37 protein-coding genes are annotated in these 51,009 nt (G+C 39.6%); 7 read left to right on the forward strand and 30 right to left on the reverse strand.

The window, feature by feature from the left end:
- Nucleotides 1–374: 374 nt before the first annotated feature.
- Nucleotides 375–1,133, forward strand: coding sequence for a phospholipase D-like domain-containing protein (locus AB4238_RS11200; RefSeq protein ID WP_372033520.1), 759 nt, complete (start codon nt 375–377; stop codon nt 1,131–1,133).
- 541 nt (nt 1,134–1,674) lie between these two features.
- A complete protein-coding gene (locus AB4238_RS11205; protein WP_372033521.1) occupies nt 1,675–2,640 on the forward strand; it encodes a hypothetical protein in 966 nt (321 codons plus the stop codon).
- A gap of 74 nt (nt 2,641–2,714) precedes the next feature.
- Here AB4238_RS11205 and AB4238_RS11210 read toward each other — a convergent pair whose 3' ends face one another.
- The gene (locus tag AB4238_RS11210) at nt 2,715–4,214 is read right to left on the reverse strand and encodes a competence protein CoiA family protein (RefSeq protein WP_372033522.1); all 1,500 of its coding nucleotides are present in this window, start codon (nt 4,212–4,214) and stop codon (nt 2,715–2,717) included.
- Nucleotides 4,215–4,385: 171 nt separating this feature from the next.
- Here AB4238_RS11210 and AB4238_RS11215 point away from each other — a divergent pair, with 171 nt between their 5' ends.
- Nucleotides 4,386–4,667: a helix-turn-helix domain-containing protein gene (locus AB4238_RS11215; RefSeq protein ID WP_372033554.1), complete on the forward strand. Its 282-nt coding sequence runs from the start codon at nt 4,386–4,388 to the stop codon at nt 4,665–4,667.
- Between the two features lie 111 nt (nt 4,668–4,778).
- On the opposite strand, the gene AB4238_RS11220 is transcribed toward AB4238_RS11215, so the two are convergent.
- The 27 genes from AB4238_RS11220 to AB4238_RS11350 form a co-directional block, all read right to left on the reverse strand.
- Complete coding sequence (locus AB4238_RS11220) at nt 4,779–5,099, reverse strand: hypothetical protein (RefSeq protein ID WP_372033523.1); 321 nt, start codon at nt 5,097–5,099, stop codon at nt 4,779–4,781.
- 68 nt (nt 5,100–5,167) lie between these two features.
- On the reverse strand, nt 5,168–6,205 hold the full coding sequence (locus AB4238_RS11225; protein ID WP_372033524.1) for a hypothetical protein: 1,038 nt from the start codon (nt 6,203–6,205) through the stop codon (nt 5,168–5,170).
- A 77-nt stretch (nt 6,206–6,282) separates the two neighbouring features.
- A complete protein-coding gene (locus tag AB4238_RS11230) occupies nt 6,283–8,157 on the reverse strand; it encodes a hypothetical protein (RefSeq protein WP_372033525.1) in 1,875 nt (624 codons plus the stop codon).
- Between the two features lie 19 nt (nt 8,158–8,176).
- A complete protein-coding gene (locus AB4238_RS11235; protein ID WP_372033526.1) occupies nt 8,177–10,192 on the reverse strand; it encodes an ATP-binding protein in 2,016 nt (671 codons plus the stop codon).
- A 75-nt stretch (nt 10,193–10,267) separates the two neighbouring features.
- Nucleotides 10,268–11,836, reverse strand: a complete 1,569-nt coding sequence (locus AB4238_RS11240; RefSeq protein WP_372033527.1) for a TnsD family Tn7-like transposition protein — start codon at nt 11,834–11,836, stop codon at nt 10,268–10,270.
- A gap of 97 nt (nt 11,837–11,933) precedes the next feature.
- Nucleotides 11,934–13,355 carry an ATP-binding protein gene (locus AB4238_RS11245; protein ID WP_372033528.1) on the reverse strand — a complete coding sequence of 474 codons (1,422 nt, stop codon included), beginning with the start codon at nt 13,353–13,355 and terminating at the stop codon, nt 11,934–11,936.
- On the reverse strand, nt 13,352–15,493 hold the full coding sequence (locus tag AB4238_RS11250; protein ID WP_372033529.1) for a transposase: 2,142 nt from the start codon (nt 15,491–15,493) through the stop codon (nt 13,352–13,354). The genes AB4238_RS11245 and AB4238_RS11250 overlap by 4 nt, the downstream gene beginning before the upstream one ends.
- A complete protein-coding gene (locus AB4238_RS11255) occupies nt 15,480–16,307 on the reverse strand; it encodes a TnsA endonuclease N-terminal domain-containing protein (RefSeq protein ID WP_372033530.1) in 828 nt (275 codons plus the stop codon). The genes AB4238_RS11250 and AB4238_RS11255 overlap by 14 nt, the downstream gene beginning before the upstream one ends.
- A 237-nt stretch (nt 16,308–16,544) precedes the next feature.
- Nucleotides 16,545–16,886, reverse strand: coding sequence for a hypothetical protein (locus AB4238_RS11260; protein ID WP_372033531.1), 342 nt, complete (start codon nt 16,884–16,886; stop codon nt 16,545–16,547).
- Between the two features lie 80 nt (nt 16,887–16,966).
- Nucleotides 16,967–17,281: a hypothetical protein gene (locus AB4238_RS11265; RefSeq protein WP_372033532.1), complete on the reverse strand. Its 315-nt coding sequence runs from the start codon at nt 17,279–17,281 to the stop codon at nt 16,967–16,969.
- A 52-nt stretch (nt 17,282–17,333) separates the two neighbouring features.
- Nucleotides 17,334–17,948, reverse strand: coding sequence for a hypothetical protein (locus AB4238_RS11270; protein WP_372033533.1), 615 nt, complete (start codon nt 17,946–17,948; stop codon nt 17,334–17,336).
- A gap of 46 nt (nt 17,949–17,994) precedes the next feature.
- Entirely contained in the window at nt 17,995–21,207 is a 3,213-nt protein-coding gene (locus AB4238_RS11275; RefSeq protein ID WP_372033534.1) for a type I restriction endonuclease subunit R, read from the reverse strand.
- Nucleotides 21,204–22,625: a hypothetical protein gene (locus AB4238_RS11280; protein WP_372033535.1), complete on the reverse strand. Its 1,422-nt coding sequence runs from the start codon at nt 22,623–22,625 to the stop codon at nt 21,204–21,206. Before AB4238_RS11280 ends, AB4238_RS11275 begins: the two co-directional genes overlap by 4 nt.
- Nucleotides 22,622–27,601, reverse strand: coding sequence for an AAA domain-containing protein (locus AB4238_RS11285; protein ID WP_372033536.1), 4,980 nt, complete (start codon nt 27,599–27,601; stop codon nt 22,622–22,624). Before AB4238_RS11285 ends, AB4238_RS11280 begins: the two co-directional genes overlap by 4 nt.
- Nucleotides 27,602–27,914: 313 nt before the next feature.
- The gene (locus AB4238_RS11290; protein WP_372033537.1) at nt 27,915–30,014 is read right to left on the reverse strand and encodes a DUF262 domain-containing protein; all 2,100 of its coding nucleotides are present in this window, start codon (nt 30,012–30,014) and stop codon (nt 27,915–27,917) included.
- A 25-nt stretch (nt 30,015–30,039) separates the two neighbouring features.
- On the reverse strand, nt 30,040–30,906 hold the full coding sequence (locus AB4238_RS11295; protein ID WP_372033538.1) for an HNH endonuclease: 867 nt from the start codon (nt 30,904–30,906) through the stop codon (nt 30,040–30,042).
- Nucleotides 30,896–32,581, reverse strand: coding sequence for an AAA family ATPase (locus AB4238_RS11300; RefSeq protein ID WP_372033539.1), 1,686 nt, complete (start codon nt 32,579–32,581; stop codon nt 30,896–30,898). The genes AB4238_RS11295 and AB4238_RS11300 overlap by 11 nt, the downstream gene beginning before the upstream one ends.
- On the reverse strand, nt 32,578–33,858 hold the full coding sequence (locus tag AB4238_RS11305) for a restriction endonuclease subunit S (protein ID WP_372033540.1): 1,281 nt from the start codon (nt 33,856–33,858) through the stop codon (nt 32,578–32,580). Before AB4238_RS11305 ends, AB4238_RS11300 begins: the two co-directional genes overlap by 4 nt.
- Entirely contained in the window at nt 33,858–35,495 is a 1,638-nt protein-coding gene (locus tag AB4238_RS11310; protein ID WP_372033541.1) for an N-6 DNA methylase, read from the reverse strand. Before AB4238_RS11310 ends, AB4238_RS11305 begins: the two co-directional genes overlap by 1 nt.
- Nucleotides 35,496–35,595: 100 nt before the next feature.
- Nucleotides 35,596–37,161 (reverse strand): TnsD family Tn7-like transposition protein, encoded by a 1,566-nt coding sequence (locus AB4238_RS11315; protein ID WP_372033542.1) that lies wholly within the window; start codon nt 37,159–37,161, stop codon nt 35,596–35,598.
- 32 nt (nt 37,162–37,193) lie between these two features.
- Nucleotides 37,194–38,621 carry an ATP-binding protein gene (locus tag AB4238_RS11320; RefSeq protein WP_372033543.1) on the reverse strand — a complete coding sequence of 476 codons (1,428 nt, stop codon included), beginning with the start codon at nt 38,619–38,621 and terminating at the stop codon, nt 37,194–37,196.
- Nucleotides 38,618–40,756 carry a transposase gene (locus AB4238_RS11325; RefSeq protein WP_372033544.1) on the reverse strand — a complete coding sequence of 713 codons (2,139 nt, stop codon included), beginning with the start codon at nt 40,754–40,756 and terminating at the stop codon, nt 38,618–38,620. The genes AB4238_RS11320 and AB4238_RS11325 overlap by 4 nt, the downstream gene beginning before the upstream one ends.
- Nucleotides 40,743–41,570 (reverse strand): TnsA endonuclease N-terminal domain-containing protein, encoded by an 828-nt coding sequence (locus tag AB4238_RS11330; protein WP_372033545.1) that lies wholly within the window; start codon nt 41,568–41,570, stop codon nt 40,743–40,745. The genes AB4238_RS11325 and AB4238_RS11330 overlap by 14 nt, the downstream gene beginning before the upstream one ends.
- A gap of 133 nt (nt 41,571–41,703) precedes the next feature.
- A complete protein-coding gene (locus tag AB4238_RS11335) occupies nt 41,704–42,888 on the reverse strand; it encodes an NAD(P)/FAD-dependent oxidoreductase (protein WP_372033546.1) in 1,185 nt (394 codons plus the stop codon).
- Nucleotides 42,889–43,019: 131 nt separating this feature from the next.
- The gene (gene gpsA, locus AB4238_RS11340; protein ID WP_371991769.1) at nt 43,020–44,036 is read right to left on the reverse strand and encodes an NAD(P)H-dependent glycerol-3-phosphate dehydrogenase; all 1,017 of its coding nucleotides are present in this window, start codon (nt 44,034–44,036) and stop codon (nt 43,020–43,022) included.
- Between the two features lie 4 nt (nt 44,037–44,040).
- On the reverse strand, nt 44,041–44,526 hold the full coding sequence (gene secB, locus AB4238_RS11345; protein WP_020910309.1) for a protein-export chaperone SecB: 486 nt from the start codon (nt 44,524–44,526) through the stop codon (nt 44,041–44,043).
- A 224-nt stretch (nt 44,527–44,750) separates the two neighbouring features.
- Nucleotides 44,751–45,185, reverse strand: a complete 435-nt coding sequence (locus AB4238_RS11350; RefSeq protein WP_372033547.1) for a rhodanese-like domain-containing protein — start codon at nt 45,183–45,185, stop codon at nt 44,751–44,753.
- A 237-nt stretch (nt 45,186–45,422) separates the two neighbouring features.
- Between AB4238_RS11350 and gpmM the strand changes: the two genes are divergently transcribed.
- Genes gpmM through AB4238_RS11370 form a run of 4 tightly spaced genes read left to right on the forward strand, consistent with a single transcriptional unit; the run spans nt 45,423 to nt 50,093 of the window.
- Nucleotides 45,423–46,967 (forward strand): 2,3-bisphosphoglycerate-independent phosphoglycerate mutase, encoded by a 1,545-nt coding sequence (gene gpmM / locus AB4238_RS11355; RefSeq protein WP_372033548.1) that lies wholly within the window; start codon nt 45,423–45,425, stop codon nt 46,965–46,967.
- Nucleotide 46,968: 1 nt separating this feature from the next.
- On the forward strand, nt 46,969–48,102 hold the full coding sequence (locus AB4238_RS11360) for a murein hydrolase activator EnvC (RefSeq protein WP_372033549.1): 1,134 nt from the start codon (nt 46,969–46,971) through the stop codon (nt 48,100–48,102).
- A gap of 33 nt (nt 48,103–48,135) precedes the next feature.
- Entirely contained in the window at nt 48,136–49,341 is a 1,206-nt protein-coding gene (locus tag AB4238_RS11365; RefSeq protein ID WP_372033550.1) for a S41 family peptidase, read from the forward strand.
- Between the two features lie 8 nt (nt 49,342–49,349).
- The gene (locus AB4238_RS11370; protein ID WP_372033551.1) at nt 49,350–50,093 is read left to right on the forward strand and encodes a divergent polysaccharide deacetylase family protein; all 744 of its coding nucleotides are present in this window, start codon (nt 49,350–49,352) and stop codon (nt 50,091–50,093) included.
- Here AB4238_RS11370 and AB4238_RS11375 read toward each other — a convergent pair.
- Complete coding sequence (locus AB4238_RS11375; RefSeq protein WP_372033552.1) at nt 50,079–50,528, reverse strand: Rrf2 family transcriptional regulator; 450 nt, start codon at nt 50,526–50,528, stop codon at nt 50,079–50,081. The two genes, AB4238_RS11370 and AB4238_RS11375, sit on opposite strands and share 15 nt — an antisense overlap.
- A 39-nt stretch (nt 50,529–50,567) precedes the next feature.
- The gene (locus AB4238_RS11380; protein WP_372033553.1) at nt 50,568–50,822 is read right to left on the reverse strand and encodes a YkgJ family cysteine cluster protein; all 255 of its coding nucleotides are present in this window, start codon (nt 50,820–50,822) and stop codon (nt 50,568–50,570) included.
- Nucleotides 50,823–51,009: the final 187 nt, after the last annotated feature.

Consider the following 51,009-nt stretch of genomic DNA (forward strand, 5'->3'; position numbering starts at 1 on the left):
ACTAGGGGCTTACCATCGCACGGGCACTGGAGAATTACCCTCTTCGCACAGTTAAGCTAATGCCTGTTAGACTAACAGTCATTAGCTTAACTCGCTTTGTCTTCGGCGCAATTTCAACAGTCTTCGTTTTAATTCCACCAATACATACTTGTGCAGCGACAAAAGAGTTGGCCCGTAAAGAAGGAATGAGACATTAAAGTTGGCCCATTACTCATGCTTTATAGCTATATGTAAACCAATAGATATTGTATGAATTACCAAAAAATCAATAGATACGAAAACACACAAGCTTGAAAACGATTCTATCGTTCACTTAGAATGCTGGATTGTGAAACATAAACATATAACTTGCGCACAGGGAAGGGGCTAATAAATTGAATTTTAATGATCTATTTCAAGCATCTGGAACAAGAATCTCCACTAATGGAATAAATGTCTATTTCAGTGACATAGAAATACCAATAGTACAATTACTTGAGAAACACACTATTGTAGTCGGTTGTGCGCTCAATTTAAGAAATGAAGCAATTATTAAATCCCTCTCCCAAAAAAAAATAAAATCATGCATAGTTTTGGATAAAATAGAGATTCATAAATCAAAAAAGTTTTATGAAAAGCTTAATAGCGCATTTCTTCCGTGGGATGTATTTATAGATGAGCTCCCAGAGCCTTTCTATACCATTGACTTGACTCCTCCACACCATAAAAACACAGAATCAATTAGAGTTTTTGGGGTTAAAGCAACGCAATACACCACAGGACAAAACCCTGCTTTACATCATAAGTTTTTGGTTTTTTGCGATATAAATATTGATGGAGAAGTTGCCCCTAAAACGGTAGTAACGGGTTCATTTAATTTTTCTAAAAACGCAACATTTTCAAGAGAAAACATTGTGGTTATAGAGGATGAGTATACAGCTGAGACCTTTTATGATGAATGGGCTAGATGTTTCCTATTTAGCGAATCGATATCAAACTATAATGTTTCAAATATAACCCCCGAATTTATCAAAACAAAAGGATTTCACGAGCTTGTAAAGTTAAATATCGAAGAGAACGACAACCTGGAAACTGAAGCAGAGAAGCATCAAAATATGCGTGACTTTTACAATGGAGCACATGAAAAGTTTTGATTTAGACTTGTAACTAGCTCAATTCAATAAAACACCATCAACTGACGAAAGATTGTTAGTGGTTCAATAATAAAACTTTAACCACTAACAAATTTTAGAGATCACACAGTCCGTTTTTATTAGCAAAGCCCAAATTCCTCAACTTATCAGTACCTACGCTTGCTATTGACTGTTAGCACACCCTCATAAAGATAGTTACACAATGCACAAACATACAAAGTAAGTTAAAACATTCCTTACCACCTAACTGCATACCTTGATGTCGGTTCAACTAGTATAAAGCCGCTAAACAGCTCGAATGAAATTTAGTCGCTTCTTTTTGAATGCAATTCAGCCATTTCTATTGAAATAGAGTACTAAAGTCGGCTATGCTGAGTCTAGAGCCAACTGCACGCTCGCTAGCCGACCTCTCAAAGAGATGGCGAAGACCCCTTCAGGTCGCAGTTCAATTTCAAATCCTATTTCTAAATCACACAGAACTGCTTCTCTGTAGTGAGTCGGCCACTTACTGATATAAAGCAGTGTTAGTGAGGTTTTTGAAATGGCTATGCAATCAAATGAGAAATTACAGTTCCCCTCGGGTCGAAATGTAAAGCGTCTGAAGCAAGATGCTAAATTACTATCGAAGTCCCAACAAATACCGTTAAGCTCAGCATTAGACTGTATCGCGAAAGCGAATGGGATGAGTTGTGGATGGAGTAAAGCCCTCGCCCAATTAAGAAACAATTCAATTCATAAATCAAAAATATCCCCTCAACATCAAGAGTCGGCCTTCGCTCAAGAACTTGGTATTACAGATGATGAATTAAGCACACTAAGTTGGGAGGTTGAAGAGAACAGTAGCGATGATGACTTGATATACAGTTACTTCGTTAAATTCGACGACTCTAATCCTAGAGATATTCTTGATAAAATTGATAGATTAGACCCGTATAACACTGTAGAGGTTAGTGTTAACGCCTTTGATGAACCTGACTTTGACGAAACGGAGGAGACATACCCTCCAGTCAACCGAAATACAATCCCTTCAAATAAGAATATAAACCCATATAGAAAACTATTATCCCTAGGTATCAATGAACTCCTTATTCAACGAAAATTTTCGCTTAATTGGAATGAATCAACTAAAGATGGCAGCGGGTACATAGAAGCATTAATTGCAGGCCATAACTCAGTAATCCAGTGGCGTGATGTAGGGCATGGAGAACTCCAAATAAGTATTTGGTGGAAATATCAACATGAGAACCACCCTCAAGCATACTTAGAAGGGAGGCAAAAAGAAGAATTTACCACCCCTAGTCCGTTAGCAAATAGAAAGCACTATTCAAAATTTGTAGGCGTTGTATGCAGTGGCTGGTTAGAACGACAAACCAGTGCATACCTTCAAGGCCATGGCAATTCGTATTTAACAGACATATACACGAGGCGTGGTGAGCTTGAAGAATTGAAAAAGTTAGTAATACCTGCTCCATTTGGCTTTAACTTAGAAGGAAAGTTTTTCCTTTAAGCTATGACTAAGGCTACTGCCTCGACTCCATCGAAGCGGTAGCCTATTCTAAAATTAATTGATGCACATCATCATTATTTTATATATTGCCAGGGAAGGAAATCTTTTAAATGACTCTTTTCTACTTCATACTTAGTCCAACCGACTCTTCTTAAAAAGCCTAACTCGAACAATTTTTTTAGCCAAAAACCAACCATTTTCCTTCGAGATTCATAAGCGCTGTCATTTGTTGAAAAGCCCAATAAAGACTCTATCCAAAGATCTGAAGCAATAGCGCTAGAATCAATTGTATAGCCTTCATTACCGTGAATTTTGTATACCCAAACAACTGTTCGCCAAACATCCCAAGAAGCATTCCAACAATACACATGCTTTGAAGATTGTTTAGGTGGTTTTAATCCAAGCTTTTTACAAAGGATTTGCATTTTTACCACTTCATCGGCTTCTCTAAAATTATGAGCGAAAGAGGAAACTTTTTGTATCTTTTGAACATCTTCCCTTTCTTTTTGAGCTAACTCAATATCAGCAATTTTTTCTAACCTTTTCTGCCAAGAGTCTATGTTCCGCCAATCGAGATAAAATCGAGAATAGTCTGTATCAGACTTCTCATCGAAGCCTATTAACAAGGTGGCATTTTTACTGCTTGTTATCTTGTGATGATTGCCTGCTACGAACAATGCAACATCTACATTCGTTTTTCCTTCAACAACAGCAGTTCCCTTGTATCCGTACGCAAAGGGTAACCACTCCTCATTAAAACGTGTAACTCTAGGGTTTCGGAATACGGTAAAAGTGTTGGAATTAGATAGTTTGCGATTAGCTTTCAGCGAGGGCCAGGTAAAATTTGGCATATTGAGATTGGCGCTTAGAGATTTTGCTATATCGTATATATTGGCTAGATAACTTTGGTTAGCAGAGTTGACCTCATCATTGACTTGAAGCTTTAATTCTCTATCTAACTCATATTTTTTTGTGCAGTGGAGCCACCTACGATTTGCTGTTTCCAATACAGCTTTTTTCAAGTCATTACGATCAACATTCCAAGACAACGCGCTTAAGTCTATTTCAATTGCATCAACTCCCACGGATTTATACTTGATTTCACTTTGTTCATCCTTTGCATTAGTAACAAAAATCTCAACCGCCAACGTTTCATATTTGATCGATTGACTCACCACATCGGCAATCAGCTCATTACTCAGCCTTACTTCTTGCTTAACCTCTTTCAATTGAAAGCAAGCAAGTTCTACTCTAGAGCGCTCTACAACTTCACCAGCCATATCTGCCATGGAATAAATACCATGAATTTCAGGTAAAATAAGATTTGAGTTTTCAGATGCAGATTCTTCTAAGATTTGTTTTGCAGCAAGGTGCAATGCTGACTCTCCACTACAGTCCGTATTCGTTTGATGCGAAAAGTAATGAGCTTTTTTCGAGCCTTGATTTGCAATAAGGGGACTAGAGCAATTTATTGAGGGGCATATACAACCGCACGTCTTCCCTCTTTCAACCTCAGAAATATGACGCATAACGCCATTAGCGCTGAGCCCCCAAGCAATTTTAACATCAGACACAATGAATCCTTTCAAGCTCCCATATCAGGAAAATATTAACTCAAGGTAGTACCATTTGATAATAAAAATATATACGCCTAACATATCATATATGATAATAGTCAGCAGAGATGCTATGCTGCACCAGTAAACATCAATTCACCTTACTATGGGAATACCAACATTGTGAAAATGACAGACTTACAGTCACTAAAAAAAAGAGCATCAGAAGACCCGAGCTTTAATGAAGAGTATCAAACGCTTAATCTTGAATTCATGGTTATTGATGTCTTATTAAGCATGCGTAAATCTGCAGGCCTGACACAGCGCCAAATTGCTAAGCATATGGGGACAAAAGAGACAAATATTTCTCGTTTAGAGAAAGGTCGTAGTAATCCTACACTGAAAACTTTGGACAGTTATGCAAAGGCTTGTGGTTTTGAGCTAAAGCTAGGCTATCAGGCCATTGAGTAACTCACATAAGAAGAATAAAAAAATTCTCCAACTAAAAAACAGGCTCTTCACTTTTGTTTTTTACACTCTGAAATATGTCAAATCAGTAAGTTACATATGTCCTTAAAGGCGTTAACTTAATATTTGATCTTCATACTTACAGGCAATATCTGCTAACTTATCGAGTTCTCTTCCCAAAATACTCTCCGGCTCAACTCCCCACAATTGTTCGATCCGCTTAAGAACAAGAAAATGCTCTACGGAATTAGATATCTGATTGGCAGTTAACACATCTCTAATAACAATGAACATGTCCGAATTTTCTTTAAGAAAAGCAGCATTATCCTTATCCATCACCTCAAATATATTTTCAAATGTTAGTCTTTGAGTAAGGGACTCTTGCTTCACTACATCACTCTTAAAAGCCTTCGGAGTTTTTGACTTTTTTTTCATATAATAGATACCAATTTTTAGCATACTCTCATTAGTATAGTAGTTCTGTGTAGCGGCTAATCCTCGAGTTAAAAAGCTTGCAATACTACACCGCAAAAATGAGCTGGCGCGGCTATATATTGCTTACCTGCATCTCCGACCTGAATAATTGCAAACTTTGGACATATCTCATCAGCAGAGTACAACGTACACTTTGAACAACTCTGGAATTTAGATTTATACGCATTATATTGGAAAAGGAACCTACCCTTTTTGCCATATTCACACGAAGTTTCCTCTAAATATGAATAAATAAAATCAGCAATCCCATCAACCTCGTTCTGCTCTATAGCATCACACATGAACTCAAGTGTTTCATCTGACAAAAATGTGTAAGAGCTAAAGTTCTTAAACCAAAGACTCTTACGGAGCTTATTATTACGATTAAACCTTCCAATATTCTTTGATAGCCAACAATAGAGATCCTGCTTCGCGCAAGGTAGGTAGCAAACTTCAGTTTTTCTTAACTTCAAAGGCTGCTCGAAATTTAGGTGAAAAGGATAATTTTCGATATACCCTTTACGCCCCCTCCATACTTCGATAGAGAAATCACCAGAGAGCGCTTTTGCAATAGCTTTTACAGTCTTCTTTCGAGAGTTAGAAGCAATATAATGAAGGGGAGTTTGGTGCTTTAGGCATAGCTTGTCAGTCTTCCAGTTTATCCACTCAGACTTTAAATACCCAAAACCTAGGTTCTTAATAGACTCTTGAATACATTGCTCACAATAGCCAACTTTAAGTGTGCCTTTTTCAACGGAGCTACAATTGTCCCGTTCGATAAAAGTATCAAAGAGTTCATTAGCTAAACTTGAAAAAGTGCCAAAGCGTCCTTCAGTAGGTTGAGCCCCCCCTGATCGTCTGGCAAGCTCAACTAGCTTGAGAAAGTCTATGTTTTGAAAAAAATCACCACCTCGGCCAGAAACTTTTGGTCTATGTAACCAATTACCATTATCTCCAACTACATTTTCAAACGAATCTTCACCAGACAATACAATTGACCGAAAGATTGCGCTTTGAAGTGACTCATCATCTTGAATATACATAGTTTTATGATTACCAAACGACATTTAAGTCTTGCTTTAAACAAAACCGCCCTATTCGCCTTAAATAGCTAACCCCATATGCAATCGAAACTAACTAATAACTATCTCCCCCCAATTCTTTCAGGTAAAGGAGGTTTATCTTTGCCAATATTCCTTCTAAAGTTCTCAGCATCATTTTTTAATTGATGATTATTAGTCTGTTCTGAAAAGTTAATAACACCTTTTGTAAAAACTTCTAAATTTTGTGAATTTGTCCACCGCTCATGTTTTAATATGGTTCCAAACAGCAGCTCAGCATCTAAAGGAAGGTACATGTCATTCGCATACTCATGATAATCAATATAACGAGCGTTGATCCTTTGCCTATGAGCAACCTGAATTCTGCAATAATCCCTAAGAATAATACCGACTGCTGTAGATAGTTCCTCCATATCCCTATTTTCATATTGAGAAGCTTGTTTCAACATGTCCTCTATAACATGTGAAAGAGAAGTAAAATCTTCTCGACTAAAGAATTTAAGAGAGTTTTCTACTAAATTAGTAAAATTCGGCTCTTGATTTGAAACTACATCTCTCAATAGGTTATCTAGCTCATCTTCTTTAAAATTTAAAGTATAAGTTTCCCCCAAAGCCTCTTTCAAGATTTCAATAAAATCATCAAATTCTATCTTTATGTCTAAAGCTGGATTTTTTACCATAACGAAATCATTAGGGAATTGTTCTAAAGGAAGATGTGGTTTTAGCTTCTTTTTATTAAGTGAATCGATATTATATTCTATATAAGCCTCCCTCCGTACAGGGGAGTAGGCAAGAGCTAGCAAAAACTTATAGGAAAGTTGGGGAATGTTTGATTCAACAACGATGTTTATCATCGCTGAAAGAAGCCTTTTCTTTGACATTAAGTCAAACAGAGTATGCGACACCATATTCTTCAATAGAAAATCAATGGTAACAATAAGTCGGTCATATTGTTTATTAACAAATAGATAATGCAATCCATCTATAATGTTTTGAATTATCATAAAAGCATTATTGAATTGACTATTAGTTAACACCTCTTCTAAAGCGTATGTATATACTCCAGAAGTGATTTCCGGACAATATTTAATCAAGGAAAAATCATTTAGATAACTGAAAACTAAGTCGTTTTCCTGCGATGTCAATTGATGTGACTTTAGCTCAGTCCTCCTAGCTAATTTCCATTCTGATAAAGAATCTTTAGGCTTCGGGTTTACTCGTTGGGTAAAGATATCTGGAGTATATAAATGGAGTTCTTCAGGTTCTATAGCTCGCCCGGCAAAATTAAATATTATTGGAGATTTAATTTTATCACGATCATTAAAGTACTCTGTTGATTGTGCTATTACGAAACCTATATTTTCATAGTGACTGTATGGCTTACCATTATTCCCAGAGTTAGGTTGTGTCCATGCAGGATATACTGATTTGATTTCCTTACCTCGATGCAGAATAACTACCTTCATCTTCAATAAGGGATCATAATTGTTTATATAGCCAACAATTTGACCTTTTTTTCTTTGACCAACATCCTCATTTTCTAATGCCTCACCAACTAAACTGATTATTTTCTCTCGACCATAACCTTTTGGAAACAAAGTCTTCCAAAGATACCCTGACTTATAATACTCGTCAGGGTACATTGTTATTTTAGCCGCCTTGCCTGAGAATAGTTCTTTAGGCAACCTTAAAGTAATAACACCATTCCCAAGCTCTCTCGCATAGTACCAAAATGTATGTTGTGCACTATTAAAAAAATGGAGGTGCTCTAGTTCGTCCTCATAACCTTTCTTAAACTCAACCCAAGCATCATACGTATGTAGTCCCCCGCTTAAGACTGTCATATGCTCTTTACTTTGCATGGGCCTAACGACAAAGTTGCCTTTAATTATATGCTCAATAGTACTTTCGGTTAACTGAAGCTTTTTTCCATCCTTTTGTTCAAATTCTTTAATCATCTAAATACCTGCTCCCTGATTAATACTCTATTTGAAGGCCCGATACTAAAGAATTAGGCGTTTCATGCTCTAGTGACTCTCTCTTGAGTTTTAACTTTTCGAGTAAGTAATGATTAGCTAATTCAAACTCATCAAAAATAGTTGCCCATGTCTTCACAAACCCTTTAATGCGACCTTTATCATGGCTGAAAACTAGACCAGGTTCATTCTTCTCTTCTGCAGTTTCAAGTGCTGAAGGGATTTCAAAATCACAATCGGAAACTTTCCTACCAACAAGAATTAGTTCAAACTTCATTTTTTGATCAGAAAAACCTACGTGTTGACCTATAATCCTCGCATAATCTTTGATCTGATTAAGGTGTTTACGATTTAGAGCTATACTTGGCTTCTTGATTTCAATGATAGTGCACTTAAAGTAAGGCTTATTCGAAGAGTCAAAAGCCATCGTTTTGCGAGCAAGAAACAAATCTACTTGCCTCCTTACTCCCTCAATACTTAGGCCTTCATCTAAATCTTTTTGATCGAAATCCTCTTCGTCAAGAGTGTTAATTCCACGAACATGACTTCTCAAATGTTCCGCGTTTTTTTGAAAATCAACTTCTTCGGCTCCAATTAATGTGTATTGGCTTCCAAAGAGCCATGTGTTCTTTTCAATTATTTGCTGTAGGTCTGGAGTTTCTAAGATATCTTTATAATGCTTAACCATTAGTTCCCGTAACTTATGTACTGCCAAGTCACGCTTCTGAAGAACCTCTATTGTAGCAATGACATTTTCTAATGATGTCTTTGAAAGTTGATTAGACAAGGTAGTGAGCTTTTCCTCTTCTAGTCCCAAAACGCACTCTAGAACATCCAGCAACTCATCATTTTCATTCGAAACTAATAACTTATCTAGCAAGGCAATAAGTATTTTGGTCTGTTTTGGTTTTAAATTTCTAAAGAGAGTTGGATCTACAACATAAATCTCTCTAACTACACTTTTTATATTCTTACGGCGCCAATTCCTCTCGCTTTCTGGTAGTTTAAGATTCTCAGGAAAGTACCCTTTAGTCTCGTACAATGCTATCTGTATTTCTACTTGCTCGATTTGAAATTGTTCATAAATATCAGAGCTGACTTGGTGAATTTTTTTCATCAACTCTTTAAAAACTGGACTGTTTGGATTGGCTAAAGGTCTATTAGTAAAATTAAGTTCACTGCTATATTTATCAAAGTTTTCTACCCAACCAGATGCTGTGTATGTACTCAAATAAAAATCTGTTTTATTATTAAAACTACTTAGATCTCGATAGACAACACGTCCTTCAGAATTCACCAAATAGTTATAAGACTTCTCCAGTCCAGGCTTATCAAACCACCTCACAAATGACACATCGAAAATCTCATCCTCAATTGAAAATTGTTTATTAATCAATTGATTTTCAGGTACTTCGACTTCAATGCCATTTAAGAATAACTTTCTATTGGTATTAAGCGCTAATCGCCAACCAAACTCACTTTGAAGCTTAGATGTAATAGCACTTATTGCAGGCAAATTAGTTGAAAAATTAGTAAGCTCTACGCAAGTTCCGTGACTATACTGATTTAATAGTGATATTTGTTCATGTTCAGATAACTCCGCAGCTCTAAACTCTCTCAAAGTCCCATTTTGAATTGAAATTTTTGCATTTTTTATAGCGTTTGTTTTTGTATACCAAGTAGCTGAATTACAGAGAAGATGAAAAGCTAATCTTCCTCTTCCATGAGCTCCTTGTAAATCGTCATTATCTCTTTTAGATGATTCAAAAAACCTGGAAAAATGCTCAGAACAAAGTCCAATGTCAATACCCGAACCATCATCTAAGACAAACACAGACTCCAATCCATCTATTTCGTTAAACTTGATATCTACATATACATTCAATGCATTAGCGTCAAAACCGTTTGCTACAAGTTCAATAATTGCCTGTAGAGGAGTTTTCTTCCACTTAGTAAAGTGTTTCCTTATCCCCAAATCCGTTATTTCTGCAGTCCCAACAAATTCATTAAAGCTCATATAGTCAACTAGTTATTAACCTCATACCAAATAACATATCACACGAGTAAAGGCGGAGAGTAGCGGCATTTCACATTATTTACCTTCGTATAAGCTCCGGTACTTCATCAATGAATTTGGAAGCTTATGCTTTTTTTTAGTAAACCAACCATGCCCACCTAGCAGTAGATCAAGCTGTGTTCGTGATAGCCGATTGTGGTGCTTTCTCATAAGAGAACAGACTTTAGGTACTAATAGTAAGTCTCTCTGGTGCCAATCCACTTTAGGCTTAATTACAGGCTTTTTAGCTGCTGGCAGATTTGCCTCTAGCCATTGCTTTTCATACGCATACAACCAGAAAAATGCAGCATTGCATGAAGACTTTATTTGCTTCCGAATAGCGTTTGGTTTTCGCTGGATAAATCGGGTTATTTGCAGCTTATATTTTCTCCTTTTAGATTCATGCCTGCATTGCTTACGCCATTGAACCAGCTCTGGTGAAATAGAAATCTGTTGCTCCACACTTCCAATCGATACACCAACTCGGGCAGCAATAATTTTGCGATGAAAGCCTTTTTTGGCAAGAAACATAATCTTCGCCTTCATGCTCTGTGTTATCTGTTTAGGTTTAAGGTTAACGGGGATACCAAGCCTTAATGCAAGGGCCTTTATGAAACATCGACTTTTCCCTGTAAGTCGACTAACACTAGCCATTGACTCACCTTGATGCAGTAATTCAATACACTTTTTTTCTAGTTGATGTTTAAGGTCTTCATCTTTTGAAATTGACTCTCTTCGCTTAGTAGGTCCCGTCAGCTTTGACAACCAAAAACCTAACACAAGGTACTTTAATGGCTGCTGAGCAACCTTTTCAGATCGGAGGTAGGATATGTAGCGATAATCTGTATCAGAATCAGGCAACCAATCCTGTGAGTCATAACCGAACTCTTGGGTAAATTGGTACAGGTCGCTAAGTATAAGTTTTCTTCGGTAGTGCCCCTTGTCAGAAACATAGCCAAGTTTGTAAAGGAGCTCTTTAGCATCATTTAATTTAAACGGTTTATTAACCTGACTTACCCGTTGCAATAGCTCATATGAATACCGAGCAAAATCGCGACTAAGAACACTGCTTCGGATAGGTTTTTCCCCCGAAGGTGGAAGCAAGCTAAGGTTTAACCTAGAGCGTCCTTTTAATGGAAAGTGAACCAACTTTACTTGATGACTTGAGCATGACTCTATGCCAGGAATTTGATGACTCCGATGCCAATAGGACACCCCAAAATTTTCAGCATCTGCTTTTGCGCACGCAGGGCAATACTTGATCGAGAGAGGCTCTTTTTCACGCACACAGACTAATTGACAAGCCCTTATAGCATCTGTGGCATTAGTGGATATTAAGCCTAATGAAATAGTCGATGCATAAGATGGCAAAAAATGAATAAACAACGGGGCCAGCGTCTGTTCGTTTAGCAGTTCAGCAGGAGTCTCCAGACTTAGTTTACTAAACTTATCTAGTCCTGCAGTTAAATAGGGGTGGATACTTACTTTATGATTACTCAGTGTAGTAAAAAGATAGTCCGCAGTAGTCATGCCACTTAAAGTAAAGTGACGAATAATACGGCTAAAAAAGATTTCATCAGGAAAAGCAGGGGGAATCTGCATCATCCCCCCATAGCAAATCTAGTTACACAATGGCTAAATTTTAGACTAGATTATACGAGTTGTAGAATTAACAGGGTTAATAGCTCTATACTCCGCATCACTAAAGCAACTCTGTTAACGGGTCATCAAGCATCAACTTTTGCTGTCTTAAAAAACGAATGGGATCTTTTGACTCCCCAGCCTGTTGAAATACATCAGGATCTTTTATCCTATCACCTATATCAACTGCACCAAGCAATTCAATTAACCGAGAGGTAAACTCTGGGTGTTGTGGTTTAGTAATATCTCCAGTTTTATCTACAGCAAACACCTGTGATGGGGTATCGACTTTCTTAATACGTCGTTGTTTCCCACTCGGTAATGCAACCACTGTTTTTAACTCATTAACCTCATTAGTTTGCCTTGATAAACCACATGCCACAGCATTACCAGCTTCAAGAGTCGATACGGTGATCCTTTCATCTGCACAGCCAATCACTAAACGTTGCGCTTCTCTATAGGTACGGCTTGCCATATCGATATTGCCAACAGACAGCCTATGAAGAGCTTCATTTAAATCTTGTGTGAGTTCTGTGTACACATTAGTCCACTGATAATTCCAAAGCTGGTCGATGAATGCATTCCACGAAGCACTTTCCTTACCAAGAACAGACATAGTATGGTGATAACCACTTTCTGCTCGTCTAGCGGCTTTTAACTCTTTAATTAAGGTCAGATCAAAAGGTGGGTTAGCCACAAAGAAAAGAGGCACTCCAAGTTTATTTACCAATCTATGTAAAAACTTTAATAAGTTATTCTCGCCGCCAGTTCGTTTAAACTGAAGGTTTTGCATTTCATCAATAACCAACATCCCAAGAAAGCTAGATTTAATGCACTGCTCCAGTTGACGAACTAACGCCCCTATCGTTCCAGCAGGTTTCGTCTTTTCTCTGTCTAATGCCAAGTCTAACGAAGCTAGAATCTCTTCACACAGATCTCTAACGCTAGAATTACTTGGGCAGTCAACTTTAATCCAAACTACTTGCTTTCTTAGAGCTAATGGTTGGCCTTTATATGACTCATGCTCAATGATGCTTGGAAAGTAACCAAGCACCTGTTCAAGCATAGATGTTTTTCCTACCCCGCTTTCTCCAATCAATGTTAAACCATCACCTTTAGGTTGGAAAAAGCCCGTTCTAGGCGCGACATCAGGCCTTTCATCCACTAAATAATGCAAGTACTGTGCGGTTGTTGGGCTTAATGGATTTTTTGCTGAGTAACCTTTTTTAATGGCTCTTTCTATCGCTCTAAAACATGCTTCATAGTCCGTCAATGGCTGCCTTAACTCCTCGATTCGATTCAAGTACTCATCACGAACTAAAGGGCTAGGATGATCTGCAATGTCTTCAGCATAATCCGGATAATTACTAAATACTGCCATTACCTCTTCCCAAGAACGCTTAGGAGGTAAGGCTTCAATTAATGGATTTCCTTGGTGCTCCGACAGGATAGCATCATGATAGATAGCCTTGACTCCACTCATGACGTTTCTCCTTTTGTTCTTCGTTTTCTACCAACAGGGAGAGATACAACTTTGCTTACCACTGCTTTTGATTCAGGAGTTGCAATGACTTCTACATTCCCTTTACTGTCTTCAAGCATATTCGTTGTTGCTCTTAGCTCATCGGTGCGATGCTGACGGGTGTTTTTTATTTTTTGATTGAAGCTAATGCTAGTAGCGTTCTTATTGCGTTTTTTTGCATCTAACGCCATCTTTTGGCGATACTTATGATCATCTATTGAAGTGACACTTATAGGAGCTTGCTCTTTTTTTGAGTCGAGCCAATCTTGCATGAAATCAGATTCGTACATTGATTTACCACCAAACATACGGCTACGAGGTAGAAGATGACAAAGCGTGAATCCATAATTTTTATCTAACCGCACATAGATATGATTTGTCGTATTTTCATCAATCCGAGCTTCTAAGCGCCATTGACCTGATGTTCTTGCTACCGATGCCAAATTCCGGTCTTCAATTTCCCTGCAAGAGTAATATAGCCCGTTAAAATGTACTCCACTGCGTGTCATACTTACTTTTGCGGGGGGAAGTAAGCGAGCTATAACTTCATCAGGAAGTGCTGCTTGAAGATCGTGTTTATGTTTAGCAAGATGAACTTTCCAGTAGTTGATCGGTGTTGGCGGTAAGTCATTCTCGATTAAAAGTGGACTTGAGAAAGCCAAGTCGTCATAAATAGATCTATTATGTTCAAGAATAGCTTTTATGATTTCAGTAGTCACTTCCCTTAAAGTGTAGATAGCATCTTTTCTTGGGTCTCGAGTACCTCTAACAACATTATTCCCCCCTCTAGTTGTCCCCAAAAAATCATGAATCAGCTCTTTATTCAAAATATCGAACCGCTTTTCAACGACCCCTTTACAATCAGGTCTGTAAGGAGGAGTAAAAGATAGTCTCGTCATTGGAGTAAGGGCTTTCTGTGCCTTTAAGCCAATCATCTCGCCATTATCACAAACCAACTCCTTTGGAATATGCGAACAAGGCCACTCAGAATCGTGAATATCCACACCGAATTCCTTACAATAATCAGCCTTAGGTAAAAAGCTATTTGCTAGTGCCTGTCTCGCGGCGCGCCATGATGCATGATAAAGAGAGACGTGCATGCCAACAATCATCCGGCTCGCTCTATCGATCACAATGTAAATCGTTGGCCTACCTAATAAGTGCTGAGAACCTAGCTCAGAAACGATGTGAACATCGGCTACCGTTGCATCTATCTCAAAGTGAGTTCCGGGCAAGTAACTATCTTGAATAACACTTCCTAATAAACCTCTTTTATTCCTGAGATGATCATTTTCGGTCGTTCTCCCCTTAACCATCTCTTCTTTATTAAATAGCTTTTTTGCCCAATAGCTAAATTGCTTAAGTGTTGGGACTAAAGGAGGTCTTCCACAGGAATGAGCAATGCGAACCTCATCTGCATAGCTATCAACGAGCATATTTTTGTACGTTTTTGATAACGTCAGGCAGGTCTTTTTTAAATAATACTTTTTCAGTGCTTTCTTAAACTTACTTTTATCTATATCTGAAATAACGTATTTTGCAGCCCTTTCTACCGCTACCGTTCTTGGTTGCTTAGGAGAGCCTAATGGATTGCCTGTCGTTCTCCTCTCCTTTCCCAAGCCACCACTTAGGGAAAATGCAGGAAGAAGCGCGCTTTTATCCTGCCCATAACGCCAATATTGAGTGAGTAATCTAGCCAAGACTTTTCGGTCGATTTCCATCGTTCTCGCATACTCAGCAAGATGTGGTACACGTTTTTTCGTTGCATAATCAAAAACAAAAGCTCTATCAAAAACAATACCTTCAATTAACGCATAGTTTTTATCTCTTCGAGCAATATGTTCTTCTGGGATATTTTCCTCTGCGACCAAAAGAAAACTAGGTAGGTTAAACTCGGACTTCTTGGCTTTCTGGCTTTTTACATGCTCTGTAAATGCTTCTATCGATAAAGCAAGAGGACGAACACTTCTTGATGTCTGATTTAAAGGGAAAAGAACTACCGACTCAACATCGTGCATTAGCTCCAAAATTCGATATAAACCATCTTCGGCTAAATCGGAGTCGTGTAACTCCCAAACACTGTTTCTAGGAAGCTCCATTCATAACACCTCTCGCAGTCATAGCTATAGATGTGATATCTAATATTCCCACTTCTGTAATCTTTGATGACAAATCCACATCAATAAACTTGTCCGCTATTAGATAACGAATAAGCAATAGAGCATCGTCATGTGAGGCGATATTCATTGATATGAATTGATTACACAGGTCTTCAAGGAAGAATTGACCAACCTCAATTACAGCTAGCGCACTATCAACCTGTTCATCAGCAAAAAGGACGGGATTTTCACGGAAAGGGCTTGTTGCCCAGCTAAGATTACTACTCTGGATTTTAGTCAGCTCATTACCTGTAAAATAGCTAAACTTAACCCCCAACAGTTGCCAACAAACTCTTTCAATATCAATTTTTTCGAGTACACGCTGATTATCTGATTCGCTTTCAGGCTTAACTGAAATTGCGTGATATGACGTACCTTGGGGAGAGTCAGTTGTAAGCAACTGATCGGTTGTCATTATGATAGGTTCTTTTGTTTTGGGATGTATTGGATGTTTCACTCCCAATATGCTTGCCACTTTTTGCGTATAGTTAAGCGGCAAGATAGGAAACTGCTCTCTTATATCGATAACACTGTTAGAGAACTCAGCTAAATAAAATAACTCGCTCTCTATTGAAGACATCATATGATGTTCTCGCTGAGACTTTCTCCCAAAAATTAACGATCTAGTTCCGTGAGATTTTACGTCTTGAATTCTAAGCCACGGCTTATAATCAGAGCCTTCACCTATTCCATATTTATTTTTTAAGGCTCGCTGATAGTCTTGTAAAGACTCAAGTTTTCGTCCGCGCGACATAACTTATTCCGATGTATTTATCTAGAAAAAGCATAGTAGCAAACATCACTATGGGCAAACTTTATTGTCTGAAAACGCCGTTACGGGCCAACTTTATTGCTTATGGGCCAACTTTATTGCCTCTGCACAATACTTGTGAAGCGACAATAGAGTTTGCCCGTAAGGGGGGAATGAGACAATAAAGTTTGCCCGTAACGAGCCACTTTCATCACCTTTGCTTGAAACATTTTAAATGCACTAACTCAAAAATTGCTCTTCATAATTGCAAACGATATCAGCAAGCTTGTTTAGTTCTTTTCCCAAAGCAGTATCAGGCTTCGCCCCCCACAATTGCTCTATCCGCTTAAGAGCAAACTGATGTTCGGCTGAGTTAGATATTTTACATTCCGCCAAAATATCTCTAATAGCGATTAACAGATCAGAGTCTTCTTTGAGGAAAGTAGCTTTTTCCTCATCTACAGCGTCAAAGATATTATCGTAATTGATAGATTCATCCTTTTGAGATAATGACCTATTAACCATTGATTCTGCAGTTTTTTCATTTTCAACCTCTGCTTTTAGCGATGGTTTTTTATTCATTAGGAAGTACCAACTTTAAAAATACACTAGTCTCATTATACTCAGTTTTAAAGAGTAACTCAGAACGCTATGAATATGTTTTAACCTAAGTTGAAGTATGACTTATATGAAAAAGAGCAATATCCATACTTTTTTATCAGTGTTGCTACATGAGGTAAATGCTCATGCAAAATGCAAGCAGCCCTTACCACATCATCAGTACTATTTTCAGTATCTCTTTTTTCACAACGGAGCAAATTTTTTTTCATCTCATCAAATGAGAAAAACTCAATCCCTAATGAAAGGTAAGGACCCGAAAACTCTTTGATTTGCTCTTCTGTTCCAGAAACCAAGATATGCGTTAAACCTTCACCTGTAGCAAAATATTCACAAAATCCAATAATATCTTGGCTCATACTCGCTCCTATATCTATCATCTCTAACTAGGTGGCCAAATTCACCGTACCACTACAACCATACACGATCATGAAGCTCCTTTTTATTAAAAAGAATATATTGGTGACGGTTGTGGTCACCAATATAAATTTCATTAGGATTACTCCAAGTGCACTTACCACAAAAAGTACACTTTCCTGTCATAGCGGCCTGCAAATTTCGATTTATATTTGACGGCTTTTCACAGCAATCAAGCCGCCGACTACGCACATGATATAGAGGCGAGTTATGGAGTTTACACCTCAAGGAACATAGCCAATCTAGCCTAAACCAACAAACCCCATATTCTTTTATCTGCACTTTGAAACACTCTGGACAATATCTAAGTTGAGTTTTTCCACCATATATCTTGTGTAGACCATCACCATAGTCAGCAGGGCTCCCTCCCAAAAGCACGTAATTTTTCATTTCTTCTAGATCAAAGTAACCAAGTTCATTAAATGCTGTATGCTCTAGAAGCAGGGTCTTAAACAGATGATCACTAATATAATCAAAACTGCTGCTAACTTTTTTATCAAGCTTAGGTAATATCCCTACAGCTCCAGAAGGACTTACTAGGCCATTCAATGCCCCAAGGTTATTTATAGACCCTTTACATAGTAATACACGAATGAAGTAACTATGCATGGACTCACCTTCAAAAACTATCAGCTCCAATTTGGCTTACCACCTACTAATAAACACTCTTCCCTTGACCCGGGTACTTCTCATAGATATGCATATAAATATCTGAACAAGCCTTAGGCCAAAGTTCATCATCAAAACAGTCTGGTAACTCATCAAGCTTCTCCTCGATAAAATTACGAACTCTGGCTTTCGTACGTTGCTTTTTACGCCAATCAATAACTAAAATCTCTTTCATGTTATCGACAAGGTCTTTAGCAATGCGTTTTATGTTGTTCCTCTCTTTCTCATTGAGAGGGACCACCTTAGTCATCAAGTCAAATACAGCTAACTCCTCTTCGCTAAGCCCCTCACGAACTGTTCTTTTTTCTTCATGCTTAAGATCTTGAATGTAGTCTTTAAGCTGATTAAAGAACTCTTCAGCGGTATACGCACCAAGGTTGTACTGCTCAATGAGTTCTTCAAACTTATCCTGTAGATCCTGTCGTGCTTTGTTTTTCAGCAGCATTGGTTTGAGCTTACGCTCAATAATATTTTTTAAACGTTCAGCATCCGAAGTTTTTGGTTTGTCTACCTTAGACACCATTTCAGCTAACGCATCAAAATCAATACCTGCAATATTGATGGGCTCAGGTAAATTACTCTTGATTTCAATGGTCGTGATTGATTCATCAAGTAACTCATTTACTTGATGCCTTACAACATCAAGCACATCTTCATCATCAATTGAAACACCTGACTTCTGGCGCATCTGTGCGTAAATTACATTAATGGCAATACGGTGTGGTACATAACCATTAGCATCATCATCGGGTAAAACCGCTTTGAATATACGATTAATTTGACGAACAAACGCAGTGAACTCGCCTTTTAAATCAGGAGATAGCAATATTTCACTAGCATCATCTAGCATCTGCAACTTAGTAAAGCCTTCAGCTGGGGCAGAAATAATCGCCTCTAAATCTATGCTTTGCTTCTTTAAAAATTCGTTGAGTTCAACAATAGCTGTTGCTAAAGCTGAAATCAGCTCTCGCTTATCTCGTGCAGGGCTATCAACACCGTAGCCAGCACCAGGCTCTTCAACCTGACCTCCACCATACAAGCCTAACGCTTGCTGTAAGGCGCTGAATATATTGATATAGTCGACAACCTGACCCGCACTTTTACCAGGGTAAACACGGTTAGCTCTAGCAATAGTTTGCATTAATGTGTGGTTTTTTAACGGCTTATCTAAATATAATGTTGAAACGGCAGGTGCATCAAACCCCGTTAACCACATTGCACAAACAAATACGATGCGAAGATTATCATCGGGATCTTTAAACTTCTCATCAATATCTTCTTTAACAAAACGTGTTCGGTGCTTTTTATAATCTAAGCCTTTCTTCGCTAAACGCTCTTCATCATTTTGACCACCTGATACAACTACCGCCATATCGGTAGATTCCATATTCTCAATTTGAAATTGTAATTTTGCTAAACGACTTCCCTTAGCAAAATTCACTTTCGACTTAAGGCTTTTAAGCTTCAGTTTCCAAGCATCACTCACCTTGTCATACATCTTAATGGCAGTCGCTTTATCGATAGATATCACCATCGCTTTGCCTAGCTTTGCATCATTGAATGGTGCGCGATTGATATAGTGTTCAACTAAGTCGGTAGCTATCGTTTCTAAACGGTCATCACGAGTAATGATGTGATAGGCTTTTGCAAACTCTTGCTCTAATCGATGCTCTTGCTCATCAGTTAAGTCTGACTCTTCAATAATATCAGCAATCTCTTTACCCACATCATCACTAGACAAACTGACTTCAGGCACGCGGTTTTCATAGTAAAGCGGTAATGTAGCACCATCATCTACCGCATCAGCAAAGTTATATACACTGACATAATCACCAAAGATCTCACGTGTTTTACCGCTATCGCTACTGTCAGAGTTTTTTACTGTTTCAGATAACAGGGGTGTACCGGTAAAGGCCATAAATGATGCATTAGGCATCGAGCGTCGCATGTTCATCGCTAAAGAATCATATTGGCTACGGTGCGCTTCATCAGTAATCACAATAATATCATCACGTTCAGACAGTAGAGGATAATTCCCCTTTTCATCACCTTTAAATTTTTGAATAAGAGTAAATACAAAGCGGTGATCTTCTGCTAATAACAGCTTTAATTCACTGCCAGACTCAGCCTGGCAATTTTCAGTTAATATTCCCGTAGAATGGAATGTCTTATAGATTTGGTCATCAAGATCTGTTCGATCAGTAATCAAGACAAAGGTCCAATTACCGGTATATTTACGAAATGCTTTTTTACAGAAAAACACCATAGAGAAGCTCTTACCACTACCCTGTGTATGCCAGAAAACACCTAGCTGGCCAGCGTTCTCTTTGATGTTAGCTAACCCACATAACGCCTGATTAACACCTAGATATTGATGATATTTGGCCACAATTTTAATAGTGCTTTTTTGTTTAACAAATAACATGTAGTTTTCGATAATATCGAGTAAGCGTTCTCGCTCACAGACACCACGAATCACAACTTCAAGGCTTACTCTACGCGCTTCTTGCTCACTCTCAATCTTCTTCCACTCAGCAAAATGCTCCCACTGGCTAGAGATAGTACCAACACGAGATTGCACACCATTAGAGAGAATAATGACTTGGTTAAAGTGAAATAGCTGAGGGATGGTGTTGCGATAATCACGTAGATTATCTTTATAAGCATTAAACAGGTTTTTATGGCTCGCTTTCAACTCAATAAAGACTAGCGGTAATCCATTCACAAAACCTAACAAGTCAGGTCGACGAGTTTCAATCTCGCCAGAAATACTCATTTGGCTACAGAGCAAGAAGTCATTATTTTCGGCACATTGCCAATCAATGTACCTAACGACATAATCTTCACCGTCCTCGGCCCCACCTGCTCCTAAACTAGAGTCTACGTAGGTGTAACCATCTTTAAGCAGATCATAAATAGCTTCATTAGCTGCTATATCGCTCATTGCAGTTCGGTCACGACAAATCTCATCAACAGCTTCCTGAATAACAAGTGCAGGAATACCATCATTAAGTGATGTTAGCGCTGCCAAAAGACGGTTAGTGAGCACCACATCGTTTCGAGTCTCACGGCCAAAGGCTAAATCTCCTTTAGTCTCTCCACCAAATAGCTCATCCCAACATGTAACAGTGTCCCAACCAAGATCACCAAACAGTGCAATGGTAGGTTGTTCAACTAAGCCGTCTTCTGTGTATGTCATAGATTTTTCATTAGCCCTAGATCATTAGGTTTATTATATGATGTAGTATTACCAATATAATCGTTAGCCATTTCTGACACTTGTCTGATAATTCGAACATCTGTGGATATGAAGCCAACAGGCATAGTAACTGGCAACGAGTCAGGGCGGCTTATATGGTAACAAACAACAACAAATTCGTTTTCAAGATAGAGAACCTCGATACTCCCTCCCATAAACCCTTCAATAAGACCAAAAATATTCAATGAAGAGTCACCCAAATGATTCTTCCAATACCATGAACCTTTTCGGTCAGAGGCATCAAATAATGGTAAATATATTGATGGTTGAAATACCCTTTGAGGATTTTTCCCTTTAGTTAATTGAAGTTCCTCTATTTCACTAAAACTCGATACAATACTCGATGATTTCCCCCAGTAACTATCTGATGGAGCAATCCATTTTAGAGTTCTGACCGATTTGTCTTTCGAATCACTATACTTCTTAAGCGCACTTTCCATTAAGTTAGAAATGTGTTCCCAATTCTGTTTCGCGTATATAGGTCCAACAAAAATATTTGGTTTCTTGTCATCGGACAGAGACTCTGCTGCACGATGAGCAAAAGAAACTAAGTCGACAGAAATATTATTAAATACTTCTTTTGTCCAGTGATCCCCGATGTCGTTCATCGCATGAGCAATCTCTGTGATGTTTGAGGACTTTCGATTCTGACCTAAAGTTCTAGTGATTAACTCATGTACTTCGGTAGAATCATCTAACGTCTCAAAGTCTTCCCTTTCAATGGCTCTGCCGTCAGGATCAATATAGAATTCACATGGAAGCCTTAAAGCATCTTTAGTTAATTTATTAACCGAATCCATTGTGTAAATACTAGGCCTAACACTATCCTCACTTTTAACTCCTTTTAGAAAATCTTTATCTAAATAATGATAAAACTCCTTTTGGAAAATTGATTTAGCTAACTCTTCAGTTTGAGACAGTTTTTTATTATCAACCTTTAGCTCTATTCCTCTTTTCCAGCCACCTGAACTTCGCTTGTTTCCTATGCAATTAAAACCACATAGCTCATACGATAAAGCCGTTCCTGTCTCCTGAATCGATGCAGTTCTGGGAGGTTTACCTAGTCCATCAAAGTAACTTTCAGATTGAGGAGTCAACTCTACTTGGCCAAGTTCATTGAATCGTAAATCTCCTTTGTCCATAAGATCTGAAATAGCCTCACTTACTTCTGCTTTATTCAAACCTATATAGATTGCCACTTGAGATGGCTTCATAGGAGCAAGTTGCACTAAACGTAAAACAAACTCTCGAATAAAAGACAAACCTTGCTTTGTCACATAAGAAAAGCGAAAGTTAAATCGATGTACAGGAACAATGAAATCAACTTCGTGATAATTAAGCTTCAAGTTCTCGGTCATTTTGTCACCTCTTCAAGGTTTTTATCAATATTCAAAACTTGATAGTTTAAAGGTTCTGTATTTAAGCCCACCTTCTCACAAGATGAATTGCTTGCAATAAAATCAAGAACCTGACCAAGAGGCAAGGGCTTGTTATGCCCTGTCCACATATGAGTAGAGCCCACTATCAACAATCGATCCATAGCCCTAGATATTGCAACATTGATTCGATTTGGCGCTTTTAAAAACTTAGGTTTTTTATCTTTACTGGAACGAGTTATGGATAAAATTATAATTCGGTTCTCTTTACCTTGATAACTATCAACAGTATCGATTTTAACTAGCTCCTTAAAATCATCATGCCAATCAATCTCTTTAAATTTCTGCCTAATAATCCGTTTTTGCTCTGCATACATACAAATAACACCAATTGCTGCTTCACCTTTTTTTACAACGTTTTTAAGTGATTCAACAAAGTCTGGCTGACAGGCTACCTTTTTAAGAAGGTTGATAATAATATCTGCTTCAGCACGGTTATAAATACTCATGCCTCGGTCATCACTATGGTAACTCTTATGCTCGAGCTTAGATGTATCTAACCAAGTAACTACGCTTTGCAAGGCATCTGGAGCACCGCCATAAATATCTGGTATTTGGCGTTCTCCATTTTCCAATTCACCTTTATAAAAAGTAGAAGATACTATGCTTCCTATTGGTGGAGCCATGCGATATTGAGTTAGCAAGGATGCTCCTGACTGATGACCATAAGAAGACTCAAACGCTCTGGCAAAATCGCTTTGTAATACCGAATCTATATCTATCTCTTTGTCTGCTAAACCTAGTTTTAATGCAAGTGCTCTTTTATGTGCATCAGAATATAATGGTGGTAATTGCTTGTGATCACCAACTAAAAGAACCCTCTTTCCTGACTGCATCGCTATCGCTAATTCACTCGCTATCGATCTAGCGGCTTCATCAATAATTACCCAGTCATACTGATTATCAGCAATACCTAAATGCCTTTGCCCTATACCAACACAAGTCCCAGTAACTAATTGTCGTGAGCGAGCAAAAAACTCTTCGTAGTTAACTCGCTCAGTTTCAAGTACATCTAGCATATCTCGCGACACGGCAGCTAAAGCTACTGCTCGTTTAGCCTCATCTGGGCGAACTGAAAATTGATCACACAAATGAGCAATCACATCTTGTTTCGCATCTCGTACGTCCTTTTCTGCCGAATAATTGAGGCTATATATGTTTAACAATGATTCGCGAATTGCAGCATCAAGAGAAACTACATTCTTTTTAAGTGCATGTTGTTCATCCTTCTCTAGCTTCTGCTTTTGAATAGCCTCAAGAGATTTACTTAACGTTTCAATCTGCTTAAACAGAGTTAGTTCAGCTTCTACAACCGAAGAGATAAATTCCTCCTGAAGTCCCAGAGCTTGTGCCAATGCCTCGACACGGTATTTGGATTCAGCTCTGAACAATTCCCTTTTTTCTGCAATAATCGCATTGGAATAGACGTCTTTAAGACCTGTTGAAACAGCTCTTTCACGGTTACTAAAGCGAACTACATCTAAGGGTGTATTAAGTCTCACACAATGCTTACGAATTCTTTCAGCGGCAGTATTTACAGCCTCATGTGATTGACTAACCAATAAGATATTTTTAACATTCTGCTTTTCAACCAAATAGTGAACAAAAGCAGCAATAAACTCTGTTTTACCTGTACCTGGTGGTCCTTGAAGTAAAGACAAAGGGCCGTTGTTAACTAATTTTGAAAAAGCACTGCGTTGCTGGCCATTAAGACTAATTTGATTACCGTGTTCATCTTTCCGATCGTAGCGAGCAAAGTCTTCTTCAGATACTTCTATGTCATACTGAGTTGCGCCGGTATCACAATCAGGGTCGAAGTATTGCGCTAAATTACTAACTACACTTTCATGATCCAATATTCTCTCAAGTGCAGCTTTACGTTTAACATATGAAGCTTTATCAGCCCGAGTCCTAAAAAATACTTGATCACCATCTTCTAAATATTTGGCCTTGAACCCAAATTTATGTAACCTTATTTCGTTCAAAGCACTTTGTTTAATTCGAACTTCACCTAAACGAAACTCTTCATCACCTTTCACTTGTAAGGCCTCAACGATATCTGTTTTCGTAAAGCTGCCTAGAACATCAACATCTGAAGAATAAGGCAGAATCAACTCATCATCAGTATCCTTGACTGGTGAAGTACCACCAATAATTTCAATATATGGATAAGCCTCAGTTTCTGTATCTAAAACGGCCTTCCACAATTTTTCTGTCGAAATTATTAATTTTTCAGGACTCTCATCACATTCAATAGCTTCAAAAGCCGACTTTAGTTGGGCCGTTAGTCCATCAACCTTTAGCTCTTCTTCTGGTCGAAGAACTGTTTCAATGGTTCTATTAAAAGCTTCATTCCCTGCAACTTGTTTAGTTAACTGCGACAGTTCCATTGAAGAGCCAGAGATGATTTGAATAGGGAAGTCTAAGATTAACTGACATTTCTCAATATCAGATTTTCGATGACTATCTCTCTGTGCTGGCGGAAAACCAACAATAAAGGCTTGTTCAATAGTGGTATAAACCACACCAGCTCGTCCGCCCAGACCATAGAAATTAATTATCGCATCAGTGTCATTTTGCTTGCTCTTCTCAACATGCACGTACAGTTCACCATTATCGGGGTAAATTGTAAGCGTCTCAAATGCACTTTTTGCATTACAAGTAATGACTATAGGTTTTATCGTTGTTACTGACACTGGATTTAATGCTTGCTTGAAACGGAATAAATCTCGAAATCCCGCATTAAAATCCTCTAATTCAACCATCATAGCAGTAGTAAGAGCCACAAATTCTGTCGATGATGTTCCCCACTCAATACCAAGCAATTCACAACTTAAGCGCATAACGGCAAAGTTGTCTCTTTCAAATCCTGTGCAAGCGTCAATATTCTCAGGACTATACCGGGGACTTTTTGGCTCTTTGCCATCCAAGCAAAAATCAGGAATATCAATCAATGAAAGTTGAATATCTTGTATTCCTCGATATAGGAGGATGTTTTTAGGTTGCAAGTCACCATGATATAGACCTAAACCATGAAGATGCTCTACGGCTTCAATTAATTTATCAATTACTGTGAGTTTTTCTTTTGAACCCACAAAAAACTCATCCCAATGCTTACCTTCTGCTTTATCAGTTACTAAAAATAAACTGGAGGATTTTGTTGCTATGCCATATTCCCTAATACACGGTAAATAGGGAGGGTTTACAGAGGCTATTTTCTCTAAACGCTTAAGAAAGTGCAGAACCTTATAGCTCAATGATGGCTCATCAACAGATGGATTAACATTCAGCCAAGCTTTAACCATCAAACCATCCGAGACATAAACTTCTTTTTCATCAGTCTCTACAATAAAATCATCATCTTCTCTAAACTGACGAGAATGATTGATATTTCGCCTAAAAGGCTCTAATTCACTATCATCAAAGTCAAAAGTACTTTCACTACTTGGTTCTGCAAGTTTCAACGCATCAAATAATTCACCAGCATCTAAAAAGCACTGACCTTCAATAGCGTCAGACAAAACGCTTCCGTACCAGTCCTCTGATCTTGATAGTTTGTCATGTAATTGTGCAATGCTCACTTTTGACACACGCATATCATTTAGTACGTGCCAGCAAATAATACCTAGAGCTTTCACATCATTTTGAAAGGGGGATAGACCACTCTCAAGATCAGCATCGGTAACTGACAGCTGCTCGCGATAGTCGCCAACTGTGCCAGCAGGTTGATGATAAGCTGAAATGAAGTTCGAAAGTGCTATCTCTTTCCCTGGTGAGATCCATAAGCTGTGATCGGCAAGATCTCGATGTGCAATTTTCATTTTATGAAGATCAGCAAACTTAGCTACCAGCAGCTTAACTAGGTTGTTTCTATCGGTATCAGAGAAATTTTTACCAAACTTACCTATAAACTCATTAAATCGACTGTGACTCGGAGGAAGTTCAAAAACTTCATTGAACTCTGTCGTTACGTCATCTTTTTGTATATTTGTTAATGAACGTAAACAATGCTTATATAGATCATGGTTTTGATGCTTGATGTATCCAAGAACCTCACGTTCACGTGAAACAATATGGTATCGCCCTTCAGGCGTACTACCTTTGATACCTTCAAAATTGTTGAAGTTCCACACGCGTAACAGTGCTTCATCCTGCTGCGAAGAGTCAGATTTAGCTAAATATTCTTTATAAAGTTTAGTTGGATGCTTATCAAATATGAGGGTGTCTTCTGTATAGCCGTTAACGCTTATCTGTTTAGGGGCTGTAAACTCTTCACCAAAGACCTTATCCAGAACATCAAAGTCTTGATTAAGAGTTTTGATATTATCGTACGGTCGGAATCGCTCATTAAACTTAGCTTCATCTGCAAACTCAAGAAGCTGCTGTAAGGTGATAGTATGCTTTCTATCTTTTTCTGAAATATTTTTGAAGTCAGAATTTCCACACATCACAACAAAAAAATCAATCCAAGGTAGTTTCTTGCTCGTTAGTCGATGCTTTATCTTACCCAGCTTATTTTTTAGCAGATAGACCTTATTTTGTGTGACACTAACAGGCGAACGCCCCATATCTTTATCATTTTTAAACCACTTATCACCATAAGACTTAATGTCACCATGATTCCAATCTTTTAGCTCAATGATAAGGACATTGCAGTGAGTCACTATAACTAAATCAAACTCGCCCTCTTTTCCGCTACAATCAACGTATCTAAACCCCGCATACCCTTTCCACGGGAACATAGTAGAGCCGCCAATACTACGTAGCTGGTCTTGCATCGAGCCGCCACGTTGAGGCTTTTTGCCTGTCATCTTCGGCTTACAAAAAGCAGCTTTGATTCTGTCGATCGCTCTAATCTCTTGAGCTTGCAGCCCGCCGTCCCACAGCTTAATTTTCAAAGGGTTCTCCTAATCGAGATATTAACTTAATTTTAAAACTATCAGATACCACGTAGTTGATTATTAACTGGAATCAACTTTTAGTAGCGAATACGGTATTACGTATCATGTGTACAGCTTCAGTTCAGAAAATAGGTAGGCTCTAAACTAAAAATGGCTTACAGGAGTCGTGTATTGATGATAAATCGTCTTTGAATGGCATAAATCGTCCTTGATCATGTTTATATTGGAAATTTTTATCTTAATATAAAATAATGGCTTAAGAAGCTAAAAATAAACTACTTAGCTCTCTTAAGCCTTGAGAAGCAGATAATTAACCTTCAATCTGCTTATCGATAACCTGTTGGATAAGAGTCATTGCATAAGGCAAATCTGCAACCTGAGTGACTTTAAGCTCTACATCGCCATTGCCCCAGCGACCAATATTGGATACGTCTTTGCACAATCCTTTTGGATCATGGATCTCTGTATACTTACAGTTTAAAGACAGGCGCAAACCAGAAGCTTGAGGCACAACATCAACAACATTAGTATCAAGCTTAAACGCTACGTAGAGCTTTAAAAACTCCTCTTTAATACTTTCATCTAACGATAAAACCTGGGCCCTAAATTTTTGATAAAGCTCTTTAGATGCACCGATTGAAATATAAGGATGATCCTCTAAGCTGTATGAGGATTTTTGCTGTTCTTTAACCTGATACTTTGCTAGCGCGTCTTTATCTAACTCAGGGTATATCCATACCCCAGCCATTTTTTCACTGAGAATTTCAGTTCGATGTAAAATCTTTTCTTCATTCCAATTTTCAAGCAAGGCCAGACTTTTATTCAGCTTTAACGGGCTTTGAGCAAAGCCACCTTCCATATTGCGCTTTACTATAAATGGCTTATCACTCAACTCTGAGTTATAGCCCGTTAGCGTTAGGTTTCCTATCGTGTGAAGGTATGTTTCATGGACTCTTTGCCACTCTTCACCTAGCTCTTCTTGCCATAAGCTAGACAAGTTCTGATTCTGCGGCATAACGTGCTCAATGGTATAATCTTCAACAATCACACGTTCTTTTCTACCATAATTTTCTAGACGACGAAGCCAGTAGGATCGACTACGAATGTTATACATATCTTTTGAACTTAGATAACGCTTAAACTCTTCATTCGATGGAAATCTTCTGTAACTGGTTAACTTAAGCAGCTCTGCCTTAAAGCTCTCCACATACTTGTCTTTCTTTAAAGTTTTACTAAACCCTGCAAAAGTTTTGTTCAGCGAGTTAGTCGGAATGTCACAAACATAACGTCGAAAAACATAGCTTTCGATAAAACGAATACAAAGTTCAAACTCATCGGCAGACAAGATTTGAAAATGATAATCATGGTAAAGCTCAAGGATTAATGGGTACGCAACATCGACCTTATAGGCATTAATATCCTTAAAGGCTGCCAATAGTTTGGTGTTTTGCTCTAACTCTCTAACGAAAGCGATATAAAATTGAGCATGCAAGTGAACATCAGCTACAACTTCAGAGATACTCATATCCAACGAAGTGGTGTACTTCTTGAAACCTTCATAGACATCACTGAGCCTAGGTGGCTTACCTGTTTTTACGGTTAAGTAGTCCCGCATAAACTGGTTGAACATCCAGTTGTTCTCACCATTACCAAAGTCACTCTCCATCGGGAACCAATGGTCAGTATATAGTTGGTTCTGCTCTTTTGGTTCTAAACCCATTAACACGTAGTTTCGAATCAGATCAGCTTGGCTCAAATCTAAACCAGTAGAGTTTAAACTTTCGAAAATAAGTTGAGGATTGTCTCTTTCACGATCTAAAGCAATATCGACAATGATCAGCTTTTGTAAGCCCAAGTAAACTTGATTCAACTGCTCATTAGTTTGGCTTTTCAGCTTACTTTCGAACATTAAGAAGTTTTGAACAACTCTTAATGAAGATTCTTCATCGTTAATTTTTTTACCATCAACAATATCTCGTAGCGCTTGATCATCAGCTTTGGTTAAAATCAGTTTATAAAATAACTCACCATCTTCAGCATCATTGCAGAGATAGTATTTCTTAAGCTTTTTTGCATTGGTGCCATCAACAACAAATTCATCACCATTATCTATTCGTGATTGAATCTCTCCAGTCAATGCAGCAATCAAAAGTGTTGTAGAGGTAAGCCGCTGCTGTCCATCAATGACGAGTAACTGAGGGACATCGCTGTGGCTATATAAGCCACGTTCAACGTAAACGACAGAACCAATAAAGTGTGCCTCTAAATCGGATGAGCCAGCGCTAACTATGTCTTTCCATAACTGCTCACATTGAGCAAAGGACCAACTGTACTGACGTTGGTAAATAGGAATAATAAATTGTGCTGACTTTTGTAAAAACTTGAATAGTCTTGTTTCTGTTGCTTTCATTGTTTCTATTTTCCCAAGTAACCCGTTATAGATATTCTGGTAACTGCCCATCATTCAAATGAACCAGCAAATCAGGAGAGTCGAGAACAGATTGATAATATATAGCGCCCCATGCATTAAGTGCTTTCTTTTTTTCTTGCCTCAAGTACCTACGTATCAACTGCTCTGCACTTAATGGCTCTTCATCTTCCCTTTCTTCTGCCATTAACTTTAACAAATGTAAGTGCTTGCTTTCGCAATACCCTTCAATCCGATTTATAAAATCTATCCCCTCGATATGGCTTTCAACTAAACCTCTAAAATCACCTGTAACACTATCTTTAAGTTCGATTGAAAAGCACGACGGATTATTGAATGGCGGTCGTATATTTATGTGAAATAAACAGTCATCAATTTGATCGTAGTAAGGGTGTAGAAAGGCTTTTTCGTTATCCACAGTTAAATAATCATCGGATTTTTTCCCCTGGCATTTACTGCACATTGGAGTCAGGTTAACTAGGCAAACTGAAAGCTCTGGGAACTCTGTTTTAGGTAAATAATGATCTAAAGTACCTGGAGCACCATCTTCCCCACACGAAGGACAAAATAATAAGCCATGCTCATTTCTCATCTTTTCTAATATGAGAAAAGGTATTTTTGTTGGTTTCGGGCTATATAAATTAATGAGTGTCTTTTTCCGCTTTGCGGCAATAACATCTGTGTCCGTATAATTACGTAAGTTCAATGGTTGAACCAAAGTCGGATCGCCATTATGCTCAATATAAGACTCAACTTGATCTCGTAAATCATTTGTAATTGAACGATAGAAACCCAGAAACTTTTGCCTTTCCGCTAACACGGTATTGATAGTTTCTAATGAATCATCGGAAGGAAGAGTTACATTAGCGACCATTCTGTCTCCCTAACCTTAAGATCTTCATTGTCAACTCTTCATTGATTTCATCACCTAACAACTCAATAAGACGTTCAGGGGAGTATTTTTTTATTTGTTCTGCAAGAAGATCTTCAAAAGGTTTTGTTACAGATCTATCGCCAAAGACATAAGATGATATACGCTGCATATCACCACCAAATGTCTCAAAAGGTGGTTTAATCACATCTAATCCATATCCCTCATCCCTAAATATATGAACACAATTTGATGGAACTTCGCGAACGACTGATAAAGAATGAGTAGCTAATATTGCTTTTGATTTAAACGGCTGCAAAACAAGCTTTAATAATGAGACAAACTCCACCTCTAAGGTTGGGTGTAAGAATAGCTCTGGCTCATCTATAACAACTAAGCTATTTTCTCTTAGTTCGGCTACGACATTAATAACAATATAAGTAAATAGCCGTTGACCAGAGCTTAACTGGCAAATGGCCCCTGCTTTAATGAAGCAAACACCAGAGACCAAATTGCAGGAAGAAAGCAAATCAACTTCAGCTATACTGTCTACGATCTCAGGAAGTAACCTTAAGTAAGACTTATCATCAATATTAACTATTAATTGAGAAAAAGGTGATAATAATGAATCATCTTTCACTTCTAGTGCCATATAGTCAAACGATAATGCACTCGACAATGCACTACCAACAGTAGCGACTTTTTCAACTCGATTTTCAATAAAGCTAAACTTTTCATCTTCAAAAAGTGCTTTTATAATAGATTCAGCAGAGTTAAAGCTAGGTAAATTACGATTTATACCCACTTCGCCTTTTTCATTTTGATATCGAAACCCAAAATATTTATAGGCTTGCTTGTCTTTAAGGTGCGCTTTACTTAAATCTAAAGTGAACTCTTCAAATGGACTATACGAAACTAATATCAATTTGCTGATATTTGGAGGAGTATCAAAAGGGGTATGCCCAATTCTCTTGAGGTGTTTTGGTGAACCTATACCAGTTTTCAACCAATACTCAACGAATGACTTTAAGCAATACGATTTACCTATACCATTAGGACCAATTAAAATATTTATATCATAAGGCAAAATCGTAGAATTGAATCTGAATGGTATTTTTTTTGACTGCATTTCGGCGGTTAAAATATTCAATTCAAAACTGTTAATTTCATTTAAGCTGCCATCAAAGATACGCCAACCATCTGTATAAGCTTTTATTGCCCCACTCTCACGAAGCACTGATGATGAAAACTCATCACTTTCAGACAGTGCACTAGCACTTTCATCTTGGTCAATATTAATTAAAAAACCAGCATCTTTAAGGGTTCGCAAAAGGGTAATTGCCTTTTTTTCCCCAAGTTTAGATAAAAGAGTGTGATAAAAATCAATATCCGAAGGAAGGGATATATAATTAGCATTTGGAATAGGAAAAAAGCCATCCCAACCTGCATTTTTCATCTCATTTAATGCTAGAGCAGTATAACTACGCCCCTCAATTAGAAGCTTCAAGTGGAAATCAAAGTCAAACCGTTCACCGTCAAAGTAAAGACTAGCATCAAGGGTTGTTTTGTTGCCGAAGTCATCCCAATTATTACCTTCTAAAGCAAGCAAGTTTGGAATGTTAGCTAAACCTGCAGGTTTCGAATTCCAACCACCTTGACCATGATAGAAGATTTTCATAGTTCAATACCTCCAGAAATCAGTTTAGGTAGTAGCATATCTCGCTGCTTTTTAAGGTTCTCATTTCTTTTAGAAAGGTTAAAAATGCTTTTGAACATGGGGGATACCGCCGCCGTAAACTCGTCCATAAGGCCTCGTGGAGGAACTGTTATATAATGCGATGCAAAACAGTCATTATGTACACGCTGTCGTCCTGTAGCACCTGTCATACTTTGAATGGCATGCTCTCGGAAGTTATTACTTCTCGAGAGTAAGTAAATAAACTCAGAGCTTAAATCTTCACTCTCGCGTAGAACAATGAACTCAGTAGAGCCAAAACCTACAGGTTGTGAACCAGTAAGAAACTGAACATAACCTGTTTTACCGTTTTGAAGGCAAGGGGTGATTCGAGCAAACAATGTATCGCCATTAATAAACTTAGCCCCGCTGTTCCCTTGTTTTTGAATAACATCACCAATCACCATTGAGTTCTCGGCTAAACCACTCATCCCCACAAAAGGGTTTTCACTTGCTTTATCAAGCTTAGTACGAGGGTTAATTGTTATAGCTTCTTGTGCAGACCTAACCTCCCAACCTTCGGGGATTGGACCTAAGGAGGAGTCGATTAGGGTTGGTTTATTGCAGTTTTCATCTGCACTTTCACTGCTTTTAGTGCCGTCAGCATGGCCTGGGTAGCGGAAGTTAACAAACCATTCACGGTAAAGGGATTGCGCCATCTCTTCTAAAATAGCGATACGGCGATTGTTGTTTTCGATTAGGTTGTCGTAGTTTTCCAAATACTCAGCGACCAATACTTGATCATCAAAAACTGGAAGTTTAAACTTATATCGCTTGATCGCATCCAGAGTAATACTTGCTTGGCTAGCCGCACCTTGTGCAGTACCAATAATATATTCTTTAAAATCATCGCTTCTAAGTAAGTAGTAAAGAAAGCCACGATGTATTGTTTCTTTAGGGCTAATTTTTACTGCATTTTGATTTAAGAGCGCACCGTTTACTGTTTTTGGCACTCTTACAGCTTTTCCCACTACGGAAGCTGGATTTGAAGGCCAAGACCCCACGGTTTGTATTATTACATCACCAGTAGACAAAGCGTAACGAGAATACTGTTCACCAAGTTCATCTGAAATTTTCATTAAATCACTTGGTTCAATTGAGTCAGATGTAAAATCACTGACTTTTACAATTTCGCGACCAATATCAACAAACCACTTACTTTTAAAGGCAAAGCCTTTCTGTGTAGAGATATGCTCATTAAGTGAAACCAGCTGTGACATTACATATTCCCCAGTACTTTCATTACATTTTCTGAGATTGCCACTTCAAACTCATGAGCCTCAAGATTCAAAACTTCCAACTCTTCCTGCAAAGCTTCTAACTTGGCAGCAAAATCTTCATCATGTTCTTGCTCACCTTCAGCAACACCTACATAACGGCCAGGGTTTAAGCTATAGCCTTGCTCAATAATTTCTGCTTTGCTTGCCACCTTACAAAGCCCAGCAATATCTTGGTAGCTCAGTTCACCCGTTTCACTTTTGAAAAATGCTTCAAGTGCATAACTGCCATCATTATCTGCATCAGGGTGTGTTTCTAAGTAAGTATTATCAACCGTTTGACCACGGTATAAACGCACAATATTGGCAATATAGTTAAGCTGCTCGCTAGTGTAATCTCGAACTGCACGAGTCACTTGGCGGAAGATATGGCGTGCATCGATAAACAGTACTTTATCTTTGTTATGCTCAGGTTTGTTTTTATCTAAGAACCACAGCGCACAGGGCAGTGTCACGGTATAAAAGAAGTTGCTTGAAACCGCCACCATTACATCGACACCATCATCTTCAATCAGTTTTTGACGTATCTCTTGTTCAGAGCCTCGTGCATCACTGGCTGAGTTTGCCATAACAAAACCTGCACGACCTTTTGCATTTAGCGCAGTATAGAACATCTGAATCCACAGATAGTTACCGTTATCGTTACGTGGCATACCGTAAGGAAAACGCTCTTTATCACCTTCTAAACGGTCTTTTTGAATCTCATTTACATTAAACGGCGGGTTTGCCATCACATAGTCAAACTGACCATGCTTTTTACCATCAACTACTTCGCCCTTGGCTAATTCAAACGGGTCTTCGTAATAGGAGTTACCTTCTCGGATATCGCCTTGCAAACCATGAACCGCTAGGTTCATTTTCGATAGTCTAACGGTATCACCGGTTTTCTCTTGTCCAAAAACAGACAGTTCATCAGAGGCATTCTTGTTATGACCCGATACAAAATCCGCAGAGCTGACAAACATACCACCGCTACCACAAGCAGGATCAAACACCTTGCCATGGTAGGGTTCAATAATTTCAGTAATTAAACGTACCAATGCCGATGGAGTGAAGAACTCGCCACCACCTTGACCTTCGGTTTTGGCAAACTCATTAAGGAAGTATTCGTAGATACGACCAAATATATCGGAGCCAAGCCCAAAGTCGATTGCTGTGAAGTTTTTAAGCAGGCCTTTTAGAATATCGTTATCAAAACGGGTGTAAGTTTTAGGCAGCGCATCTTTAATCGCTTCATTTTCAGCTTCTAACGCCTTCATTGCGTTATTCACATTTAGACCAATATTCGCGCCTTCAGGCAGTGCTAGCAGGTTGGTATACAGCGCATCATCAGGCACATACATTGCACCTTCAGCCTGAATTTTAGATTTAATATCACCACCTGCACGGCGGCGAGAACTGCCCGCTGATGCAACCTTATCTTTTGCTTGAAGAAAACGGTATTCGGCATATTTTAAAAAGATAAGACCTAGAATCGGCCTTGAATACTCTTGTGCGGTTAGGCCTGTATTAGCACGAAGGCTATCGGCTGCGCTCCAAAGCTGTGTTTCTAGCTGCTGAATTTTCTTAAAATCTGCCATTGTGATGATTTGCCTAATAAAATATTAGGATCGATTCTATCAACAATTTGCTAATAAAAAATGCTATTTATGTCGTAAATAAGTAATGCTGCTCGAAAAATTATTTACCTTGATAAAGGCTGTGGTATTTCATTAACGTTTTAGGCAGTTTGTGCTTTTTTTTCGTTAACCAGCCATGGCCGCCCAGCAAGTTATCAAGCTGTGTTCTTGATAGTTGGTTTTGGTGCTCTTCCATAATTAAGCTGACTTTTTTCACCAGCACTTTATCTCGCTGGCTCCAATCGACTCTGTCAACATGCTGTGTTTGGATTGCGACAGGTAGTACGTTCTCGAGCCATTGATGTTCATGAATATACAACCAATAAAATGCTGCTTCATTATTAGTCTTAACCTCTTCTCGACAAGCATTCGGGGTTGCAGCAATAAACCGCATGATTTGGCAGCGATATCGACGCCGTAAAGATTCAGCCTTACATCGTTTTCGCCACTCAACAAGACACGCTGTCGTTGAGATAATTAACTCTACACTGCCTGTAGAAATGCCATGAAGTTTAGCTAAAACATCTCGGTGAAAGCCCTTTTTAGCGAGTTTAACAACTGAATGCTTAAGATCTTGAGTGATTTTTTTAGGCTTTAAATTAACAGGGATATTGTGTTTCAAAGCGATACTTTTCACATAGCATCTACTTTTATCTATTTCCCTACTTACCGCTGCCATTGATAGTCCTGAATTCAATAAGTGACAGCACTGAACTTCTTTGTTTATGGGTGTTGGCTGAACATTCAAGATTTTAGCGTCTGGTTCATCATCTGGCTGACAACGAGATAAGTAAAACTCAAACAACAAGTGCTTAAATGGGTGTTGAGGGTATTGACCTGAAAGCAGAGATGAAACAAAGCGATAATCTTTCGGTGTTCTAAGTGATAAATCAGACTGCGAGGGAAATAACTCTTCAGATAGTTCAAATAAGTCCTTAGCTATCTTTTTCCGTTTGACTCGACCACTTTGTGTTAAACCACCATGGATCCTGAGCTTTTTAAGGTAAGTGTCACTAATAGTGACATCGCTTTGTTTCTTAGATTGTAAGCTTCTAATTTTATTTAATGAGAACTTTGAGAACTCCCTCGCAAGGTCATTACAATAATTAGGCTCAACTCTGATATCAGGAAGTAACTGGCCGCTAGCATGACTGCGACCTAAGAGCTCATTGTGTTCTAGCCAAGTGCCATGTACTGAGCAAGCTTCAACACCTGAGATCTGATGAGCTAGGTGCCAGTAGGCTACACCAAAATTATATACATCATCTTTAGCGCATAAAGGGCAGTGCTTTACAGATAAGCGTTCTTTGCCACGAAAAGTAGAAAGTTGGCTAGCTCTTAGTATGTCACTTGGATTGGTCGTTACATTTCCAAGAACTGTTCGATATTGTGGCAAGTAATAGGAAAATAACGGACGCAGAGTTTGATTAGATAGAAGTACTTCTGGCGATTCTTCGGAGAATTGACCAGTAATGTGCAAGTTTGATGTAAGGTAAGGATGAACTCCAGCTCTTCTATCGCCAACAAGCTTTTGCAAAGCCTGCTCAAGGGTAAGCTCACTAATAGCTAAATAACGACATATACGGCTAAATAGAGATTCATCAGGTAGTGCTTTAGGCAGCTGCATGATGAATCTCCAGTTTAGATAAGCCCTATTAATTAACTATAGGCCAGTTCTGATAGTGGATCGTCAAGAACAATATTTCTAGACCTTAGATAACGCATCGGGTCCTCTGAGTTAGCAGCTTGTTGGAACAGATCCGGATCATCAATTCGACTTTTTAAGTCAACGGCATTAACTAACTCAATAAGCTTAGAGGCAAACTCTGGGTGTTGAGGCTTAGTGATATCACCAGTTTTGTCTATTGTTTTAACCGCTGTTTTCCCTGTACTACGCGTACTTCGTTGCTTCCCTTTAGGTAAAGAAACATTTGCTATCTTAAGTTCATTTACTTCATCAGTTTGTCTTGAAAGTCCGCAAGCAACTGCATTACCAGCTGCTAATGTTGCTGGAGTAATTCGTTCATCATCAGCACCGATAATCAACCTTTGCGCTTCTCGGTATGTTCGACACGCCATATCAATATTACCAACCGAAAGAGCGTGAAGCGCATCGTTAAGTTCTTCTGTAAGCTCTGTATAAACGTTTACCCATTGATATTGCCAAAGCTGGTCTACAAACGCATTCCACGAAGTACTGTCCCTCTCCAATACTGACATCGTGTGGTGATAACCGCTTTCAGCTCGACGGGCAGCTTTTAGCTCTTTAACTAATGATTGATCAAACGGTGGGTTTGCAACGAAGAAAAGAGGAACACCAAGTTTATTCATCAACCGGTGTAAAAACCTTAATAGGTTATTTTCTCCGCCCGTTCGCTTGAACTTTAGGTTCTGCATTTCATCAATAACCAGCATGCCAATAAAGCTTGATTTCATACACTGCTCTAACTGCCGAATCAAAGCACCTATCGTTCCCTCAGGCTTCGTTTTTTCTCTATCAAGGGTCAGGTCTAATGTTGAGAGGATCTCTTCACACAAATCCCTTACGCTTGAATTACTAGGACAATCAACTTTTATCCAAACCACTTGCTTCCTGAGCTCTAATGCTTGCCCTTGATATGACTCATGTTCAATAACATTCGGAAAGTAGCTTAAGACTTGCTCCACCATTGAGGTTTTGCCAACACCACTGTCACCGATGAGAGTAAGCCCATCTCCTTTAGCCTGAAAAAAACCAGTGCGAGGCTCGATGTCTGGGCGTTCATCAACCAAGTAGTGTAGGTACTGAGCCGTTGTAGGACTAAGCGGGTTCTTTGTGGAGTACCCCTTTTTTATTGCTCTTTCTACCGCTCTGAAGCATGCAGCATAGTCAGTCAGCGGTTGTCTGATTTCATCAATACGATTTAAATATTCATCACGAACCAATGGATCGCGGTGGTCAGCAATTTCTTCTGAATAATTAGGATAATTGCTCAAATCTTCCATGATGCTTTCCCATGCCTTTTTAGCAGGGAGGGCTTCAATAAGTGGGTTACCTTGATGTTCAGGCAAAATTGCATCTTGGTATACAGCAGGTTCATTTCTCATAACTCACCTCTACTGGTTCTTCTTTTTCTACCTTTTGGCAACGGAATAACCTTATTATCAGTAGATACAGGATCTGGCACATCATTAGTAATTGAAGCCTCAGGCTCTGGAATAATTATGTTTGTGGTTGCTTCTAGCTCTTCCTGTCGACGCTGACGAATATTACTCGTTTTATCCCTAAAAGAGACTTTCTCACCATCTTTGCTTCGGCGTTTCGCTTGCTTGGTCACTTCCTGGCGATTCTTATGATCGTCAATTGAGGCCGTTGATATTGGAGTTAGCTCTTTTTTTGTATCGAGCCAGTCTTGAATGAAGTCTGATTCATACATAGACTTATCAGCCAACATTCGACTACGTGGTAACAAGTTACACCTAATGAATTCTCTATTTTTATCTAAGCGAACATAGATGTAATTCGTTGTATTTTCATCAATTCTCGCCTCTAGCCTCCAACGCCCTGATGACCTAGCGACAGATGCCAAGTTAAGCTCTTCAACTTCTGAACACGAGTAATACATGCCATTAAAATATATGCCACTTCGAGTCATACTTACTTCTGCTGAAGGCAGCAATCTAGCTATAACTTCATCACCATTAGCTGATTGAAGTTCGTGCCTGTGCTTTGTTAGATGTATTTTCCAGTAATTCAGGGGGGTTGGTGATAAGTCATTTTCGATGAGTAAAGGGCTAGAAAAAGCTAAATCATTAAGAATTGAACGATTATGCTCTAGCACCGCCTTTATTATTTCAGCCGTAACTTCCTTAAGCGTATAGATTGCGTCTTTTCGAGGATCTCGACTTCCTCGTACAACCTGACCACCTCTCGTGGTACCCAGTAACTCATGAAGTACTTCTTTATTGATAATATCAAACCGCTTTTCTACCACACCTTTACAGTCTGGCCTATATGGTGGAGTAAATGATAATTGCGTCATTGGTGTCAGTGCTTTTCTGGGTTGAACCCCAATCATTTCACCATTATCACAAACCAACTCTTTAGGAATGTGAGCACATGGCCATTCAGAGTTTTCAATATCAATACCAAAGCTTTTACAATAATTAGATTTAGGTAAGAAACTATTCGTTAATGCCTGACGCGCTGCACGCCAAGAAGCGTGATAAAGCGATACGTGCATACCAATTATCATTCGACTCGCCCTGTCTGCAACGATATAAATTGTCGGTCGCCCTAAAACATACTGAGCTCCGAGCTCAGACACGATATGCACATCCGCAACTGTGGCGTCTATTTCAAAGTGAGTACCAGGGAGATAACTTCGATCAGTAATGCTGCCTAGCGCTCCCCTTTTATTTCTGAGGTAATCATTCTCTGAGGTTCGTTGCTTGATTAACTGATCTTTACTGAATAGCTTTGTGCGCCAATAACTAAACTGCTTTTTAGTTGGGACTATAGGTGGCCTATCACATGCATCTGCCAGCTTTACCTCTTTTGAATAATAATCTTTTAGTAAGTTGTCATAGGTTTTTGCTAGCGTCAGTCCAGATTCTTTTAGGTAGTATTTCTTTAGTGCTTTTTTGAATTTACTTTTGTCATCATCATTCACAATATACTTAGCGACCCTCTCAACGGCTATAGTTCTTGGCCGTTTTGGTGCACCTAAGGGTTTCGTTACTAGAGTTCGCTCTTGCCCTGAGCCTCCACTTTTCGAAAATGCAGGTAACAGAGCCATTTTGTCCTGTCCATTTCGCCAATATAGAGTAAGTATGCGCGCTAATGACTTACGATCAACATTTACTTCTTTCGAATATTCAGCAAGTTGAGGCGACCTTTTCTTGGTCGCATAATCAAAAATAAAAGTACTATCTGATATAACACCTTTGATTAAGTCATAATTTTTATCTCGACGACTAATGTGCTCATCTGAAACATTTTCTTCATCAACTAAAAGATAAGTTGGCAACTCATATTGTGCTTTTTTAGCTTTGCGGCTTGAAACAAGTTCAATGAAACCTTCTAGAGAAACAGCTATAGGCCTTACCGTTGTAGAAGTATCGTAAAGTGAATACAGAATAACAGACTCAACATCCTGCATGATATCTAACAGACGATAGAGTCCATCTTTAACTAAGTCCGAATCATTCACGCTCCAAACGCTATTTCTAGGAAGTTCCATATAAAGTGTTCTCCAGCTTTGCTGTTACATACTTAATATCAATAAGCCCTGATTCAGGGATATTAGTCGATAAATCAACATCGATAAATTTATCGGCTATGAGAAAACGTATTAATAATAAAGCGTCACCATGAGATGTTATGTTTCTTGAGATTAGCTGGTTACAGAGATCTTCAATAAAGTATTGCCCCGAAGCCACGACTGAAAGAGCACAATTAATCTGATCACAAGAAAACTTTATCGGGTTCTTACGGAATGGGAATGAAGCCCACTGAAGGTTGCTGCTTTGAACTCTCGTTAATTCATTGCCGGTAAAGTAAGTGAACTTAACATCAAGCAACTCCCAACAAACTCGCTCTATATCTATTTTCTCGAGTACACGCAAGTCACCCGAATCATCTTCAGGTTTTACAGAGATTGCATGGTATATAGTGCCTTGAGGAGAGTCTATCGTGAGCAACTGATCAGTTGTCATGATAATAGGTTCTTTGGTGATTGGATGTTTTGGGTGTTCAACACCAAGTATTTTCGCGACTTTTTGGGTGTAATTAAGGGGAAGTAGCGGAAATTGCTCCCTAATATCAACGACACAACTTAAAGATTCGGCTAGGAAGAAGTGCTCACTTTCGATTGAAGACATCATATGGTGGTCTCTTTGAGACTTCCTACCATAGATTAATGAGCGCCCACCTTTTGACTTTACATCAATTGTCCTAAGCCAAGGCTTATAATCTGCGCCTTGGCCAATTCCATATTTATTCTTTAATGCTCGCTCAAAGTCTTTTAACGATTCAAGTTTACGCCCACGTCCCATGCTCAATCCAATAAAGATTTACCTACATTAATCATAGTAAACAGAGCCACTACGGGCAAACTTTATTGTCTCAAAACACTCTTACGGGCAAACTTTAGCGCTTACGGGCAAACTTTATTGTCTCTACACAATACTATACCGCTTGCCCAGCAGCCACTCCTGAGCTCCAAGCCCATTGGAAGTTAAAGCCTCCGAGCCAGCCGCTAACATCCATCACCTCGCCGATAAAGAATAGACCAGAGACGCTTTTGGCTTCCATGGTTTTAGACGACAACTCATCGGTATCAACGCCGCCCAAGGTCACCTCTGCGGTGCGGTAACCTTCAGTGCCATTCATCACGATTGACCAAGCTTCAAGATCTTGTGCGAGCTGTTCAAGCTCGGCATGCACCAGCTGATTAAGCGCTTTGTTTAGCAGTGCTTCATCAAATAATGCTTCAACTAAACGCTTTGGTAACCATAAAGCCAATGCATTACGCAGACTTTGCTTGGGACTATTATCGAGCAGTTGCTTTATCTCTGCTCGGGCATCTTTACCGGGCAACAAGTTAATGCTGATAGCTTCGCCGGGGTGCCAGTAGTTGGAGATCTGCAAAATGGCTGGCCCAGAAAGACCACGGTGGGTAAACAGCAGCGCTTCGCTAAATTGAGTGCCATCGTTAGCGGTAATTGTGCTCGGTACTGCAATGCCTGATAGTGGCTCAAAACGCTGTTTTTGCTCACTATGCCACGTAAACGGCACTAAGCCTGCGTGAGTTGGCAACACGTTAAGGCCAAATTGCTCGGCAATATGGTATCCAAAGGGCGATGCGCCCAGCTTTGGCATCGACAGCCCGCCTGTTGCCATTACCAGTGATTGGCAGCGGTAGTGCGCTGTATCTGTTTGCACTTCAAATTGGCCGTCTGCGTTTTTGCTAATGGCTTTAATTTCAGTGCGCAGTTTAACCTGTGCGCCAGCCCATTCGCATTCGGTCATTAGCATGGCAACAATCTCTTTGGCGGAGTCGTTGCAAAACAGCTGACCGTGGTCGCGTTCATGGTATTCAATACCATGTCGCTCAACTAATTCGATAAAGTCACTGGAGCGGTAGCGCGCTAATGCTGACTTTACAAAGTGGCTATTACTGCAAAGAAAGTTTGCTGGCTCCACTTTTTGGTTGGTGAAGTTACAACGGCCGCCGCCACTGATCAGTATTTTTTTACCGGCTTGTTTGGCGCTGTCGAGTACCAATACATCACGACCACGGTAGCCCGCTGTTGCAGCGCACATAAGTCCTGCTGCACCCGCTCCGATAATAATAACGTCATGATGTTCCACTCGCTTACTCCTAAACCATCTTAGCTTGCTGTACAGCGCCTAGCTTTCACAAGGCACAAAAAAGGGCGCTATTTTAGCACCCTTATTTATGTTTGTACCATCACCACATTCATAGCAATGGCTAGCAGAGTTTACTCTGCCGATGTTTCAGATTTTTTCTCGCGACTTAACAACTCTTTAGCGGCATCCACTGGTGATTTACCTTGATAAAGCACTTGGTAGACCTGCTCAGTGATTGGCATTTCAACGCCTAAGCGTTTTGCCAATGTATAGACTTCTTTAGTATTACGATAGCCTTCGACAACTTGGCCAATCTCTTTTTGCGCGGCTTCAACATCACTGCCTTTACCGAGCGCTAAACCGAAACGACGGTTACGAGATTGATTATCGGTGCACGTTAATACTAAATCACCTAATCCTGCCATGCCCATAAAGGTCGATGCTTGCGCACCAATAGCTTCACCGAGACGTGTGAGTTCGACTAAACCACGAGTGATCAATGCTGTTCGAGCATTGGCACCAAAACCGATACCGTCAGATAGTCCCGCACCAATAGCGATAACATTTTTCACCGCACCACCCAATTGGAGGCCGATAAAGTCATCGTTGGCGTAAACGCGTAAACGCTTAGGGCTATGCAACAATTCAACTAAATCATTAGTGAATTGCGGATCTGTACCTGCGATAGATATTGCTGTTGGCATGCCAGCAGCGAGCTCTTTTGCAAACGTAGGTCCTGACAAAACGGCAAGTGGGAACGCTTCACCTAATACTTCTCGCGCCACATCTTGTATCAAACGACCTGTTTCTGGCTCTAAGCCTTTGGTCGCCCATACAATACGTGCATCTTTACGTAACAGCGGTTTAGCTTGCGCTAACACCAACCCAAACACATGACTAGGCACAACGACTAACACATTGTTAGATGCAGCAAGTGCTGTTGCTAAATCGGATTCAGGGATAAGTAAATCAGGAAGCGGAATACCAGGTAAGAACTCTTGATTACACTTGTCGTTCTTTAGGTTTTCAATGTGCTCGGGTTCATGCCCCCAAAGCAAGGTTCTGTGGCCATTACTCGCGAGAGAAATAGCAAGGGCGGTGCCATAAGAGCCCGCCCCCAGTACCGTAATATCGGCAGTGTTTTCCATGCTATTAAGCGTTAGCTTCTTCTGCAGGCGCTTCAGCGGCAGCAGCTTGACGCTGTTGAACGTACTGAGCGAATAGCGCGTCAAAGTTAACTGGAGCAAGGTTTAGTTGTGGGAAAGTACCACGGCTAACTAGGCTACCAACTGCTTCACGAGCATATGGGAAAAGAACGTTAGGGCAGTATGCACCTAGAGAATGTGCAAGTTGCTGCTCAGTAAGACCAGTAATTGCGAAGATACCAGCTTGCTGTACTTCACAAAGGAATGCTGTTTCTTCGCCATTTTTAGCGGTAACAGTAAGAGAAAGAACAACTTCGTATACGTCGTCAGAAAGCTTGTTGCTGCGAGTATCAAGGTCTAGCTTAACTTCTGGAGTCCATTCTTTTTGGAAAACAGCTGGGCTGTTTGGTGTTTCAAAAGAGATATCTTTTGTGTAAACACGTTGAATGTTGAATTGTGGTGCTTGTTCTTCGTTGTTAGCTACTTCAGCCATAATTTCCTACCTTAAAAAGTTTGTGAGGCTACTTCAAAAGAGCCAGTCTCAGGGTTTACTTATTTGGGTAACAACCCAAATAGCTGTCCCAGTTTTTGATTTATTTAGTCAACAGACGCTTTTTTGGAGGGTAATCCCTCAATTCAATGCCGGTAACCATTAATGCTAAGCCGTGACACTTTAATCAATTACTTAACAATAATGCAATGGCTACACCGACACTTCTATCTTTTGCTCTTTGAAACAGGCAAGTTATTTGACTGCCATTCACCCATACCACCTTTCAAGTTATTCACGTTTTCAAAACCGTGCTTAACCATCAGTTGAGCCGCTTGAGACGAAGTCATGCCAGCGTTGCATACCATTATAATGGGACTGCCTTTTGCGTTTTCAAGTGTACCGAGCTGATTATTTTTTATATCCGCTAAAGGAAGGTTAACCGCATCAACAATATGACCCTTCTTAAACTCTTCTTTTCCGCGTACATCAACAACCTTTGCACTTTGCTTGTTCATCAGCAATGTGGCTTCTTGATGATTAACGTTTTTAACTTTTGATACGCTAGATTTGAACACCATAACGATCAGTCCAATGAATAAACCAACCCAAGCTAAACTTAACATCGGGTTTGCTTTAAAAAATTCCATATATTCTTGCATGCTTTAACTGCCTACTTTTAATTGGCCCAAATATAATGAGGCACAGAGTATACCATTGCTATGGCAGAATACAGAATGTTAGTCACGTAACGTGCATGACAACAGGCTTTGGATCATCGCTATAACTAAAACGATAACCACAATCTAGGTAAATATCTTTATGCCAAGCCCCAATTGGTAGTAATATTTAACCAATTCAAATTTTAATCTTATTCTTTCAAACTTAAAGGTACTACCATGACGACACGCAAACGCCCGTTGGCATTGCTGATCCTCGATGGCTGGGGTTACCGTGAAAATACGCAAGAAAATGCTGTTTTCCATGCAAAAACTCCTGTTCTCGACAAGCTAAATGCGCAATATCCAAATAGCTTAATCTCAGGTTCTGGGATTGATGTTGGCTTACCAGATGGCCAAATGGGTAACTCTGAAGTTGGCCATATCAACATCGGTTCTGGTCGAATTGTTTACCAAGAGCTCACTCGTATAGGTAAAGCTATCGATGATGGCGAATTCGATACCAACCCAGCACTGACTAAAGCTATTGATGATGCTATCAAGGCAAATGGTGCAGTGCATATTATGGGACTATTGTCGCCGGGTGGTGTACATAGCCATCAAGACCATATTGAAGCAATGTGCCGTCTAGCCGTTAAACGCGGTGCAACCAAGGTTTATCTTCATGCCTTTTTAGATGGTCGCGATACACCTCCTCGTAGTGCAAAAGCAGGCTTAGCGCACTTTGAAGAGATGTTCAAAACATTAGGTACAGGTCAAGTCGCTTCGCTTATTGGCCGCTACTATGCAATGGATCGAGATAACCGCTGGGATCGTGTCTCACAAGCTTACGAGCTTATTACCGAGGGGAAGGGACTGCATACCGTAGCTAATGCCGTAGAAGGTATTGAGGCCGCTTATGCTCGTGATGAAAATGACGAGTTTGTGGGTAGCACAGTCATCCCTGATGCTGATGGCAATATTGCCAAACTAGCAGATAACGATGCACTCATTTTCATGAACTTCCGTGCCGATCGTGCGCGTCAAATTACTCGCAGCTTTGTGAATGCCGATTTTGATGGCTTTGAACGCGCAGTGACTCCGAAGGCAAACTTTGTGATGCTAACCGAATACGCAGCAGATATTGATGCCGCTATCGCTTACCCATCGACGGATTTGGTCAACACCTTAGGTGAAACCTTACAAGATCAGAATATGACTCAGCTGCGCATTTCGGAAACGGAAAAGTATGCCCATGTCACTTTCTTCTTCAATGGTGGTAAAGAGGAACCGTTCAAAGGCGAAGACCGTATCTTAATCCAATCTCCAAAAGTAGCGACTTATGATCTACAGCCAGAGATGAGCTCTACAGAGCTTACTGACAAACTCGTTGCCGCCATCGAGTCTACCGACTACGACGTGATTATTTGTAATTACCCCAATGGCGATATGGTTGGTCATACCGGTAACTTTGATGCTGCAGTTAAAGCCTGTGAAGCAGTTGATAGTTGCTTAGGTCGAGTTGTTGAAGCACTCGATAAAGTGGGCGGTGAGTGTTTAATTACCGCCGATCACGGCAATGCTGAGCAGATGACCGATGAAACAACTGGCCAAGCGCATACCGCGCACACCAGTGAATTGGTACCGCTTATCTATGTTGGTCGTGATGCAGATATAGAAAAAGGCGGTCGTTTGAGTGATTTAGCGCCGACTATGTTAACCTTGATGGGACGAGAAGTGCCTGAAGAGATGACAGGCCGAGCGATAATTAAACTCAAAGAGTAATATGACCATTCGACTTTTTATCAAAGCCAGCATTATTGCTGGCTTTATATCACTGCCTTTATCAGCCCAAGCGACCGATCTTGATCGTCGTCAGTCTGAACTTAAGTCGATTCAGACACAGATTAATAAACAACAATCTGCGGTGAAGGACACCAATAAGCAGCGGGATCGCTTAATCTCTTTGCTTAAAAAAGATGAGCAAGCAATTGCGACTGCGGCTAAAAAAGTTAATAAAACCAAACAAAATTTAGCAAGCATAGATAAAGCATTAGCGGAACTTGCCGTCAAATATACTCAGCTAGATAAAATTAAAGTCATCCAACAAAAAACCTTATCAAATCAACTTGCTAGTGCATATCTAGCCGGTAATCATGATTACAGTAAAATGCTACTTAATCAGCAGTCACCAGCCAGCATAGAGCGATTATTAGCCTACTATCAGTATTTGAATAATGCGCGAATAGCCTCTATTAAACAGCTACAGACCACCATTGTTGAACTGGATGAGGTCAAACTCAAACAGCAACAGAACCAAACTCGACTCAATAAATTAGTGATTGAGCAACAGCAGCATGCAAAGCGCTTAGACCAAGAGCAATCACAGCGACAGCAAACATTGATCCAGCTGCAACGAACTCTAACAAGCAGCGGTGCCAAGCTAGAGCAACTGCAAATTGAAGAAGCCAGCTTAAAGCGAGTTGTAGAGCAAGCTCTGCTAGCGATGAAAAATAACCCATCACTCGGGGGGTTATCCAGCAAACGTAAACTGAAATGGCCCACAAAAGGACGCATCAAGTCAGGCTTTGGCAGTAAACGTTCAGGGCAAGTAAAGTGGAAAGGCGTCACTATTTCTGCTTCCGAAGGGCAAAACATTGCAGCCATTGCAGGCGGCAAGGTTATCTATGCCGACTGGCTACGTGGTTTTGGTATGGTGCTGGTTGTTGATCATGGCAAAGGTTATATGAGCCTTTATGGCCACGCACAAACCCTTTTAAAGTCGGCGGGAGACTCTGTTAGTAAGGGAGAATCCATCGCATTAGTCGGTCGCTCAGGTGGACAGACCGAGTCTGGCCTATACTTTGAAGTAAGACATAAGGGGCAAGCGGTCGATCCGGCTAGGTATTGTAAGCGGTAGGCAGACAAACCCCATTCAATACAAGGGGTTAACATGTCAGGCATTATTCGTAATCTTAGTTTCGCTACCGCAGGTTTAGCATTGGGCTTATCGCTCACTCTGTTCGGCCAAGAGCATACACAGCAATATAAAACTCGAGTAGACTATTCAGTATTGCTCGATGTCATCGATACCATAGAAACCTATTACGTCAAAAAGCTCACCGAAGAGGAACTGATCGAAGCCGCAATAGAGGGTATTTTTGCCAGGCTCGATCCCTATTCTAGCTTTCTAGATAAACAGGCTTTCTCTAATGCTCAAGAAAGTAACGACGGTGAGTACTATGGTTTCGGAGTTGAGATTGCAACAGACAACGACCAAATAACCATTGTCACTCCTTTCCCGCAATCGCCCGCAGAGCAAGCAGGTATCATGCCGGGAGATAGGATAGTTAAACTCAATCAGCAGCTCGTTACAGTTGATAAACTAGAATCCCTGCTTAACGAAATTAAGCAACACAGCTACGATAAACTAGCGATTGATTTAGAGCTTGTGAGAGCAAACTCAGAGGTTACCTATAAGGTGACCATTAGCCCAAGTCTAATCTCAATCAACTCCGTAGAAGCACAACTCTTAGATAATCAAATAGGTTATATTAGACTATCTAGCTTCCAAGAAAACTCAACTCAAGAGCTCGTCAAGCAACTTGATCTGTGGCAAACAGAACCTCTAAACGGGTTAATACTCGATCTCAGAAACAATCCCGGTGGGTTGTTGGATCAAGCGATAAAGATAGCGGATATATTTTTAGACAGAGGAAGAATTGTTGCTACAGAGGGACGTTTCTTTGATGCGAATTCTGACTACTATGCCTCACCACAAACCATGATAAAAAGTGTTCCTATGTTGGTGCTAATCAACAAAGGTTCAGCATCTGCATCAGAAGTACTTGCGGCGGCGTTACAAGAAAATGGCAGAGCAAAACTTATCGGTCAAACTAGCTTTGGTAAAGGTACTGTGCAGAGCCTTATTCCCACTCTAACAGAGGGCAGTGCCATTAAGCTCACAATCGCTAAATACACCACTCCAAATGGCAAAGATATTCACTCAAAAGGGATCGATCCAGATATAAAAGTGGCACTAGAGACTATAACAAGTGATGAAAATATGCCTATAATTGATGCAAATTCACTCCGTGGTGATATTGCTGAAGATAAACTTGTTAACTCAGCAATTGCCTGGATTAAAACAAAAAAATAACCAATACAGTGCGCTATTTATTACTTTGCTTTCTATTATTTAGTTCGAGTTCATTTGCAGCAAGGATTGCTATCATCATTGACGATATAGGTTATCGTCAATCTGACAAGGCAGTACTAACGCTGCCCCCTAGCGTAGCGCTTTCAGTGTTGCCACTTACTCCTTTAGGTAAAGCTGTCGCTTACAAAGCACACCAACAAGGTAGTGAGATCCTAGTTCACCTTCCAATGCAGGCACTGAACGGCAAAACGATTGGACCAGGAGCCTTAACCAATGCAATGTCAGAGCAAGACTTTAAAAAACAGCTCGAGCAAGCAATAGACAGTGTTCCCTTTGCATCTGGTGCTAATAACCATATGGGCAGCTTGCTCACCCAGCTTGATAAACCTATGCACTGGGTTATGGATGCGCTTCTTCAACGGGATATTTACTTCATTGACAGTGTGACAACCAAATACACCCAGGCGGGAGCAATTGCAGAAAAAGTGGGCGTACCTTTATTAAAACGGACGATTTTTCTTGATAATGACAAAACAGAAGCGGCTTTAGAACTGCAGTTTCAAAAAGCAATAAAGCTTACAGCAACACAAACAGATGTCATTGTTATTGCTCACCCTTATCCAGAAACGCTTACCTTTTTGAATAACAATCTACACCGGCTAGCACAAGCTGAGATAGCGCTCGTGCCACCCTCGAAATTGTTGCCGATTAGCGTTGCAAGTAAGAGCGATACAAGCTTACTGCAGGATTGAGATGGAAAGATCGGGGAGTAATGATTTTAGCTCTTTATTATTGGTCACTATCATCTCTAGCGTGTAACCATCAAGCACAGCTAAATAAGCGTTAACCGCTTCCGCTAATACGCCTTTAAGCTTACATGCTGGAGTAAACAAACAATATGGCTTGCTGCAATCAATTGGAGATAGTGAGTTCTCTAAAGCTCTTACCACATCACCAACATTAATCTCGCTAGCGGGCTTTGCCAATTTAAAGCCACCACTTTTGCCTCTAACTGTCTTTAAATAGCCCAGCTTACCAAGGTGATGCACAACTTTAGAGATATGGTTTGCTGACAAATCAAAAACATCGGTAATTTCAGAGATGCGGAAAAGCGACTCACGCTCTGGGTGTAAAGCCAGGTACATAAGTGTTCTTAATCCAAAATCAGTGTAACGAGTTAATTGCATTGCTTACCAATCCATAAAAACGATCAAAATAACGCCTAATTAGCAGTTTGTTGCCTGTTCTAATGAAGATATTAGCCATAAAGCTTCTTCAGTATCACTACCACAAACATCTTCAGTTGCCGCAAATTGGCCACATACAACTGGCCTTTCTACTTTGCCAAAAAGTTTACACAAATTCCCGTCATTTAACTGAATACATCTTACTCCAGCAGGTTTACCCTCAGGCATTCCAGGAATAGGAGTAGTGATAGAAGGCGCTATGCAACACGCACCACAACCTAAACGACAGTTCATTTATATACCTTAAATTAGCAATGTTCATTATACATTTATCGAATGATAATAGGTTGGTATGACATCACATACTGTTTAGCAATAAGTTAATATCTTACCAAATTCGTGATCAGTGCATACAACTTTGCTTTTCCAATAGCGAAAAAAGCCTCTACACGTTTTTAATAGCAATCAGTATAAAGATTTG

Origin of the sequence: Shewanella sp. 10N.286.45.A1 (genome assembly GCF_041470405.1) — a bacterium.
Classification (GTDB): domain Bacteria; phylum Pseudomonadota; class Gammaproteobacteria; order Enterobacterales; family Shewanellaceae; genus Shewanella.

What these genes read in the sequence shown, in the direction of transcription:
- AB4238_RS11205 (WP_372033521.1), top strand. Translation starts at nt 1,675, where the DNA reads ATGGCTATGCAATCAAATGAGAAATTACAGTTCCCCTCGGGTCGAAAT.
- AB4238_RS11215 (WP_372033554.1), top strand. Translation starts at nt 4,386, where the DNA reads ATGACAGACTTACAGTCACTAAAAAAAAGAGCATCAGAAGACCCGAGC.
- AB4238_RS11220 (WP_372033523.1), bottom strand. Translation starts at nt 5,099, where the DNA reads ATGAAAAAAAAGTCAAAAACTCCGAAGGCTTTTAAGAGTGATGTAGTG.
- AB4238_RS11225 (WP_372033524.1), bottom strand. Translation starts at nt 6,205, where the DNA reads ATGTCGTTTGGTAATCATAAAACTATGTATATTCAAGATGATGAGTCA.
- AB4238_RS11230 (WP_372033525.1), bottom strand. Translation starts at nt 8,157, where the DNA reads ATGATTAAAGAATTTGAACAAAAGGATGGAAAAAAGCTTCAGTTAACC.
- AB4238_RS11235 (WP_372033526.1), bottom strand. Translation starts at nt 10,192, where the DNA reads ATGAGCTTTAATGAATTTGTTGGGACTGCAGAAATAACGGATTTGGGG.
- AB4238_RS11240 (WP_372033527.1), bottom strand. Translation starts at nt 11,836, where the DNA reads ATGATGCAGATTCCCCCTGCTTTTCCTGATGAAATCTTTTTTAGCCGT.
- AB4238_RS11245 (WP_372033528.1), bottom strand. Translation starts at nt 13,355, where the DNA reads ATGAGTGGAGTCAAGGCTATCTATCATGATGCTATCCTGTCGGAGCAC.
- AB4238_RS11250 (WP_372033529.1), bottom strand. Translation starts at nt 15,493, where the DNA reads ATGGAGCTTCCTAGAAACAGTGTTTGGGAGTTACACGACTCCGATTTA.
- AB4238_RS11255 (WP_372033530.1), bottom strand. Translation starts at nt 16,307, where the DNA reads ATGTCGCGCGGACGAAAACTTGAGTCTTTACAAGACTATCAGCGAGCC.
- AB4238_RS11260 (WP_372033531.1), bottom strand. Translation starts at nt 16,886, where the DNA reads ATGAATAAAAAACCATCGCTAAAAGCAGAGGTTGAAAATGAAAAAACT.
- AB4238_RS11265 (WP_372033532.1), bottom strand. Translation starts at nt 17,281, where the DNA reads ATGAGCCAAGATATTATTGGATTTTGTGAATATTTTGCTACAGGTGAA.
- AB4238_RS11270 (WP_372033533.1), bottom strand. Translation starts at nt 17,948, where the DNA reads ATGCATAGTTACTTCATTCGTGTATTACTATGTAAAGGGTCTATAAAT.
- AB4238_RS11275 (WP_372033534.1), bottom strand. Translation starts at nt 21,207, where the DNA reads ATGACATACACAGAAGACGGCTTAGTTGAACAACCTACCATTGCACTG.
- AB4238_RS11280 (WP_372033535.1), bottom strand. Translation starts at nt 22,625, where the DNA reads ATGACCGAGAACTTGAAGCTTAATTATCACGAAGTTGATTTCATTGTT.
- AB4238_RS11290 (WP_372033537.1), bottom strand. Translation starts at nt 30,014, where the DNA reads ATGAAAGCAACAGAAACAAGACTATTCAAGTTTTTACAAAAGTCAGCA.
- AB4238_RS11295 (WP_372033538.1), bottom strand. Translation starts at nt 30,906, where the DNA reads ATGGTCGCTAATGTAACTCTTCCTTCCGATGATTCATTAGAAACTATC.
- AB4238_RS11300 (WP_372033539.1), bottom strand. Translation starts at nt 32,581, where the DNA reads ATGAAAATCTTCTATCATGGTCAAGGTGGTTGGAATTCGAAACCTGCA.
- AB4238_RS11305 (WP_372033540.1), bottom strand. Translation starts at nt 33,858, where the DNA reads ATGTCACAGCTGGTTTCACTTAATGAGCATATCTCTACACAGAAAGGC.
- AB4238_RS11310 (WP_372033541.1), bottom strand. Translation starts at nt 35,495, where the DNA reads ATGGCAGATTTTAAGAAAATTCAGCAGCTAGAAACACAGCTTTGGAGC.
- AB4238_RS11315 (WP_372033542.1), bottom strand. Translation starts at nt 37,161, where the DNA reads ATGCAGCTGCCTAAAGCACTACCTGATGAATCTCTATTTAGCCGTATA.
- AB4238_RS11320 (WP_372033543.1), bottom strand. Translation starts at nt 38,621, where the DNA reads ATGAGAAATGAACCTGCTGTATACCAAGATGCAATTTTGCCTGAACAT.
- AB4238_RS11325 (WP_372033544.1), bottom strand. Translation starts at nt 40,756, where the DNA reads ATGGAACTTCCTAGAAATAGCGTTTGGAGCGTGAATGATTCGGACTTA.
- AB4238_RS11330 (WP_372033545.1), bottom strand. Translation starts at nt 41,570, where the DNA reads ATGGGACGTGGGCGTAAACTTGAATCGTTAAAAGACTTTGAGCGAGCA.
- gpsA (WP_371991769.1), bottom strand. Translation starts at nt 44,036, where the DNA reads ATGGAAAACACTGCCGATATTACGGTACTGGGGGCGGGCTCTTATGGC.
- secB (WP_020910309.1), bottom strand. Translation starts at nt 44,526, where the DNA reads ATGGCTGAAGTAGCTAACAACGAAGAACAAGCACCACAATTCAACATT.
- AB4238_RS11350 (WP_372033547.1), bottom strand. Translation starts at nt 45,185, where the DNA reads ATGCAAGAATATATGGAATTTTTTAAAGCAAACCCGATGTTAAGTTTA.
- gpmM (WP_372033548.1), top strand. Translation starts at nt 45,423, where the DNA reads ATGACGACACGCAAACGCCCGTTGGCATTGCTGATCCTCGATGGCTGG.
- AB4238_RS11360 (WP_372033549.1), top strand. Translation starts at nt 46,969, where the DNA reads ATGACCATTCGACTTTTTATCAAAGCCAGCATTATTGCTGGCTTTATA.
- AB4238_RS11365 (WP_372033550.1), top strand. Translation starts at nt 48,136, where the DNA reads ATGTCAGGCATTATTCGTAATCTTAGTTTCGCTACCGCAGGTTTAGCA.
- AB4238_RS11375 (WP_372033552.1), bottom strand. Translation starts at nt 50,528, where the DNA reads ATGCAATTAACTCGTTACACTGATTTTGGATTAAGAACACTTATGTAC.
- AB4238_RS11380 (WP_372033553.1), bottom strand. Translation starts at nt 50,822, where the DNA reads ATGAACTGTCGTTTAGGTTGTGGTGCGTGTTGCATAGCGCCTTCTATC.